Below are 55074 nucleotides of genomic sequence, written 5' to 3' on the forward strand. Positions count from 1 at the left end.
GGACGCCGGCCTGGCGACGGTCGCCGGCCGCCAGCAGCACGAGGTGCTGCAGGTGGCCACCGACTTCGCCTTCGCCGCCTACTGGCTGATGCCGCGCCTGCAGCGTTTTCACCAGCGGTACCCGGACGTCGATGTCAGCCTGATCACCAGTGAGCGTGACCTGGCCAGCCTGCCCGCGGAGATCGACGTGGCCATCTCCTTCGGTGACGGGCGTTTCAAGCATGGCGAGCAGCACCTGCTGTTCAGCGAGGAGGTGTTCCCCGTGTGCAGCCCGCTTCTGCTCAAGGGGCTCGACGCCTCGCCCGGCGAGTTGCTGGCGCAGCTGCCCTTGCTGCACCTGCGCCCGGAAAGCCGCTCGCGCTGGTTCGACTGGGGCGGCCTGTTCCGCACCTTGGGTATCGCCGAGATGCCCAGCCCCGGCAGCCTGCGTTTCGACAACTACACATTGCTGATCCAGGCGGCCATTGCCGGGCGTGGCGTGGCCATCGGTTGGCGGCATCTGGTCGACGAACTGATCGGCCAGGGCCTGCTGGTGCGCGTCGATTCCCGTTCGGCCACCTCGCGCTTCGGCTATTACGTGGTGCTGCCGGCGCGTAAACGGCGTATCCGCCTGGTGGAGCATTTCGTCGCCTGGCTGCAGGATGAGCTGCAGCGCGAACCACTGCCAGAGCGGCCGGGCGGTATTGATCCAACAGGACTTGCCCTATGAGTGAAACCCGAATCCGCGGTTACCACGCCCATGTATATTTCGACGCCGGCAGCCTGGCCCAGGCCCGCGCGCTGTGCGCGGCTGCCGCTGAACGCTTCGCGCTGAAGATGGGGCGCATGCACGAGCAGACGGTTGGCCCGCACCCGCAGTGGAGCTGCCAGCTGGCCATGCGCGCCGAGTTGTTCGGCGAAGTGATTCCCTGGCTGATGCTCAACCGCGGCGAGCTGGTGGTGCTGGTTCACCCGATCACCGGCAACGACCTGATCGACCACCGTGACCACGCCTTCTGGCTGGGCGCGCCTCAGCCGCTGGATCTGTCGGTGCTGGCAGGCGGGCCACTCACCTTCGAGCTCTGACGCGCGAAGCAAGGCAAGGTATGATCCGCGGCTGATTTTTCGAGAGCCCGCGCCATGCCTTACCTGCTCGCCGTCACCGTCCTTTGGGCGTTTTCCTTCAGCCTGATCGGCGAATACCTGGCGGGCAAGGTGGACAGCGACTTCGCGGTGCTGGCGCGGGTGGCCGTCGCGGCCCTGGTGTTCCTGCCGTTCACCCTGTGGCGCGGCCTGCCGCGGCGGTTGCTGGCCGGCTTCTGGCTGGCCGGGGCGCTGCAGTTCGGCGTCACCTACCTGTGCCTGTACCGCAGCTTCCAGGTGCTGACGGTGCCCGAGGTGCTGCTGTTCACCGTACTCACGCCGATCTACGTGACCCTGCTCGACGACGCCCTGGCGCGGCGCTTCAGCCCCTGGGCGCTGGTCGCCGCGCTGGTGGCGGTTGGCGGCGGCGTGGTGATCCGCTTCGAGCGCCTGGAGGGTGAGTACCTGATCGGCTTCCTGTTGCTGCAACTGGCCAACCTGACCTTCGCCGCGGGCCAGGTGCTGTGCCGCCAACTGCTCCTGCGCTACCCGACCGAGCAACCGCTGCACCGCTTCTTCGGGCACTTCTTCCTGGGGGCGATGGTGCTGGTGCTGCCGTCGTTCCTGCTGTTCGGCAACCCGGACAAACTGCCGGGCACTGCGCTGCAATGGGGCATCCTGCTATGGATGGGCCTGTTCGCCACGGCGCTGGGGCTGTTCTGGTGGGTCAAGGGCAGTGTGAAGGTGGATGCCGGCACCCTGGCGGTGATGAACGAGTTGCATGTACCGGCCGGCCTGGTGGTGAACCTGCTGATCTGGAATCGCGATGCCGACCTGCCGCGCCTGGCACTGGGCGGGGCGATCATCCTCGCCTCGCTATGGCTCAACCGCCTTGGAAGGCGGCGCCTCGCCACCGCCTGATCCATTTATCGGACAATAGGAACCTGCCTTGACGGGTGCTAACATCGCACCTTCAATTGCGAATGCAATTACCTGTTTTTCAACCCCTATTTCAGGGCCTTCATAAGAGGCTCAGGGGGTCACGGATGAAATTCTTTCACCGGCATGGAGCGCCTTTTCAGCCATCTCTTGCCTAGTGAATGCCATCGTGAATATTCGTCGTCCCTTCGCCAGCCTCGCCCTGGCCTGCCTGTTTCTCGTCGCGCCCCTGGCCTCCGAAGCCGCCGCCCCCGCCAAGCAGGAGCTCGCCTCCGGCAGCGCCCTGCTGGTCGACCTGAACACCGACAAGGTGCTGTATTCCAGCAACCCCAACATGGTGGTGCCCATTGCCTCGGTCACCAAGCTGATGACCGCCATGGTCACCCTGGATGCCAAGCTGCCGCTCAACGAACAACTGCCGGTGATCATCCGTGATGTCGCCGATATGCGCGGCGTGTATTCGCGGGTGCGCATCGGCAGCGAAATCAGCCGCCGCGAAATGCTCCTGCTGACCCTGATGTCGTCGGAGAACCGCGCCGCCTCCAGCCTGGCGCACCATTACCCGGGTGGCGTCACCGCTTTCGTCGCCGCCATGAATGCCAAGGCCCGGGCTCTGGGCATGACCCAGACCCGTTACGTGGAGCCGACCGGCTTGTCCGAGCACAACGTCTCCACTGCCAACGACCTGGTGAAACTGCTCAAGGCGACGCGCAACTACCCGCTGATCGGCGAACTCAGCTCCACCCCGGAAAAGACCGTGGCCTTCCACAAGCCCAACTACACCCTGGGGTTCCGCAATACCAACGCGCTGACCCGCAAGGCCGGCTGGGACGTGCAGCTGACCAAGACCGGTTTCACCAATCGCGCCGGCCACTGCCTGGTGATGCGCACCACCATGGCTGGCAAGCCGGTGGCTTTCGTGGTGCTCGACGCCTTTGGCAAATACACCCACATGGCCGACGCCAGCCGTCTGCGCAAGTGGGTGGAAACCGGCAAGGTCACCCCGGTTGCTCCGGCGGCTCTGGCCTACAAGCAGCAGCGCGCTTCGCAGCGCCAGTTGCAGGCAGCGCAGTAAGCGCTAACGCGTTTGCCAGAGCGGATCGGCAGCCAGCCGTTCGGCGATGAAATCCAGCAACGCCCGTAGCGCCGGCAGCATCTGCCGGCGTGATGCATAGATGGCGTGAATGCCCAACGACTGCGGCTGCCAACCAGGCAGCAGGCGCACCAGGCGGCCATCTTCGAGCAGAGGTGCAGCCGCATAGAGTGGTTGCAGGCAGATGCCGCCAGCGTTGATCGCCGCCTCCAGCAGTACTGCCGTATCGTTGCTGCTCAGGTTGCCATCCACCGGCACCTGTACGGCCCCTGGTTGCCCGCTGAACTGCCAGACACTGCGCCCGAAATAGCTGTAGGTCAGGCAATTGTGCCCGGCCAGCTCGTGCGGCTCCTTCGGTGTGCCGGCCTTGGCCAGGTAGGCCGGTGCGGCGCAGACCACCGAATGGCAGTCGCCCAGGTGGCGGGCAACCTGGTTGGGTTCCAGTTGGTTGGTGATGCGTAGCGCCAGGTCGATACGTTCTTCGACCAGGTTCACGGCCTGGCTGCCTACCAGCACATCCACCGAGGTATTCGGGTAGCGCGCCAGGTATTCCACCAGCACCGGGCTCAGCCAGGTTTGCGCGAACGACTGGCTGGTGGCGACACGCAGGTTGCCGCTCGGCCCGTCGTTGGCCTTGATGCCCGTAGCGCGCATCATCTCGGCGGTGTGCAGCATTTCCCGGCAGTGCGGCAGCAGCTCGTTACCGACCTGGGTCAGGCTCAGCTTGCGCGTGGTGCGGTGCAGCAGGCGCGCGCCGACCCAGCCTTCCAGCTCGGCCAGGTAGCGCGAGACCATGGCCCGCGACAGATCCAGGTGCTCGGCGGCCGCCGTCTGGCTGCCGCGATCCACCACCTCGACGAAGACGCGGGTTGCCGTGAGTCTGTCCATGATTCGCTCGATTCATGCAACTGTGTTGCGGTGATTATGCGGCTTTTTGCGGCGCTGTACGTGGGTAAGCTGATTCCTCATCATCGGTGCGCTGCAGTGCCTGCCGATGCCTCATTGCCCGTCACAGTGGAGCCTCACATGAAAGTCGTCATTCTTGGAATCAGCGGTCGCGTCGGCTCGCGCCTGCGCGATGAACTGTTGCAGCGCGGCCACCAGGTCACCGGGATCGCCCGTGACGTAAGCAGCGTGCCGACCCAGGCAGGTTTGACTCTAGCCAGCGCGGACGTAGCCAACAGCGAACGGCTGGTGCCGCTGCTCAAAGGTCACGATGCGGTAATCAGCACCACACGCTTCGTTGGCAGCGATGCCCCGAGCCTGATTGGCGCGGTGAAGGCCGCCGGCGTGCCGCGTCTGCTGGTGGTCGGTGGGGCCGGTAGCCTGGAAGTGGCGCCTGGCGTCGCGCTGGTCGACACACCGCAATTTCCGGCGGCTTACAAGGGCGAGGCGAGCGCGGGACGAGATTTTCTCAACGTGCTGCGTGGCGAGCAGGCGCTGGACTGGACCTTCCTGTCGCCCTCGGCACTGTTCGAGCCGGGCCAGCGTACCGGGCGTTTCCGCCTCGGCACCGACAACCTGCTGGTCGATGCTGACGGCAACAGCACAATCTCCATGGAAGACTACGCCATTGCCCTGGTCGACGAACTGGAGCAGCCCCAGCATTCGCGCCAGCGCTTTACCGTGGGCTACTGACGGCAGCCTGGGCAGGAAACAGCGGCCGCGGACACAGGCCTGCCGAGCGGGCGGCTACAAAAAAAGACGCGGCTCAAGCGCTCCCCCCGCTCGGCAAGGCGGGGGAGCGGCTTGGCCGCGTTGCAGGGCCCTGATTCACTCAAGGCAAGTTGCTAGGGCATCTGGTCAGGCCAGCAACTGCAGGCCGAGCTGAATGGCGACCCACACCGCGAGGATGGTGGCGGCGCCGAGAGCCAGGTTCTCGAACCAGTTGTTGCAGTACTGGCCGAGCAGTTTCTTCTGGTTGGACATGATCAGCAGACCCAGAGAAATGACCGGCAGGCCGACGATGTTCAGCGCGTTGACCGCGAGGGTCAGGGTCACGAAGTCCGGCATGCCCGGTAGCGACCAGATCAGCGGGGTGACCAGCACGAACAGCAGGAACCATTTGTGCAGCGGATCCTTCTGCGGGAGGTCGCCATACTGCTGGCGGCGCTTGGGCCGGATGTGGTGCAGGGCGTCGGTGATCAGCATCGGAAAGGCGGTGGTCTTGCCCACCACGCTGGCGAACAGGGTGGCGAACACGCCGATAAAGAAGATGTACCAGCCGCCCGGGCCGAAGAACATCTGCAGGGCAGCGCCCAGATCATTCAGGGTTTCGACCTTCAGGCCATTGGGGCGCAGGATTTCCGCACCCACCACCCAGATCGCCAGGTTGATGACGATACCGACGAACACCGCGAACAGCAGGTCGTTACGCTGGATGCGCTTGTGCTCGGGGCCCGTCCAGCCCTTCTGCTTCATCACGTAGGGGTGCACGAAGTTGGCGATCGAGCCAGCGACGGCACCGATGACCGACACGGCGACCAGCAGTGCGCCATGCACGCCCTCGTCTTTCGGGATGCTGAAGCCGAAGGTGCCGGAAACGATGCCGCCCACGTCCGGTCCGGACATGATCGCCAGGGACAGGAACGCCAGGGTCATGATCGCCAGCAGTACCTTCATCACGCCTTCGATGAGGCTGTAGATGCTGCGCCCCACCAGCAGCCACACGCCGAGCACCACCGCGAAGGAGCACAGCAACGGCTGATTCAGGTGCAGCAGGGTGGACAGGGCCTCGCCGGCGCCCTTGATCATGTAGGCGTTCATCAGATGGCCCATGAGCAGCGCATAGCCGAACAGGAACCAGGCGAAGCTCGGGTGCAACTGGGCATAGCCACCGAGAATCGACATGCCCTGGTTATTGCACAGCTGGAAGCGGGCGATGATGTTGACGATCAGAAAGCGCAGCAGCAGCGAGACCGCCAATACCCACATCATCGCATAGCCATAGTTGGCGCCGGCCACGGAGGAGGTGATCAGGTCACCTGCACCCAGCCAGGACAACACCGCGATGATGCCGGGGCCAAGCAGCTTGGCCATTCTGCTGAGGGGATTGCTTGATGCGCCTGCGGACACGCCTTTGTCGGCAACGTCTGTACGAGCCATGGGGGAGGAGCCTCTGTGTTGTTTTTGTTGGGAGTAGCACGCTATGAGATACGACATCATACAAATCAATTCATTGCAAAGTGGCAATGAGAATTTTAGGCGTTTGGCCGATAGGCGGCTATGTCCGCATATTCAAAGGGTTTTGCGTGGGTTTTAGAATCGGCGTGTGCGTTTCACGATGTTTCTGAATGTTGCAGATGTATGATGTCTATGTGGTAGCTTGCATGGTGGACGCTACTTAACCGGCCTGATGTCTGCCGTTCGCCAGGTCGCTGTCGCCATTAGGAGAGCCCTATGAGATCGCCTGACCCAATGCCACAACTGTTGATGATTGGTGCACTGCAGCCGGCGCTTGTTGCGCGTATCGAGCAGCGCTATCGCGTGCACCGTTTCTGGGAAATCGACGACCAGTCGGCATGGCTGCGCAGCCATGCCCAGAGCATCGACGCCATCGCCACCAGCGGCGTATTCGGTGCCAGTGCCGAACTCATCGAGTCCCTGCCGAATCTCAAGGCAATCATCAGTTTTGGCGTAGGTTATGACTCGATCGCCGTCGATACCGCGAAGAAGCGCGGCATAATCGTCACCAACACGCCAGGCGTGCTCGATAACTGCGTTGCCGATACCGCAGTGGCCATCCTGCTGGCTTTGGGCCGGCGGATCAGCGAAGCGGATCGCTTTGTGCGAGCGGGTGAGTGGCAGCATGCGCGCTTTCCACTGGCCGGCAGCATCGGCGGCAAGGTGTGCGGCATCGTCGGCATGGGCAACATCGGCCGTGCCATCGCCAAGCGCGTCGAGTCCTTCGGCATGACAGTGGCCTACCACAACCGGCGTCGCCGTGATGACGTCGACTACGCCTACCACGAAACCCTGGAGGGCCTGCTCGAAGCGGCCGACTACGCCGTGCTGGTGGTGCCCGGCGGCAGCGCGACGGACAAGCTGATTGGCGCCGAGCAGCTGCGTGCCCTAGGCCCGCAAGGCTATCTGGTGAATATCGCTCGCGGCTCGGTGGTGGATGAGCAGGCCCTTATCACGGCGCTGCAGAACGGCACTATCGCCGGCGCTGCGCTCGACGTGTTCGCTGATGAACCCAGGGTGCCGGCCGAGCTGCTGGCGTTGGATAACGTGGTCCTCACTCCGCATATCGGCAGCGGCACCCATGAAACCCGCCAGGCGATGGCCGACCTGTTCTTTGCCAACCTCGAAAGCGTATTCAAAGAGGGTAAGGCGCTAACGGCGGTCTGAAGCAGCTACAAAAAAACCGCTGCCCCGGACCGGGGTAGCGGTTTTTTCATGGTGCGTCGCTTAGCGGCGCGCGCTGCGCACGCCTTCGGCCAATTGGCTACACAGTTCGAGTACGCCGTCGACCGCCTGCCCGTCGTTGTCGGCCTTGGCGATCTGATCGATCAGCGCCGAGCCAACCACCACGCCGTCGGCCAGGCGGGCGATGGTCGCCGCATGTTCCGGGGTGCGGATGCCGAAGCCGATACTGATCGGCAGGTCGGTGTGGCGGCGCAGGCGGGTGACCGCTTCCTGCACGTGTTCCACGGTCGCCGAGCCAGCGCCGGTAACACCCGCCACCGACACGTAGTAGACGAAGCCCGAGCTGCCGGCGAGCACGGTCGGCAGGCGCTTGTCGTCGGTGGTCGGGGTGGTCAGGCGGATGAAATCGATACCCGCAGCCTGGGCCGGGTCGCACAGGTCGCGGTTATGTTCCGGCGGCAGGTCGACCACGATCAGGCCGTCGACGCCGGCCTCCTGGGCATCGGCGATGAAGCGCTCGACGCCGTACTTGTGGATCGGGTTGAAGTAGCCCATCAGCACCAGCGGCGTGGCGCTGTCGTCCTGGCGGAATTCACGGACCATCTGCAGCGTCTTGGCCAGGTTCTGCTTGGCGGCCAGGGCGCGGATGTTGGCCAGCTGGATCGCCGGGCCATCGGCCATCGGGTCGGTGAACGGCATGCCCAGCTCGATCACGTCGGCACCGGCCTTCGGCAGGCCCTTGAGGATCTTCAGCGAGGCGTCGTAGTTCGGGTCGCCAGCGGTGACGAAGGTCACCAGGGCGGCGCGGTTCTGTTCTTTCAGCTCGGCGAAGCGCGTCTGCAGGCGGCTCATATGTGTTCTTCCTGTTCGTCGAAGTGGTGCATGACGGTCTGCATGTCCTTGTCGCCGCGGCCCGAAAGGTTGACCACCATCAGGTGATCCTTGGGCAGGGTTGGCGCGCGCTTGAAGACTTCAGCCAGGGCATGGGACGACTCCAGCGCCGGGATGATGCCCTCCAGGCGGCAGCACTGATGGAAGGCGGCGAGCGCTTCCTGGTCGGTGATCGAGGTGTACTCGACGCGACCGATATCGAACAACCAGGCGTGCTCCGGGCCGATGCCGGGGTAGTCGAGGCCGGCGGAAATCGAATGGGCGTCGATGATCTGGCCATCGTCGTCCTGCAGCAGGAAGGTGCGGTTGCCGTGCAGCACGCCCGGCACGCCGCCGTTCAGGCTGGCGGCATGCTTGCCGGTGGCGACGCCGTGGCCGGCGGCTTCGACACCGATGATCTGCACCGACTGGTCGTCGAGGAACGGATGAAACAGGCCCATGGCGTTGGAGCCGCCACCGATGCAGGCGACCAGGCTGTCGGGCAGGCGGCCTTCCTGGGCTTGCAGCTGGTCACGGGTTTCCTTGCCGATCACCGCCTGGAAGTCGCGCACCATCGCCGGATAAGGGTGTGGGCCGGCCACGGTGCCGATGATGTAGAAGGTGCTGTCGACGTTGGTCACCCAGTCACGCAGGGCTTCGTTCATCGCATCCTTGAGGGTGCCGGTGCCGGCGGTGACCGGAATCACTTCGGCGCCGAGCAGCTTCATGCGAAAGACGTTGGCCTGCTGGCGCTCGATGTCGGTGGTGCCCATGTAGATCACGCACTGCATGCCAAAGCGGGCGGCCACGGTGGCGGTGGCCACGCCATGCATGCCGGCGCCGGTCTCGGCGATGATGCGCTGCTTGCCCATGCGCCGGGCCAGCAGGATCTGGCCGATGCAGTTGTTGATCTTGTGCGCGCCGGTGTGATTGAGCTCCTCGCGCTTGAGGTAGATCTTCGCGCCGCCGCAGAACTCGGTCAGGCGCTCGGCAAAATACAGCGGGCTCGGGCGGCCGACGTAGTCACGCTGGAAGTAGGCCAGTTCCTTGGCGAATTCGGGATCGGCCTTGGCCTTCTCGTACTCGGCGGCCAACTCGTGGATCAGCGGCATCAGCGTCTCGGCGACGTACTGGCCGCCGAAGCTGCCGAACAAGCCGGTGGCATCTGGACCGTTGCGTAATGAAGTCATGGAGATCTCCTGTGAATTCGCAGCCGCGAGCGGCCTGCTTGCCAAGGGACGTTGGCGTCAATGGTGGCCAGACTAACGCTGTAGCCTCAGACGGAAAAGCGATTAGTTTTAACGAATAAGTGAGAAAAAATCACATATGATCGGCTTTCCATAGCGCGGTCAAGTGTGCGAAACATCGCAACTATGAAAGCTTTAAAGACCACCCATTGGCGTCCTCGGCGTGGTGGTCGATAATCGTCTGGCTATGAATTTTATGCACAGGTAAGGGCGCCATGAAGACAGGCTGGTTGTGGATTTTTCCGGGGATCGGCGCGCTGTTGCTGGCGTTTGCCATCGGCATTCAGGTGTCGCGTCTTGGTGGCGAGGCGCAGATGACGCGTACCGAGGGCTCCATCGTGGACCTCGAGGATGGCTGCCCGACGGTGTCGTTCACTACCCTCGACGGTACTCTGGGCGAGCACCACAGCACCACCTGCAGCACACCACCATCGTTCGACATTGGTGAGCGTGTGGCGGTGTACTACGACCCGCAGGACCCTGAGAGGGCGCGGATCGACAGCTTCGAACAGAACTGGATAGGCAGCCTGATCGTCGGCGGTATCGGCAGCGTATTCCTGGCCATCGGCCTGCTTTTCGTGCTGCCACCGCTGTTCGCCAGGCGCCGTGCCAGCGAGCTGCTGGCCACCGGCACCGCGGTGCAGGCCGAAGTGGTCGACGTCGAGCTCAATGGTTCGCTGAGCATCAATGGGCGCAACCCGTACCGCATCGTCGCCCAGTGGCTCAACCCGCAAACCAACAAGTTGCACGTGTTTCGCAGTGACAACCTGTGGTTCGATCCGGGCCCCTACTTCACCGAGTCGTTGGTCACGGTGGTGATCGATCCGGTCAATCCCAAGCGCTACAGCATGGACACGCGCTTTTTGCCCGAGTTGGCCGACTGACGTGGCCCAGGATCTGCCCTCGCTCAATGCCCTGCATGCCTTCGAGGCCGCCGCGCGGCTGGGCAGCGTCAGCCGTGCCGCGCTTGAGCTGCACGTGACCCACGGTGCGGTCAGCCGGCAGATTCGCACCCTGGAAGAGCAGCTTGGTGTGGCGCTGTTCATCAAGGACGGGCGCGGCCTGAAGCTGACCGAAGCGGGCATACGCCTGCGTGATGTCAGCGGCGAGACTTTCACCCGGTTGCGCCAGGTGTGTGGCGAGCTGCGCCAGCGCGAGGTCGATACACCTTTCGTGCTCGGCTGCCCGGGCAGCCTGCTGGCGCGCTGGTTCATCCCTCGGCTGGACCGCCTCAACAGCGCGCTACCGGACTTGCGTTTGCAGCTGTCCACCAGCCAGGGCGAGCTGGACCCGCGCAGCCCCCAGGTGGATGCCACCCTGCTGTATGCCGAGCCGCCGTGGCCGGCGGACATGCACGTATTCGAGCTGGCGCGCGAATCCATCGGGCCGGTGATCAGCCCGCGCCACCCTCGATTCTCTACGCTGAGCGAGGCCGCTCCCGAGGCGTTGCTGCAGGAGGCGCTGCTGCACACCACCTCGCGCCCCCAGGCCTGGCCCCAATGGCTGGCGGCGATGAATCTGCAGCCTACGGACATGCGTCTGGGGCAGGGCTTCGAGCATCTGTATTACCTGCTCGAGGCCGCGTCGGCGGGCCTTGGCGTGGCCATCGCACCGTTGCAGCTGGTGGCCGACGATCTTGCAGCAGGGCGGCTGGTCGCGCCCTGGGGCTTCGTGCAGACCGAGGCGCAGTTGTCGCTCTGGGTGCCGGAACGGCGCAGCGGTCAGCGTGCCGAGAGGCTTGCCGATTGGTTGAGAACAGCGTTGCAAACCGCGAGTTGAGTCGCCTGCAGCGCAGAACCTTGTTTCTCGGGCATCGGTCATAGCAGCGGCCCCCACATATCTTCCGGGCCATCACTGACAGAGAGGGATGTGCCCATGAACAAGACGCTGATTGCAGGTTTTCTGCTGGCCGGCACCGCTACGCTGGCTCGAGCCGAGCCGCTGAATATCGAGGGGATTGGCCTGTCGCGCGACGTTTCCTGCAAAGGCCAGGACGTGAACATCAGCGGCAACGCCAACATGATTCACCTCAAGGGCGACTGTGGTGCGGTGGAGGTTGCCGGCTCGGAACACAAGGTGACGCTGGACACGGCCAAGTCGCTTAGCGTGTCAGGTGCCGAGCATGAAGTGGTGGCCAAGCGCGTCAATGCCCTGAGCGTCGACACCACGGATAATCAGGTGCGGGCCACGGTTGCGGGCGGCGAGCAGCCAGCGCTGGTCGAAGTGACGGGCGCTGATCAGGTGTTGGACCTGCAGTTCGAGGGGCCGGTGAAGCTGGATGTCAGCGGCACCGAGCAGCAGGTGCGCTGGCGCGGCGAGGAGCCGGAGGTACAGATGAGCGGCATCGACAACGAGGTCGAGCGCCAATAGCAACGGGCGCCCCAAGTGGGGCGCCACGTTGATCAGTTCACGTCGGTGAACTGGATGATTTCCACCCAGTAGCCGTCCGGATCCTTGATAAAGGCGATGTTGCGCATGCGCCCGTCGGTCAGGCGCTTCTGGAAGTCCACGCCGAGCTCTTCGAAACGCTGGCAGGCGGCCTGGATGTCCGGCACCGCCACGCACAGGTGGCCGAAGCCGCGTGGGTCGCTGTTGCCGCTGTGGTAGGAAAACTCGGGATCCTTCTCGGTGCCGTAGTTATAGGTCAGCTCCAGCACGCCAGGAATGGATTTGCGCCACTGATGGCGGGCTTTCGGGTCGCTCGGGATCTGCGACTTGTCGGCAATCAGCGCGAGGAAATACAGGCTGAATTCGGCGTCGGGGAAGTCACTCTTCTCGAGCAGGGTGAAGCCCAGTACGCGGGTGTAGAAGTCCAGCGACTTCTCGAGATCCTTCACGCGGATCATGGTGTGGTTGTAGACGAAGTCCGCCGTGGCGACGTCAGGCTTGCCGGTCACGCCGGGCAGGGTATTGAGTTCATCGAGGGTCATGGGCGTCTCCAGCAGGTGAGTGGACGATTCGAAAAGGTCATGAGGTCAGTAGATGGCCTCGTGAGATGGGTTTTTCAAGGTCGGTGGCTGAAGCAACTGTTCGACATAACCCTGTGGGAGCGGGCAGGGACGCCTGGTCCATGCCCGCGATTTTTCGCGCGCATGGCGCGCTCCCACAAGAGCGATGCTTGCTTGCGCCTTGCATCAGACCTCCAGCGTAATCAGTTCAGCCCGCACGCTGCCGCCATCGATATGCAGCAGGGCCACGCCGATCGGCAGCTTGAAGCGCCGCGGGCCGGCGCTGCTTGGGTTGAGATAGAGCACGCCATCGCGCTCTTCATGCAGCGGTTTGTGCGAATGCCCGGCGATCACCACGTCGATGCCTGCAGCCTTGGGGTCGATATCCAATTGCTTGAGATCGTGCAGCACGTACAGGCTGACCGCGCCGAAGCGCAGGGTCAGGCGCTCGGGGATGGCATCGGCCCAGGCGTCGCCATCATTGTTGCCGCGCACCACCGACAGTGGTGCGATGCGTTCGAGCTCGGCGAGGATCTGCGGCCCGCCGATATCGCCGGCGTGGATCAGCTGGTCGACGCCCTGCAGCGCCGCCAGTGCCTGGGGTCGCAACAGGCCGTGGGTGTCGGCGATGATGCCAATCTTCATGATGCGCTCCTATGCAGGGATATGAGCGCTGCGTATGTAAAACGTTCTGCTTGGGAAAACGCTCTACGGTAATGTCGCCCGGATAACAAGGCTGGTTTTGCCGGTGTCGATTGCGCGCTGGCATTGGTCCAGCGCATCCGTCATCTGCTGGAGAGTTGGGCCAAGATCGATACCTAGCTCACTCAGTGCGCTGAGCTCGTCAAAGCCCTCCAAGACATCTCTCAGTTCCGCGCTGATCGGGCATGTTGTCAGCGCGCACTTAAATACCGGACGACCAAGAGACCAGACTCCTGTTTCCGATGTTAGGGCACCACTTTTGATACCTTCGAGAATGCCTCTAGCTAGGGATGCTATGTAGAACTCGCTGGCGTTCTCTTCGAATTCCAACCTCAAGGTTTGCATTAGTTGGGCAGGCCTTTTAAGTAGGGATGTATATGAAAAAGCCCGGCATAGAGCCGGGCTTCTTTGTGTTGCTGGGCTGAAAATCAACCGTCCAGCATCGCCTTGTTGCGCACCGCGCCCTTGTCGGCGCTGGTGGCGAGCAGGGCGTAGGCTTTCAGGGCGGTGGTCACCTTGCGCGGACGTTGCTCGACCGGCTTCCAACCCTTCTTGTCCTGCTCGTGGCGGCGGTGGGCGATTTCCTCGTCGCTGACCAACAGATTGATCGAGCGGTTGGGAATGTCGATCAGCACCTTGTCGCCGTCCTTCACCAGGCCGATGGCGCCACCGGCAGCCGCTTCCGGCGAGGCGTGACCGATGGACAGGCCGCTGGTGCCGCCGGAGAAGCGGCCGTCGGTGAGCAGGGCGCAGGCTTTGCCCAGGCCCTTGGATTTCAGGTACGAGGTCGGGTAGAGCATTTCCTGCATGCCCGGGCCGCCTTTCGGGCCTTCGTAGCGGATGATGACGATGTCACCTTCCTTCACCTCGTCATTGAGGATGCCGCGCACCGCGCTGTCCTGGCTTTCGAAGATCTTGGCGTTGCCTTCGAAGACGTGGATCGACTCGTCGACGCCGGCGGTTTTCACCACGCAGCCGTCGAGGGCGATGTTGCCGTACAGCACGGCCAGGCCGCCTTCCTTCGAGTAGGCATGCTCGACGCTACGTATGCAGCCGTTCTCACGATCGTCGTCCAGGGTTTCCCAGCGGGTCGACTGGCTGAATGCGGTCTGGGTGGGGATGCCTGCCGGGCCGGCCTTGAAGAAGTGATGCACGGCTTCATCAGAGGTCTGGGTGATGTCCCACTTGGCGATGGCTTCTTCCATGCTCTTGCTGTGCACGGTCGGCAGGTCGGTGTGCAGCAGGCCGCCACGGGCCAGCGAGCCGAGGATCGAGAAGATGCCACCGGCACGGTGCACGTCTTCCATGTGGTACTTCTGAATGTTCGGCGCCACCTTGCACAGCTGCGGCACATTACGGGAAAGGCGGTCGATGTCGCGCAGGTCGAAATCGATCTCGGCCTCCTGAGCAGCCGCCAGCAGGTGCAGGATGGTGTTGGTGGAACCGCCCATGGCGATGTCCAGGGTCATGGCGTTCTCGAACGCCTTGAAGTTGGCGATGTTGCACGGCAGCACCGAGTCATCGCCTTCGCCGTAGTAGCGTTTGCACAGCTCGACGATGGTGCGCCCGGCCTTGAGGAACAGCTGCTCGCGGTCGCTGTGGGTAGCCAGGGTCGAGCCGTTGCCCGGCAGGGCCAGGCCCAGGGCTTCGACCAGGCAGTTCATCGAGTTGGCGGTGAACATGCCGGAGCACGAGCCGCAGGTCGGGCAGGCGCTGCGCTCGTATTCGGCGACTTTTTCGTCCGAGGCGGTCGAGTCGGCGGCGATCACCATGGCATCGACCAGGTCCAGGCCGTGGCTGGCCAGCTTGGTCTTGCCGGCCTCCATCGGCCCGCCGGAAACGAAGATCACCGGGATGTTCAGGCGCAGGGCGGCCATCAGCATGCCGGGGGTGATCTTGTCGCAGTTGGAGATGCACACGATGGCGTCGGCGCAGTGGGCGTTGACCATGTACTCCACGGAGTCGGCGATGATCTCGCGGCTCGGCAGCGAATAGAGCATGCCGTCGTGGCCCATGGCGATGCCGTCGTCGACGGCGATGGTGTTGAATTCCTTGGCCACGCCGCCGGCTTTCTCGATCTCGCGGGCGACCAGCTGGCCCAGGTCCTTGAGGTGCACGTGGCCCGGTACGAACTGGGTAAAGGAGTTGGCGATGGCGATGATCGGTTTCTTGAAGTCTTCGTCCTTCATCCCGGTGGCGCGCCACAGGGCACGGGCGCCGGCCATGTTGCGGCCGTGGGTGGAGGTCTTCGAGCGGTAATCAGGCATGACGGATTCCTGCGGCTAATCAGGTAGGCATTGATAGGTGGGTGAGCGGATCAGCGGCAGATGACCGCGAAGCAAGGTGGCATGGCGCACGACGGGATCTCCGTCTGCCTGCCCGGGCTCACAGGCCCGCCGAAGGGTGGCTGGCGGGAAATGCCTTGATTCTACGCCGCACCGGGCGAGGGAGGAAAGGCTGGCGGCAGCCGGCCGTCCCGCAGTTGCGAGCGCGCTAGCCGCGCAGGATGGCGGCCGGAATCTGCTCCAGGGGGATTTCCCGGCTGACCGCACCGAGCTTCATGGCTTCCTTGGGCATGCCGTAGACCACGCAGCTGGCCTCGTCCTGGCCGAGGGTCAGGGCGCCGGCCTCGGACATTTCACGCAGGCCGCGGGCGCCGTCGTCGCCCATGCCGGTCATGATGATGCCGGTGGCATTGGCACCGGCAGCACGGGCGGTGGAGCGGAACAGCACATCCACCGAAGGCCTGTGGCGGCTGACGGGCGGGCCGTCGACCACGTCGACCACATACTGGGCACCGCTGCGCTTGAGCAGCAGGTGGCGCCCGCCCGGGGCGATCAGGGCGCGACCGGGCACCACGCGGTCGCCGTGGCGTGCCTCCAGTACCTCCAGCTCGCACAGCCCGTTGAGGCGCTCGGCGAAGGCGGCGGTGAAGCGCTCGGGCATGTGCTGGACGATCACCAGCGCCGGGCAGACCCGCGGCAGGCGGGTGAGGATGTACTCCAGCGCCTGGGTGCCGCCGGTGGAGGTGCCGATGGCGACGATACGCTCGGTGGTACGCGCCATGGCGCCGCTGGCCGGCGGCAGGATGACATCGGCACTGAGCTTGGCCTGGGGCGCGGCTGGCGCCGCTTTGTCGGCCAGGCGGCGGACGTTGGCGCGGGCCGCGGCCTTGACCGCGTTGACCAGGTCGTCGCTGGCGTTGACCAGGAACTTGCTGAGGCTGGCCTGGGGTTTGGTGACGATGCTTACCGCGCCGGCCGACAGCGCCTGCATGGTGGTGGTGGCACCTTTCTCGGTCAGCGTCGAGCAGATCACCACCGGGGTCGGCCGCTCGGCCATCAGCTTGCGCAGAAAGGTGATGCCATCCATGCGCGGCATTTCGACGTCGAGCACTATCACGTCGGGCCATTGGCGTTGCATTTTGTCGAGCGCGAACAACGGGTCGGCGGCGGTGCCGATCACCTCGATCGCCGGGTCGGCGGCCAGCACCTGGGAGAGCACCTGGCGCACCACGGCCGAGTCGTCGACGATCATGACTTTTATGCTTTTCATTGCGATTGCTGTCCAGCGCGGAGCCCGGGGGCAGTTGATGGCAGGCTTTGCTTCAGGGCGATCTGGCCGCTCCAGATATCAAAGATCAGATTGCGATGGCGGGTGCCGCCGACATGTTCGCCGTAGCAGCCGATGTTGCGCTCGGCTAGCAGGCGGCGGGCGGTGTCGACGTTGTGCTGGCCCACATGCTGACGCCGGGTATGGGCCAGCTCGGCAAACATGTGGCTGCCGCCGAATATCCGCGCCTGGTAGTCGCCCAGCGCAGTGCCACTCTGGCTGATAGCGTCGCACAGCAGGCTCATGACCTCATCGCCATAACGCCCGTCTCGCTGGGCACTGGGGCGGCCGCGTGTCGGCAGGATGAAATGGCACATGCCGCCCAGGCGTGCGCGAGGGTGCCAGAGCACGATCGACACGCAGGAGCCGAGCAGGGTGCGCACGCGCGTGTAGGGGCCGCCGAAGTGATAGCCCCCGGGCTGCAGGTAAATCTCGGTGATAGCAGAACGTTTAGGCATCGGGATTTTGATAGATCGAGGGCTTTACCACCCTGAGGGTATCGTTGACGCCGTTCAGGCTTTCCGAGTGGCTGATGATGAAATGGCCACCCGGGCGCAGGTGTTTGAGCAGGCGTGAGACGACCTGGCGCTTGGTATCGGCGTCGAAATAGATCATCACGTTGCGCAGGAAGATCACGTCGAACAGGCCGACATCCGGCAGCGCGTTGTTGAGGTTGATCTGCGCGAAGCGCACCCGCTGGCGCAGGGCCGGGGCAATCATCATCCGGCCCTGGTTGTCGTCGATGCCGCGCAGGCAATGCTTGACCAGCAGATGGCGGGGGATGTTCTGGCCGTCCTCGAGGTCGTACACGCCATTGCGCGCCTGGGTGAGGATGCGCTGACTGATATCCGAAGCGAGGATTTCCCAGGGGCGTTCACCCAGGCGCTCGGCCAGCAGCAGGGCCAGGGTGTAGGGCTCCTCGCCACTGGAGCAGGCGCCACTCCAGATACGCAGCGGACGACCGCTGGGAATCGCGCCGGGCTTTTGCAGCAGCTCGCGCAGGAAGTCGAAATGCTTGGGCTCGCGGAAGAAGTAGGTTTCGTTGGTGGTGAGCAGGTCCACGCAGGTCTGCAGCTCCGCCTTGTCCTTGCCGATCAGCCGGAAGTATTCGCCATAGGTGGTCATGGCCAGTGAGCGCAGGCGCTTGTTGAGGCGGCCAGCCACCAGGGTCTTCTTGGTATCGGACAGGTGAATGCCGGCGATATTGTGGATCAGCTGGCGAAACTGGCTGAACTCGGTATCCGAGAGCGTGGCTTGGTTCGACGTGGGCATGTCAGTGATTAGCCCCCTGTTGCTGGGCCTGGTTCAGTGCCACGTATTCTTCGGCCGAGATCACCCGGCCGATATCGAGCATCACCACCAGGCGATCATCCAGCTTGCCCATGCCGCGAATGAAGTCGGCGCGAATGCTGCCGCCGAAGGCGGGGGTTGGTTCGATGTGCTCGGCGCCCAGCTCACGCACTTCGTTGACCGCATCGACCACGATGCCGATCACCTGGGTGTGTTCCGGCCCGGTGATCTCGAGAATCACGATGCAGGTGCGCGGGCCGATGGCGGTGGGGTGGCCGCCAAAGCGCTGGCCGAGATCCACCACCGGTACCACGGCGCCGCGCAGGTTGATCACGCCGAGAATGCTCGGTGGCATCATCGGCACCGTGGTCAGCCGGCCGTACTCGATGATCTCGCGCACGGCACGAATCTCCACGGCGAACAGCTCATGGGCCAGGGTGAAGGTCAGGTACTGGCCCGAGTCCGCCGTGGCGTTGTCGAGCAGCCGTGGTTCACTCATGGGTTACTCCTGGAAGCGTACGTAACCGGCCGGCAGGCCGCCGGTATGACCGTCGTCGTCGCGCGGCTGGCGTGTCGGGCCATTGCCGCGTGGTGGCTGTGGGCGGTTGCGTGGCGGGTTGGCGACGGTGATGCGCTCGCCCGCGCCGGTGAGGCGGAAGAAGTCCATCAGCTGTTGCAGCTGCTCAGCCTGGCCGCTCATTTCTTCGGCGGTGGCGGCCAGTTCCTCGGAAGCCGAGGCGTTCTGCTGGGTCAGCTCGCTGAGCTGGTTCATAGCCGTGCTGATCTGGCCGACGCCGCTGCTCTGCTCGTCGGAGGCGGCAGCGATTTCCTGCACCAGGTCGGAGGTCTTGGCAATCGACGGCACGATCTCGTCGAGCAGGGTGCCGGCGCGTTCGGCCAGGGCCACGCTGCTCTTGGCCACTTCACCGATTTCCTGGGCGGCCACCTGGCTGCGTTCGGCCAGCTTGCGCACTTCTGCAGCGACCACGGCAAAGCCCTTGCCGTGCTCGCCGGCACGGGCCGCTTCGATAGCGGCGTTGAGGGCCAGCAGGTTGGTCTGATAGGCGATGTCGTCGACGATGCCGATCTTGTCGGCGATGGTCTTCATGGCGCGCACGGTGTCTTTCACCGCCTGGCCGCCTTCACCGGCTTCGTTGGCGGCCTTGCTGGCCATGCCATCGGTGACCCGGGCGTTCTCGGTATTCTGGGCGATGGAAGCGGACATCTGCTCCATCGAGGCGCTGGTTTCCTCTACCGAGGCGGCCTGCTCGGAGGCGGCCTGGCTCATGCTCTGGGCGGTGGAGGAAATTTCCTCGGAGGCGCTGGACAGCGAGTCGGCGGAGCTGCGCACTTCGGCGATGATTTGCGCCAGCTTGCCGCTCATGTTGCTCATGGCGTTGAGCAACTGGCCGGTTTCATCGCGCGCCTTGCTGTCCAGGTTGACGCGCAGGTCACCTTCGGCCAGCAGGTTCGCGGCATCGACGGCACGGCCCAGGGGGCGGGTGATGCTGCGGCTGATCAGGAAGCCGAGGAGGATGCCAAACAGCACGCCGCCGATGATCACGGCGATCATCACGGTGCGGCTGGTACTGTACAGGGCGGTGGTCTCGTCGTTGGCCTGGCTTGCGTTGGCCTCCTTGATCTTCGAAAGCTCGGCGAAGATCTCGCCGATCTTGTCGCCATGGGCGCGGGTCTCGGTCATATGCCGCTGCAGTTCCGGATCCCCGGCATACAGGTCCTGGGCTGCCGCTGCTCGCAGGGTTTGCGCCATGCTCTCCTGATAGTCTTTCCAGACCGCATCGGACTCGCGGAAAAGCTCCATGGCCCGGTCGCTGGAAAACATCTTGCGGGCTTCGTCCATGAGCACGCGGGCGGTTTCGCTGTAATGGTTGATCTCGCTGCGAATGCGATCACGATCCTGCTGGGTGGGGGCGATCACGTAGTTGGCGCGCGCCCGGCCGATGTAGATCAGGTTGATGTTGGCGTCCTTGATCTTGGAAAGCCCCATCAGCTCCCGGGCATACATCTTTTCCGCGAGGTCGTTCATGGTCGAGGTGTTGGACAGGCCGACCAGGCCGACGATGGCGCTGATTCCGGCGACCAGGATAAAGGCGACGATGAGCCGGGTACCGATCTTGAAGTTGTTGAGCATGGTGCAAATCCTTTCGTGTGGAGGTCGCTAGTGAGGTCAGGCCCGTCGGCTCAGTCGCTTTCTGTGTTCGGCGGGCTGCCGAGTGCTTCTAGATCGAGTACCTGGGCGAGTGCCAGCAAGGTGACGAAGCGTTCCTCCAGACGCACGACACCGGTGATGAATTCGCTACGCAAATGGCTGCCGAACGACGGCGCCGGCTGGATATCGGCGGGGTGGATTTCGCGCACCGCGTTGACGGTGTCCACCAGCACGCCGATGGCCTGGGGGCGCTCCTCATTCGGCATGTCGAGGATCACGATGCAGGTACGCTTGCCCAACGGCGTCAGCTGGCCGTTGAAGCGCGCCTGCAGGTCGATCACCGGCACCACCGAGCCGCGCAGATTGGTCGCACCGCGTACCGCTGCCGGCATGCGCGGTACCGGGGTGAAACGCGTGCATTCGAGAATTTCCCGGACATGCAGGGTGTCGACGGCGTAATGCTCGTCGCCCAGTACGAACGTCAGGTACTGCTGTGCCGGTTGCGAAGGGGCATTGACGATACTGGTCATGCTTCAAGCCTCTCGGCGCGTGGTGTTTCCGGGACGCTGGTCAGCTGGGTGAGCAGGCTGGGAATGTCGAGAATCAGGGCCACGTTGCCGTCCCCCAGAATGGTGAAGCCGCCGAGTCCCTGGCAGCGCTCGAATACCTTGCCCAAGGGCTTGATTACCGTCTGGAATTCACCTGCCAGGTGGTCGACCACCAGTCCGGCGCGCAGCCCGGCCTGGCGTACCACCACCACGCTTTCGCGGCGCGGCGGCTGGCTCTGTTCCTTGAACAGGTCGCGCAGCCGCACGATGGGCAGCATCCGGCCACGCAGTTCCAGGTGACCGCGGTTGAACGAGGTGTTGGCGGGCAGCTCGATGCATTCTTCGACCATCTGCAGGGGGATCACGTAACCGGCCTGGCCCACGCTGACCAGGAAGCCGTCGATGATCGCCAGGGTCAGGGGCAGGCGGATGCGGATGCGCGTGCCCTGGCCCAGGGTGCTGTCCAGTTCGATGCTGCCGCGCAGGGCGGCGATGTTGCGCTTGACCACGTCCATGCCAACGCCGCGCCCGGACAGGTTGCTGACCTGTTCGGCAGTGGAGAAGCCGGGCTCGAAGATCAGCGCGAAGGTTTCCTTTTCCGACAGCGTCTGCCCTTCGCCCACCAGGCCGCGTTCGCGGGCCTTGGCAAGGATCCGCTGGGCATCCAGGCCGCCGCCGTCGTCGCTGACTTCCAGGACGATGCTGCCGGCGTCGTGGTAGGCATTGAGGGATACCTTGCCCTGGGCCGGCTTGCCGCGCGCCAGGCGGGTTTCTACCGACTCGATGCCGTGGTCCATGGCATTGCGCACCAGGTGGGTGAGCGGATCTGTGATGCGCTCGACCACGGTTTTGTCCAGCTCGGTCTCGCCGCCGCTGATGGACAGGGCGATATCCTTGCCGAGTTCACTGGACACGTCGCGCACCACCCGCTGGAAGCGGTTGAAGGTACTGCCGACCTGCACCATGCGCAGCGGCAGCGCCGAATCGCGGACTTCCTCGACCAGCCGTGAGAGCAACTCGGTGGCTTCGGACATTTCCGGATGGCCGCACTTCTGCGCCGTCATCCGCGCGCCGGCGCCAGCGATGATCAGCTCACCGACGAGGTCGATCAGCTTGTCCAGCTTGCCGGCGTCTACGCGGATCAGGCTGTTCTCGTTGCTGCGGTTTTCCTTGATCTGCTGTTGCTTCTGCAGGGCGGCGGCGATCACTGGCGCCTGCACCAGGCTTTCCTCGACCAGCACCCGGCCGATCGGCCGCGGCTCGTCGCGTTGCTGGCCCTGCACCTGGGCGTGCAGCACGTCCTGCAGTTCGTTGGCGGTCAGTGTGCCGCAGCGCATGAGGATCTCGCCCAGGCGCATGTCCTCCTCGGGCAGGGCGCGAATCAGCTCCAGGTATTCGTCCGATTTGCTGTGGGGCGGCAGGATGCGGATCAGGCTGTCTTCACGCACGAACTCGAAGGCCCCCTCGATGGTGGCCTTGTCGGCATCGCTGGCGAAGGCAACCTCGAACCCCAGGTAGCAGGTTTCCGGGTCCATTTCGGCGGCGCCTGGAATGCGATCGAGCAGTGGCACGATGCTGATGATCTGCCCAAAGGTGTTCAGGTAGCGGAACAGACCGAGCGGATCCATGCCGTTGCGCAGGGTGTCCGGGGCGAACCGCAGCGACAGGTGCCAGTGGTCGGCACCGATGCCGCCGGAATGCCCGCGTTCGATGCGCGGGGCAGCGGCGGGCACCGGTTCGCTGCGTGGCGCAGGCTCCAGGTAGCGAGACAGCTGTTCGCCAAGCTGCTGGTGGGCGATCTGCGTGTCGGTTTCGAGGTTCTTCAGATCGGCGCCACTGTCGACCAGCGCCACCAGCCGGCCCAGGTGGTCGCCGACCTGCAGGAACAGCGCGGTCATGTCCTTGTCGAAGCGCAGCTCGCCGTTGCGCACTCGATCCAGAACGCTTTCGGCGATATGGGTGAAGGCGACGATCACATCGAGGCCGAACAGCCCCGCCGAGCCCTTGATGGTATGGGCGGCACGGAATATGGCATTGATGGTATCGGCGTCATCCGGATCGTGTTCCAGCTGCAGCAACGCCTCCTCCATCTGTTGCAGCAGTTCCTGGCTTTCGGCGATGAAGACCTGCAGCACTTCGTCCATGTTCATGGTGTTTACTCGCTGTCCGGCTTGATCAGGATGGGGTCGCCAAAAAAGGTTCCCAGCCCGCTCAGTTCGAAGGCTTCGATGACGGCGGGGCTGTGGTTGGTCAAACGCAGGGCGCAGTTCATGCGCGCCGCCTCCTGCTTGGTCAGGATCAGCAGTTGCAGGCCGGCACAGTCCAGTTCGTCGACGCCGCCGAGGTCGAGCTCCACTTCCACGTCGCAGGCCAGCGCCTGCATCAGCAGTTGCAAGTGCTCGGTGGCGCTGTAGATGGTCAGGCCACCTTCCAGCGGCAGGATGCGGTAGAGGCTCTCGGCCGGCGCGTCGTTCATGGCAGGATCAGCTTGGATACGGCAGTGAGCATCTGCGCCGGCTGGAAGGGCTTGACCACCCAGGCCTTGGCACCCGCCGCGCGGCCTTCTTCCTTGCGCGCTTCGCCTGCCTCGGTGGTGAGCATGATCACCGGGGTGAACTTGTAGGCGGGCAGCTGCTTGACGTTTTTGACGAAGGTGATGCCGTCCATGTTCGGCATGTTCACGTCACTGATGATCAGGTGAACCTTGCGGCCGTCCAGCTTGGTTAGCGCGTCTTTGCCGTCGCAGCCCTCGATGACCTGATAGCCAGCGCCTTTGAGCGTGATGCTGACGACCTGACGGATGGAGGCGGAGTCGTCGACGATGAGAACGGTCTTGCTCATGAGCTACCTCAGAAAAACGTGATATCGGAATCGTTACGCTTGGCGCTGCTTTCACCACGGTGAATGCCGTGCTGTTCGGGCGTGGTGTAGGTCTGCGCCAGCTCGCTGAGCCAGCGGTCGGTATCAATGCCTGTCGCGGGCAGGTTCTGCCGGCGTTGTGCATCGCGCTCCTGGATATGGGCGTGCAGCTTGTCCTGATCGGCGGCGATATGGCCGAGGGTCTGGCTGATGCGATCCTGGAATTGCAGGGAGACCAGCACTTCGGCGATGTCCTGGGCCACGGACTCGCTCTGTGCGCGCATGGTCTCGTTATGCTGGACGATATCGCTGGCGTTCTGGTTGAAACGGCTGATCACCCCGGCGATCACCTCGCTGGCCTTGTTCAGGGTGGCGGTGTCGGTCTTGGTGTACTCCTGGGAAATGCTCAGGGTCTTGTGGATGGCGTCGTTGACGATCACCACCGTTTCGCCAATGCGCTGCCCGGTGTTGCCGGACATCGACGACAGCTTGCGTACCTCGTCGGCGACCACCGCGAAACCGCGGCCACTTTCGCCGGCGCGTGCGGCTTCGATGGCGGCGTTGAGGGCCAGCAGGTTGGTCTGCTTGGCGATATTGGCGACGTCCTGCGCCATGTCCTGCAACTGGTCGGTGAAATTGGACAGCTGGGTGATCTCCTGCAGTAGCGACTCCTTGCTGGCCAGGGCATCGCGCAGAGCAACGATGATCATGTCCAGTTCGTATTCGCAGCTCGACAACAGCGCCACCAGGTGCTTGCCGGCTTCGCGCTCGGTGCTGCCGCCCAGGCTGCTCTGGATGCGGGTGGCGAGCTGCGCAAAGCGCTCGCTCAGGGAACTGATGGATTCTTCGGTATGGCTGCGGGCGTTCTCGATGTGCTGCGACCACAGCGGCAGCACCTGGCCGCACAGCCGTTCGACGCTGTCGTCGCTTCCCGCCGGGGCGGTATCGCGGCTGACGGTTTGCGCCAGGGCGGCGTGTTCGCCAGGCTGCTGGCGCAAGCCGACCACGGCTGCGGCGCCGATCAGGATCAGCCCAGCCAGGGCGGGCAACAGGCCAAGCAGCTGATAGCCAACGAGCATCAGGGCGGCGATACCGGCGGCCAGAACAAGCAGGGGGGCAAGCAGGGAAACTGAGGTTTTACGCATGTACGGCTCCGTGGCGACTGGCTCAGACTCCACGGAACAGGCTTCAGCGGGCAGAGCTAGCGCGACAACCATGCATTCCTTTGGATTGTCGGCAGCATGCATGAAGCAAGATCGTTCGGAGCATCGGATTTGGCTGATAGTTAGCAGGGTTTAATTGCTGCAGAGATCTAGGGATTTCCTTATGCGATGTCAGAACTCATCAGGCCGGAGGCGAAGCGAATGAGGTCGGCATTGGTGGAGAACTTCATTTTCTCCATGAGATTGATCTTGTGCGTGCTGACGGTCTTGTTGCTGATCGCCAGCTGATTGGCGATCTGGTTGACGCTCAGCCCGGCGGCAAACAGGCGCATGATCTGGAATTCGCGGCTGGTCAGGCTGTCCAGCCCGCTTCGGCTGGCGGCTTTGAGGCTGCTGAGCGCAATCGGCTCCATCAGCTCCGGATCCAGGTAACGGTTGCCGCCGCCGACCGCTCTTATCGCTTCGACGAGGATCTCCGGCGACTGCGATTTGGTCACGTAGCCCCTGGCGCCGCTGCGCATCAGCCGCATGACCAGGTGGGGGTCGTTGTGCATGCTGAGCAGCAGAATGGGCAGCCTTGGGTACTGGTGAGCGATACGCGTGATCAGGGCTTCGCCGCTCAGGCCGGGCATGCTGATATCGAGCAGCAGCAGATCGACGCGGACCAGACGCAGTTGCTCCAGCGCCTGGCTGCCATCGGCGGCTTCGGCGACCACCCGCACATCGTCGTACAGCTCGAACAGGCGTTTGAGCCCTTCGCGCATGAGCATATGGTCGTCGGCGATCATTAGTTTGATCATCGGTGAATCCTTGGGCAGTTGGGCCACGGGGCAAATCGCCTGGGCGATGCTGCCCTGGCCGCGAGTAGCTAGATAATCATCAGCGGCCTGCCGAGGCGCCTGCGGCGCGCCCTCGTGCTGGCGAACGGCTTTCCAATAACGCTAGCTGGTCTGCGCAGGATGTGGCGGAACCTGCTGCCGATGTGCTGCGCTTGCGACAATCGGCGTCGGTTTGGGGCAATGGCATCGAGCCGAGAATGGGGCTTTACCTGCATCCCGGGCCGAGCCGAGCGTTGCCGGCCGGCGACCGCCATGCCTGCAGAGCGGTAGTAGGGGGAAGGGCAGGACGGGGCGCCAGGCACCGGCGCAGCGCCAAGGGCGCTGCGCCGGAACTCTGGCATGCAGGCGGGCGGCGGTGAGATGGCCCGGGCGAGGGCGCCTAGAGCCGTTGCGCCGCAGCCGGCGTTACGGCGCCGAGTGCGGCAAAGCCCTGCGGGCGCACCTCTTGTCGCCCGCGGCGCCCTGTTGCAAGGCACCGCGGGCCGGGCTGCGGGTCAGCTGTTGGGCAGCAGGCGGCAGGTCAGGCTCTTGATGTAGCGAGTCTCGGCGATGGCCGGGTGCACCGGATGATCCGGGCCCTGGGCACCGCGTTCGAGCAGCTGGATATTGCGATCCAGGTGGCGGGCGCTGGTCAGCAGGATGTTCTGCAGGTTGTCCTCTTCCAGGTGCATGGAGCAGCTGGCGCTGACCAGAATGCCATCCTTGTTGAGCAGGCGCATGGCGGTCTCGTTGAGGCGGCGGTAAGCGGCCTCGCCGTTCTTGATGTCCTTCTTGCGCTTGATGAAGGCGGGTGGGTCGGCGATTACCACGTCGAAGCGCTCTTCGGCAGCCTTCAGTTCACGCAGGGCGGCGAACACGTCGCCTTCCACGCAGGTGACTTTCTCGGCGAAGCCGTTGAGCGTGGCGTTGCGCTCCACGCCGTCGAGAGCGAAGGCCGAGGCGTCCACGCAGAACACTTCGCTGGCACCGAAGGCTGCAGCCTGCACGCCCCAGCCGCCGATGTAGCTGAACAGGTCGAGCACCCGCTTGCCCTTGACGTAGGGCGCCAGGCGCGCGCGGTTCATGCGGTGGTCATAGAACCAGCCGGTCTTCTGGCCTTCGATGACCGGTGCTTCGAATTTCACGCCGTTCTCTTCCAGGGCGACCCACTCGGGCACCACGCCAAAGGCGGTGTCGACGTAACGTTCGAGGCCTTCGGCATCGCGGGCGGCGGAGTCGTTCTTGAGCAGAATGCCGCTGGGCTTGATCACCTGAATCAGCGCTGCCAGCACATCCTCCTTGTGGCGCTCCATGGTCGCCGAGGCCAGCTGCACCACGAGGATGTCGAAGAAACGGTCGACCACCAGGCCCGGCAGCAGATCGGAGTCGCCGTACACCAGGCGGTAGCAAGGCTGGTCGAACAGCCGCTCGCGCAGGCTCAGGGCGACATTCAGGCGGTGCACCAGCAGGGACTTGTCGAGCACGTGCTTGACGTCGCGCGACAGCAGGCGGGCGCAGATCAGGTTGTTGGGGCTCAGCGCAACGATGCCCAAGGGCTTGCCGCCGGCGGCCTCGAGGATCGCCTGGTCGCCGGCCTCGAAGGCATTGAGCGGGGTGACGGCAACATCGATCTCGTTGCTGTAGACCCACAGGTGGCCGGCGCGCAGGCGTCGGTCGGCATTGGCTTTCAGGCGCAGGCTGGGCAGGGACATGGGTGGGCTCCGTTGAAAAAACGCGCATTCTAAACGAGGAGCCCGGCGGCTGCTTGCCGCCGTTACAAGGCGGTGGACGCCCGCTCAGGGTTCATGGCGCCGTCCATGCCATGGCTCAGGCGGCGAGCGCGGCGATCAGTTTCTGGTTGAACGCCGGCAGGTCGTCCGGGGTGCGGCTGCTGGTCAGCTTGCCGTCGACCACCACTTCCTTGTCCATCCCAAATAAACCTCTCCGAAATATGCACGGTAAGCCATATTCGGGGCGTGGCGAGCGATGAAGTTCAGACCAGGCGACGACCTGCAGATCTGTTCTGTAACCGGGGCGCCAAAAGTCACCTGCCAGCGGGTAGACTGTGTGCCCGATCACCTTTCACGCCGCGCCCATCCATGGAAAAAGAACTCTCCGCCGAGCAGATCCAGACGTTCCTCCAGGGCATCAGCGTGCCGCCGCAGCCGCAGATCATGGTTGATCTGCAGTTCGAGCAGTACATGCCCAACCCGGATCTGAAGGCCATCGCACGGCTGATCAGCCAGGATCCCGGGTTGTCCGGTGCGTTGCTGAAAATCGTCAACTCGCCGTATTTCGGCCTGGCCAACCGCATCGGCTCGATCCAGCGCGCGGTCAACCTGCTGGGCAGCCGTTCGGTGATCAACATGGTCAACGCCCTTTCGATTCGCGGCGAGATGACCGACGAGACCATCGTCACCCTGAATCGCTTCTGGGATACCGCCCAGGACGTGGCCATGACCAGCCTGACGCTGGCCAAGCGCATTGGTTACGAGTCCGTCGATGAGGCCTATACGCTGGGGCTGTTCCACAACTGCGGCATTCCGCTGATGCTCAAGCGCTTTCCCGACTACATGACGGTGCTTGAAGAGTCCTATGCCAGCGCCAGTGCCGAGCGGCGCATCGTCGATACCGAAAACCGCCTGCTCAACACCAACCACGCGGTGGTCGGTTACTACACCGCCAAGTCGTGGAACCTGCCGCTGCACCTGTGCGATGCCATTGCCAACCACCACAATGCCCTGGCCATCTTTGCCGAGGAAAACGGCCGCGACGCGCAGCTGAAAAACCTGCTGGCGATTCTCAAGATGGCCGAGCACATCTGCCGCAGCTACCAGGTGCTGGGCAACCAGAGCGAAGACCACGAGTGGCGCGCCATCGAGCCGCTGATTCTGGATTACGTGGGGCTCTCCGAGTACGACTTCGAGAGCCTGCGCGAGAGCATTCGCGACCTCGGCGCCGCCTGAACCAGGCGGCCACGGTTGACGCCACAACGAGGCAGCCCCTAGGGTGGCGGCCTCGCCAGCCTGCTGAAGTAGCCGCCATGCCTGAATTGCCAGAAGTCGAAACCACCCGTCGTGGTATCGCGCCCCATCTTATTGGCCAGCGCGTCAGCCGGGTGATCGTCCGTGAGCGGCGCCTGCGTTGGCCGATCCCCGAGGATCTGGACGTGCGCCTGTCCGGGCAGCGTATCGAGGCCGTGGAGCGGCGCGCCAAGTACCTGCTGATCAAGGCCGAGGCCGGCACGCTGATCAGCCACCTGGGCATGTCGGGCAACCTGCGCCTGGTCGAGGCCGGGCTGCCGGCAGCCAAGCACGAGCATGTCGACATCGAACTGGAGTCCGGGCTGGCGCTGCGCTACACCGACCCGCGGCGCTTCGGCGCGCTGCTGTGGAGCGAATTGCCCCTGGAACATGAACTGCTGGCGCGTCTGGGCCCCGAGCCGCTGACCGAACTGTTCGATGGCGAGCGTCTGTATCGGCTGTCGCGTGGCAAGGCCGTGGCGGTCAAGCCGTTCATCATGGACAACGCCGTGGTGGTGGGCGTCGGCAACATCTACGCGACCGAAGCGCTGTTCGCTGCTGGCATCGATCCGCGCCGCGCGGCCGGCACCGTATCACGGGCGCGGTACGTGCGCCTGGCCGGGGAGATCAAGCGGGTGCTGGCCCATGCCATCGAGCGCGGCGGCACCACTCTGCGTGATTTCATCGGCGGCGACGGCCAGCCCGGCTATTTCCAGCAGGAGCTGTTCGCCTATGGCCGTGGCGGCCAGTTCTGCAAGGTCTGTGGCAGCACCCTGCGCGAGGTGAAGCTGGGCCAGCGGGCCAGTGTTTATTGTCCGAAATGTCAGCGATAAGCCGTTTCATTCGATAGCCTGAGTACTTGTTCAGCGATTGACGGCCATCACGCGACAATTGCCGGCGCGCTGTTATAGTTAGCGCATCGCCCGTATACCTCTGAAGGATCGCCCCATGAAACTGTTTCGCTCTTGCGCTGCTGTTCTGGCGCTGACTGCTGCCTCGCTGGCGCTGACCGCCAATGCGCAAGAGGTGCAGCAGAACGCCAGCGGTGACCCGCTCTATACCGTTCAGGCCCCGGATGGCTTTGCCATGATCGGTGACCTGCTGATCGCCCGCCCGCTACTGATCGGCGCTACCGCCATCGGCGCGGCGGCGTTCGTCGTGGCCCTGCCGTTTTCGGCCATGGGTGGCGGCATCGGCGCTACCGGCCGTGCGCTGGTGGTCGAGCCGGGCAAGGCAGCCTTCGTGCGCTGCCTGGGCTGCACTGGCGACGGCTACAACCAGCGCCAGTAATCGCGGCCATCGCGCAATAAAAAAGCCCCTGTTCAGGGGTTTTTTTATTGCCTGGCGATTTTTCAGCGTGTGGTTTGCACCGTACTGCTGCCGATACCGCGCGGATCGCTGGCCGCTTCGACCTGGCCGCTGGCCTTGCTCCAGCGCAGCACCTGCTGATTGCCATACTCACGTTGGACATCCTTGAGCCGGTGGCCACGTGCCTGCAGCTCGGCGACCTGCGCAGCGCTGAAGGTATTCGGCTCGTGCTCGATGACATCCGGCAGGTACTGGTGGTGGTAGCGCGGTACCGCCGGCCAGCTGGCAATCGGTTGGCCGTCGAGGTACTCGAGGATCGACAGCAGCACCATGCTAGGGATACGGCTGCCGCCCGGCGTGCCGAAGCTGGTGAATTCGCTGGGGCTGTCGATAAAGGTCGGGCTCATGCTCGACAGAGGGCGTTTGCCGGCGGCGATGGCGTTGGCCTGGCTGCCGGAGAGGCCATATGCGTTGGCACCTGCCAGGTCGGCGGCGAAATCGTCCATCTCGTCGTTGAGCACCACACCGGTACCCGGCACCGTGAAGGCGGCGCCGAATGGCAGGTTGATCGACAGGGTGGCGCTAACCGCGTTGCCGTCGGCGTCCATTACGCTGAAGTGAGTGGTGTGGTCGCCTTCCTTCCAGGGCTCGGCCGGTGGCAGTTGGCTACTCGGCGTGGCTTTGTACGGATCGATACCGCGGCTCAGGCTTTTCAGATAATCCGGGTTGAGCAGGCGAGCAGCCGGATTCTCGACGAAGTCCGGATCACCCAGCTGGCCACGGTCACGATAGGCTCGGCGCAGGGTTTCCACCACCAGGTGGGTGCGCTGCACCGGCTCGGCCTCGCGCCAGGGCAACTGCTGCAGTATCAGCAGGCTCTGGGCCAGGGCCACGCCACCGGCCGAAGGCGGCGGCGCGCTGATCAGCTCGCGGTTTTCGGCCAGTGGTACGCGAATCGGTTGGCGATTTACCGTGTGGTAGTCGGCCAGGTCCTGCAGCGTCCAGATGCCACCGGCAGCACGCACGCCGGCGACCAGGCGTTCGGCCATGGGGCCTGCATAGAAACCGTCGCGACCATGCTTGGCCAGCCTCAGCAGGGTATCGGCCAGTTCCGGCTGGCGTAGCAGCGCGCCTTCATCAGGAATTTCACCGCCGCTCAGGAACAGCCGTGCGGTTTCCGCGTCGTCGCGCATGGCCGCCAGCCTCATCTTCGCGCGGTCGCGGTAGACGCGATCGACCGGGAAGCCCTCGCGAGCCAGGCGGATGGCCGGCGCCAGGCTGTCGCGCAGGGGCAGTTTGCCGTGCTGCTCTGCCAGTTCGACCAGGGCGGCGGGCAGGCCGGGAATGGCCGCGGCCAGTGCACCATCGCGCGATAGCGCCGGCTGCACCTGGCCATCGCGGCGGTAGAGATCGGCGTGGGCAGCACCCGGGGCGCGTTCGCGGGCATCGAGGAAATCGTAGCGGGCATCGGCGCTGCGCAGCAGGAAGAAGCCGCCGCCGCCCAGGCCGGAGCCATAGGGTTCGACCACCGCCAGTGCGGCGCTGATGGCTACCGCGGCATCGAAGGCGTTGCCGCCCAGGGCCAGGGTTTCCTTGCCTGCGACCGTTGCGGCCGGATGGGCGGTTGCAATGGCGCTGCTGCCAGGGCGTTCGACGGCCTGCAGGCCGAGGCTGAGCAGCACAAGCAGCGCGCCGGACAAGGCGCGCAGGGAATGGAGGCCGCGAAGAGGGCGGCGCACCTTCAGGCCTTGCCGGTGAGGGCTTGGTACTTGGCCAGCAACTGTTCCTTGCTTTCGACGTTGTTCTCGTCGAGCGGGATGCAGTCTACCGGGCAGACCTGCTGGCATTGCGGCTCGTCGTAGTGCCCCACGCACTCGGTGCACAGGTTGGGGTCGATCACGTAGATCTCCTCACCCTGGGAAATCGCCGCGTTCGGGCACTCCGGCTCGCAGACGTCGCAGTTGATGCAATCGTCGGTAATGATAAGGGACATGAAAGGCAAGCTCCTGCCGGGCCACCGGCCGCGACACAGTCAAACGGATAGCAGACCGTTGAAAAGCTGTCTAGGTTGCCGTCGTGGCGTTAAAAACAGACTCAAATGCTCATGTACCGTTCGTACACTCCTTTTTTTCGCCTGTTCTTGCCTTGCGCTGGCTGCCTCGATCACGTTTTTCAACGGCCTGCTGGCCGCGATTGTGCCGCATTGTCGCCGTCAGCGCACGTCCGCGCGCCATATGGCGTGCTGCGCCGGTGCTCAGCGCGCCTTGAAGCGTTCGGCGAGGGCCTCGGCCACGGCCGGGTGCACGAACTTGCTGATATCGCCGCCCAGGTTGGCGATCTCGCGCACCAGGGTGGAAGAGATGAACGAATACTTTTCCGATGGCGTGAGGAACAGGCTTTCCAGCTCCGGCGCCAGTTGCCGGTTCATGTTGGCCAGCTGGAATTCGTACTCGAAGTCCGACACGGCGCGCAGGCCGCGCAGCAGCACATTGGCGCCCTGTTCCTTGGCGAACGAGGCGAGCAGCGTGGAAAAGCCGATGACCTCAACGTTGGGCAGGTGCTTGGTGACCTCCCGCGCCAGCTCGACCCGTTGTTCGAGGGAGAACAGCGGGTTCTTCTTCGGGCTGGCGGCGACCGCGATGATCACGCTGTCGAACAGGCGCGCGGCGCGCTCGACCAGATCGCCATGCCCCTTGGTAATAGGGTCGAAGGTGCCTGGGTATAACACTCGATTCATCGTGACGTCCTGGCAGGCGCGTTGGGGAGTCGGATGGTAGCGCAGCACGCCGGGGCGGGCCAAGTCGGCGACCCGTTCATGGCCCCGAATAGGGGCGTTTATCGCGCCGAATCCATGGAGAATGCTCTATTTAGAAGCGATTTCGTTACCCGATCGCCAGGCGCTGCAGCCAATCTGGAATGCGCCGTTCCAGATAATAGTCGGGTCGGCGTGGCGAGCCGTCGACGAAGCCGACATGGCCGCCCCTGGCATGCAGTTCGAAGTGGATGCAGCCAGCCAGCTCGCTGGCCTCTGGTAGGCTGTGGGGGTAGACGAACGGGTCGTCGCTGGACTGGATCAGCAGCGTCGGCGTCTGAATACGGCCCAGATAAAAGCGGCTCGAGGCGCGTCGATAATAGTCCTCGGCATCTTCGAAACCGTGCAGCGGCGCGGTGATGCGGCCATCGAAATCCCAGAAGGTGCGCATGCCGTCCAGGGGGCCGAGCTTTTCCAGGATCGACAGCCGATCGGCTTGGCCCTGATGGGCGAACAGGCGCTGCTTGTCCTTCACGTAGGCGACCATGGCGCGCATGAAGTGCGCCTGGTAGACGCGCGAGAAGCCGACACCGATGCGGTCGGCACACTGATCGAGGCGAAAGGGTACCGACACTGCGGCAGCCCCCTGCAGGCCGCTGCCGGCGCCACTTTCACCCAGGTACTTGAGCAACACGTTGCCACCCAGCGAGTAACCCACTGCATACAACGGCGCCATTGGCCGCTTGGCCCGCAGGTGGCGAATGGTTTCGCCGAGGTCCTCACTGGCGCCGGAGTGATAGCCGCGCGGTAGCAGGTTGGGCTCGCCCGAGCAGCCGCGCCAGTTCAGCGCCACGCTGGCCCAGCCCTGGGTGGCCAGTTGGCGTTGCAGGCCGAGCACATAGTGGGAGCTGGAGGAGCCGGTCAGGCCGTGCAGCACCAGCACCAGGGGGGCGTGGGCCTCGTGGGGGCCATGCCAGTCGAGGTCGAGAAAGTCGCCGTCCTCGAGCCACAGGCGCTCGCGCTGGCGTTCGAGCACGGGCGCGCGGCGGCACAGCGAGCCCCACAGGGTCTGCAGGTGAGGCCCCGGCAGCCACCAGGCCGGCTGGAAACTGGCCATCTGCGCTCGCTCGCTCATGTGCAGGCCGCCGTCGGCGCTTACGCCGGGCGACGCTCCCACAGCGCGTAATGCACCTGGCCGGCCTTCTGCTCGCGGTGCAGGCGCCAGTTGCCGGGCATGCCGAGGCTCGATGGCACTTGCTCGCTCTCGGTGTACACCCAGGCATCGGCGGCCAGCCAGCCGCGTTCTTCCAGCAGCGTGCAGGCGGGCAGCAACAGATCCTGGCTGAACGGCGGATCGAGAAACACCAGATCGAACGGCGTGGCCGGCTGGCTCTGCAGGTAGGCGAGGGCATCACTTTGCAGCACCTGACCGTTGTCACAGCGCAGAGTCGCCAGATGGCCGCGCAGGCTGGTCACGGCCGCCGGGTTGAGGTCCAGGGCCAGGGCGCTGCCGGCGCCGCGCGATAGCGCTTCGAGAAAAAGCGCGCCACTGCCGGCAAAGGGGTCGAGCACCTTGGCGGCTTCGACGTAAGGTGCCAGCCAGTTGAACAGGGTTTCCCGTACCCGGTTGGGCGTGGGCCGCAAGCCATGGGCCATCGGGAAGCTGAACTGGCGGCTGCGCCATTGCCCGGCAATGATGCGCAGCTGCCCGTCGCCACCATGGGCGGCGGGCGCTTTGCCGGAGGTCGGTCGTCTGGCCATCAGTGCTCCGGTACTGCAGCGGGCTGTTCAGCCGGTTTGTCGGTGGGCGGTGGCAGTTCTTTCTGCTCGACCGTCGGCCCGGCACTGACGATCACCAGGGCCTCGGGATCGAGGTGCTCCGCCATGGCGGCTTTCACCTGCTCGACGCTGAGCGCCTGCACCTTGGCCATGAAGTCTTCCAGGTAGGTCAGTGGCAGGTCGTAGAAGCCGATGGCGCCGAGTTGGCCGACGATGGCCGCGTTGCTGGCGGTGGACAGCGGGAAGCTGCCGGCCATTTCGCGTTTGGCGGCGTCCAGTTCCTGCTGGGTCGGACCGTTGGCGATGAAGTCACGCAGCAGATCCTTGACCAGTTGCAGGGTGCCTTCGCTGAGCTCGGCACGGGTCTGCAGGTTGATCATGAACGGGCCGCGCGCCTGCATGGCGGTGAAGCCGGAATATACGCCATAGGTCAGGCCGCGTTTCTCACGCACTTCGCTCATCAGCCGGGTGCCGAAGCCGCCGCCGCCGAATACCTGGTTGCCCAGGTACAGCGCCGCGTAGTCCGGGTCTTCACGGGTGATGCCGAGCTGGGCGATCAGCAGGTGGGTCTGGTTGGACGGAAACTCGATATGGGTCAAGCCAGGCTTGGGCGCCTCGGGCTCGACGGTCTTCGCCAGTGCCGGGCCCTTGGGCAGCGCGGCGGAGACCTCGGCGGCCATGGCTTCGGCCTCCTCGCGGGACAGGTCGCCGACCAGGGCGATCACCGCGTTGCCGGCAGCGTAGGCCTTGGCATGGAAGGCCTGCAGCTGTTCGCGGCTGATGCCGGGAACCGACTGCGCGGTACCTTCGCTGGGGTGGCCGTAGGGGTGGTTGCCATACAGGCGCTCGAACAGCTCGAGGCTGGCCAGCTTGCCCGGGTTCTGCTTCTGGAACTCGAAGCCGGCAAGGATCTGGTTCTTGATGCGCGCCAGGGAATCGGCCGGAAAGGTCGGCTGGCCGATCACCTGCTCGAACAGCTTCAGGGCCGGCTCGCGCTGTTCGGCGGCGCTGAGGCTGCGCAGGCTGGTGATCGCCATGTCGCGGTAGGCGCCATTGCCGAACTCGGCCCCCAGGCTCTCGAAGCCGGCGGCGATGGCACCGACGTCCTTGCCGGGTACGCCTTCGTTGAGCATGGCGTTGGTCAGCAGCGCCAGACCGGGTACGTCGCCGTCCTGGCTGCTGCCGGCGGCGAAGGTCAGGCGCAGGTCGAACATCGGCAACTCGCGGGCTTCGACGAACAGCACCTTGGCGCCTTCGGCGGTCTGCCAGCTCTGGATGTCCAGTTTGCGGCGGGCCGGTTCCTTGCCGTCCAGCTCGGCCAGCGACTGCAGCTGGCTGTCGTCGGCCGAGGCGGGCTGGGCGACGGGCTGGGCGGCATCCGGCGCGCGTTTGACGGTAAAGGCCAGGGCCGCCAGCAGGGCGATCAAAAACAAGCCCAGCAGGGCATAGCGCGGGCCGTTGCGCTTACTCATCGCGCTTCTCCTCGGGCAGAACGTGGGCGACGCTGAGGCGATCGCGGGTGAAATAGGTCTTGGCGGCTTTCTGGATGTCGGCCGGGGTCACGGCCTCCAGTTCGGCCAGTTCCTGGTCGATCAGCTTCCAGGACAGGCCGACGGTTTCCAGCTGGCCGATGGCGGTGGCCTGGCTGCTGATCGAGTCGCGGTCATAGACCAGCTCGGCGATCAGTTGGGCACGTACGCGGGCCAGTTCTTCGGCCGAGGGCGCAGTGTTCTGCAGGTCCTGCAGTTCGCGCCAGATGCCCGCTTCGGTCTGTTTCAGGGTCTTGCCGGTCTGCACGTTGGGCGTGGCAGAGATCGTGAACAGGCTGTCGCCGCGGGTGTAGCCGTTGTACCAGGCGCCCGCGCCGGAGACCAATTCCTCGCCGCGCTCCAGGCGAGTGGCCAGGCGTGCGCTGTAGCCACCGTCGAGCAGGGCGGCGATCAGGCGCAGGGCATGCACGTCACGCGGGTTCTCGGCGGTGGCCAGGCCCGGCACGTTGAAGCCCATCATCAGGCTCGGCAGCTGGGTCTTCAGGTGCAGGGTGATCTGCCGCTCGCCGGGTTCTGCCAGCTCCAGGGGGATCTTCGCAGCAGGTACGTCACGCTTGGGGATTGCACCGAAGTAGCGCTGAGCCAGGGCTTTCACGCCGTCGGCGGTGACGTCGCCGACCACCACCAGGGTGGCGTTGTTGGGCACGTACCAGGTCTGGTACCAGTGGCGCAGCTCGTCCACGCTCATGCGGTCCAGGTCGGCCATCCAGCCGATGGTCGGAATGCTGTAGCCGCTGGCCGGATAGGCCATGGCCTTGAAGCGCTCGTAGGCCAGGCCCGACGGCTTGTCGTCGGTGCGCAGGCGGCGCTCTTCCTTGATCACCTCGATCTCGCGCGCGAACTCTTCCGACGGCAGGCGCAGGCTGGCCAGGCGGTCGGCCTCCAGCTCGAAGGCCACGCCCAGGCGGTCAGCGGCCAGCACCTGGTAATAGGCGGTGTAGTCGTCGCTGGTGAAGGCGTTCTCTTCGGCGCCGAGGTCGCGCAGTACCCGCGAGGCTTCGCCGGGGCCGAGCTTGCGGCTGCCCTTGAACATCATGTGCTCCAGGGCGTGGGACAGGCCGGTCTGGCCGGCGGTCTCGTAGCTGGAGCCGACCTTGTACCAGATCTGCGAGACCACCACGGGGGCGCGGTGGTCTTCGCGGACGATGACCTTGAGGTCGTTATCCAGGGTGAATTCGTGGGTGGGTTGCGGTGCCGCGGCCTGCGCCCCGATGGGCAGGGCACAGACGGCCAGTAGCAGGCCGGCGAGATGGCGGGCAAGTGAACTGGACAAACCTCTCTCCTCGTTGAACCACGCCGGGCGTGGGATTGCGGTCGGGTGTGAGCGCGGTGCAGCGTCGCCGGAGCAGGCCGTCAGAGCGGTCTCGTGGCTTAGCCGTGGCGGCTGCGGAGGTGCTAGGATACGCATCCGTTTTAACGGCGACCACGTCCTGTGCAGTGGCAGTCTGCATTTAACAGGCCGTTGAAAAACTATCTACGTTGCCATTGCTGCGTTAAAAACAGCCTCAAAATGCTCATGTACAACTCGTACACTCCGCTTTTTCGGCTGTTTTTGCCTTGCACTGGCTGCCTCGCCTACGTTTTTCAACGGCCTGTTGATCAGCCGGCCGAGCTGCAAGCCCTCGGCCACATGTGCCCAGGCCCCATGGCGTTCGCCCCAGTGAGATAGCCGTCCTCCATGTTTGGTTCAAAAGACGACAACAAGACCCCGGCCCCCGAGCAGGGTGCCGAGAAAGCCGAAAAACGTGGCCTGTTTGGCTGGTTGCGCAAGAAGCCGACCGAGCCTGCACCAGCCGCTCAGGAGCCACAGGCCGAGGTGCCAGAGGCACTGCCGCAAGCATCGTCCGAGCCGGCGCCCCAAGAGCCCTTAGCCGAGGCCCCGGCGGCTGTGGAAAGCGCCCCGGTCGAACGCGACCCGATCGAAGCACCGGTTTTCAGCGAGCCGGCCGTCGCCGCTGAGCGTGTGCTCGATGACGCCACCCGTCATGGCCCCGAGGCGCTGTCCGCGCCGATTGCCGAGCAGCCGGCGGCGCAGCCCGAGCATTCGCCTGAGCTTGCCGCCGGCAGCGACGTGCAGCATGCCGTACCCGCCACCCCAGCTGCGGTGCTCTCTGCACCGGCCGAAGCGGTCAGCGAGCCGGTCGTCGAGCAGAACAAACCCTCGGACAACAAGGGCGGCTGGTTCGCCCGCCTGCGCCAGGGGCTGTCGAAGACCAGTGCCAGCATCGGCGAAGGCATGGCCAGCCTGTTCCTCGGCAGGAAGGCCATCGACGATGACCTGCTCGACGAGATCGAAACCCGTCTGCTCACCGCCGACGTCGGTGTGGAGGCCACCACGGCGATCATCGGCAGCCTGACCCAGAAGGTAGCCCGCAAGCAGCTGACCGACAGCGACGCGCTGTTCAAGGCGCTGCAGGAAGAGTTGGCCGCCATGCTGCGCCCGGTCGAACAGCCACTGCAGATCGACAGCGCCAAGCGTCCCTACGTGATCCTGGTGGTCGGCGTGAATGGCGCCGGCAAGACCACCACCATCGGCAAATTGGCCAAGAAGCTGCAGGGCGAGGGCAAGAAGGTCATGCTCGCCGCGGGCGATACCTTCCGCGCCGCTGCCGTCGAGCAGCTGCAGGTGTGGGGCGAGCGCAACAAGATTCCGGTGATCGCCCAGCACACCGGCGCCGATTCGGCCTCGGTGATCTTCGATGCCGTGCAGGCCGCCAAGGCCCGTGGCATCGACGTGCTGATCGCCGATACCGCTGGCCGTCTGCACACCAAGGACAACCTGATGGAGGAGCTGAAGAAGGTCCGTCGGGTGATCGGCAAGCTTGATGACAGCGCGCCCCATGAAGTGCTGCTGGTGCTCGATGCCGGCACCGGTCAGAACGCCATCAACCAGGCCAAACAATTCAACCAGACGGTGAACTTGACCGGCCTGGCCCTGACCAAGCTGGATGGCACGGCCAAGGGCGGGGTGATCTTCGCCCTGGCCAAGCAGTTCGGCCTGCCGATTCGCTATATCGGCGTGGGTGAGGGGATCGACGATCTGCGCACCTTCGAGGCCGAACCCTTCGTTCAGGCGCTTTTCCAGCAGCGGGAGCAGTGATGATCCGATTCGAGCAGGTCGGCAAGCGTTACCCCAACGGCCATGTCGGGTTGCATGAGTTGAGTTTCCGCGTGCGCCGCGGCGAGTTTCTGTTCGTCACCGGCCACTCCGGCGCCGGCAAGAGCACCCTGCTGCGCCTGCTGCTGGCCATGGAGCGCCCGACCTCGGGCAAGCTGCTGCTGGCCGGCCAGGACCTGGGGCAGATCAGCAACGCGCAGATTCCCTTTCTGCGCCGGCAGATCGGCGTGGTGTTCCAGAACCACCAGCTGCTGTTCGACCGCAGCGTGTTCGATAACGTGGCCTTGCCGCTGCAGATCCTCGGCTTGTCCAAGAGCGATATCGGCCGTCGTGTCGGCGCGGCCCTGGAGCGGGTTTCCCTGAGCGACAAGGCCGAGCTGTACCCTGGCGATCTGTCGACCGGGCAGCAACAGCGCGTCGGCATCGCCCGCGCCATCGTCCATCGTCCGGCCCTGCTGCTGGCCGACGAACCCACCGGTAATCTCGACCCGCGTCTGGCGGCAGAAATCATGGGCGTATTCGAAGACATCAACCGTCTCGGCACCAGCGTGCTGATCGCCAGTCACGACCTGGCGCTGATCGCGCGCATGCGTCACCGCATGCTCACCCTGCAACGCGGCCGCCTGATCGGCGATGGGGAGGCAGGCGAATGAGTGCTTCGCGCATGCCGCCACCGCAGCCGTCGCAACGCGTAGGCGCGGCGCCCAAGAATGCCGAACCGCAAGGCCCGGACAACGAACCGGATTTCCGCACTCTGGCGCGCGCCTGGGTGGAAAGCCATCGGGCCAGCCTGGTCGACAGCTTGCGCCGCCTTGGAAAGCACCCGATCGGCAGCTTCTTTACCTGCCTGGTAATGGCTGTGGCGCTGAGCTTGCCCATGGGCCTTTCGCTTTTACTCGGCAATGTCGAGCGTCTTGGCGGCACCTGGGAGCGTGCTGCGCAGATATCGGTGTTCCTCAAGATCGACGCCAGCGATAGTCAGGGCCAGGCCCTGCGCGAAGAGATCGCCGGCATGGACGACGTGGCTGAAGCCGAATGGATCAGTCGCGAAAAGGCTCTTGAAGAGTTTCAGCAGCAGTCCGGGTTGGGCGAAGCCCTCAAGGAGTTGCCGAGCAATCCGTTGCCCGGCGCTGTGCTGGTCACGCCCAAGGAGGTCGACAAGGCCACTCTTGAGGCGTTGCGTTTGCGTTTGGCAGAGCTGCCCAACGTGGAGCAGGCACAGCTGGACTTGGTCTGGGTCGAGCGTTTGAGCGCCATCCTCAAGTTGGGCGACCGTTTCGTTTTTGGCCTCACGGTTTTGCTGATCATGGCGCTGCTGCTGGTGATCGGTAACACCATCCGCCTGCATATCGAGAACCGGCGTACCGAGATCGAGGTGATCAAGCTGGTGGGCGGCACCGATAGCTATGTACGCCGGCCGTTCCTTTACATGGGTGCGCTGTATGGCCTGGGCGCCGGTGTGCTGGCGTGGCTGGTGCTGGCCTTTGGGCTGAACTGGTTGAACGATGCCGTGGTGCGCCTGTCCGGATTGTATGGCAGTGATTTCGCGTTGGCCGGTGTGCCGCCGGGTGACGGCTTCTCCCTATTGCTGGGGGCGGTGCTGTTGGGGTATATCGGTGCGTGGCTGGCGGTGGCGCGACATCTGAGGGAGCTTGCCCCCCGCTGAGGCGCCGTCAAAGATTGCTGCGCGTCGGCCATGCGGCGTTGAAAGCAGGCTCGGAATGCTCATGTACAAAAGTACACTCTGCTTCCTCGCCTCCTTTCACCTTGCATGGCTCTAGCTCGCGAATCTTTGGGCCAAGTTATCAGGCTGTTTGAGGCTGGCTCAAGTTATTGATTTGGTTGATATTGACTATTGGCCGGGGAACCAGGATGGTGGCTTCCGGTCATATTGCGCAGTGCTACACTGCGTATGTTTCGTGAATCGGAGGATTCGAATGTCCACTTCCTTGCAACCTGTTCATGCTCTGGTTCCAGGCGCCAACCTGGAAGCTTACGTGCATGCCGTTAACAGCATTCCGCTGCTGACGCCCGAGCAGGAGCGCGAACTGGCCGGTAATCTCTTCTACAAGCAGGACCTCGACGCAGCTCGCCAGATGGTATTGGCGCACCTGCGTTTCGTCGTGCATATCGCGCGCAGTTACTCCGGCTACGGGCTGGCCCAGGCCGACCTGATCCAGGAAGGCAATGTAGGCCTGATGAAGGCGGTCAAGCGCTTCAATCCCGAGATGGGTGTACGCCTGGTGTCGTTCGCCGTGCACTGGATTCGTGCGGAAATCCACGAGTTCATTCTCAAGAACTGGCGGATCGTCAAGGTCGCCACCACCAAGGCACAACGCAAGCTGTTCTTCAATCTGCGCAGTCAGAAGAAGCGCCTGGCCTGGTTGAACAACGACGAAGTCAACGCCGTTGCCGAAAGCCTGGGTGTCGAAGCGCGCGAAGTGCGTGAGATGGAAAGTCGCCTGACAGGCCAGGACATGGCCTTCGACCCGGCAGCCGATGCCGATGACGACAGCGCTTTCCAGTCGCCAGCCCAGTATCTGGAAGATCATCGTTACGATCCGGCTCGGCAGATGGAAGACGAAGACTGGAGCGATACCTCCAGTGCCAACCTGCATGAGGCCCTCGAGGCGCTCGACGAGCGCAGCCGCGACATCCTGCAGCAACGCTGGTTGGCCGAGGAAAAGGCCACGCTGCACGAGTTGGCGGCCAAGTACAACGTCTCGGCCGAGCGTATCCGTCAGTTGGAGAAGAACGCGATGAACAAGCTCAAGGGCTCCATCGCCGCCTGATCCGGCCTGCAACACCAAAACGCCCAGACTCTGTTCGGGGCGTTTTTGTTTGGGGGTGAAAGATGGCGGAGCGGGTATTTGTGAGAGCGGGCGGGGACGCCTAGTCCAGGCCCGCGAAATGGATTTCCCTGGAAGTGAAGTTCGCGGGCATGGCCCGCTCCCACAGAGAGCAGAATGCTGGCTTCTTTAGCTTTTCAGTCTGGCTACTTAGCCCACCAGGCCGGCCGCGGTGCTGCCAACTGATCGAGATAGTGACTGCCACCCAGCTGGCGCATCTGTCGGCGAATCCAGTTGGCGCGCTGATTGACGTAACCACTGGGGCGACCGGCATCGTACTGCCGCGGGTTGGGCAGCACGGCCGCAAGCAGGCTGGCCTGACGCGTCGACAGGTAAGAGGCGCCGATATTGAAATGGTGCCGAGCCGCGGCCTCGGCACCGAATACGCCATCGGCCCATTCCGCGCTGTTGAGGTAGACCTCGAGGATGCGCTCCTTGGGCCACAACAGTTCGATCAGCGCCGTGAACCACACCTCGATACCCTTGCGCAGCCAGCTACGGCCGGACCACAGGAACAGGTTCTTGGCCACCTGTTGGCTGAGGGTGCTGGCACCGCGTACCGAGCCGCCCTGCTGGTTGTGCGACAACGCTACCTTGATCGCCTCGACGTCGAAGCCCCAGTGCTGGGCGAACTTCTGGTCTTCGCTGGCGATCACAGCGATCTTCAGGTCATCCGGCAGCTGATCCCAGGAGCGCCAGGTGCGTTGCAGGTCGATGGGCTTGCCGTCGACCCAGGATTCGATCTTGCGCTCGACCATCAGCGCCGTGCCCGGTGGCGGCACCCAGCGCAGGGCGAGCACCAGCAGGATGGAGCCGGCAATGAACCAGAGCAGCAACTTCAGCAGGAGGCGGCGAAGGGATCGGAGCATGCGCAGGGAGCCAGGCTTGATGGCCGTTTAGTATACGGCGCCTGGTGGTGTTGCGGACAACGCTGCGGCAATCCGGGGCGCGCGTCTTGGCGGGTGTCGGCGTAAACTGCATCCTCGTTAATGTCGCGATCGGTGAGGACGCTATGGTTCGCCTGTGGTTGTTGCTGTCGGCCTTCGCCGGCTTTTCCGGGGTTGCGCTGGGCGCCTTCGCCGCCCATGGCCTGAAGAGCAGGCTGAGCGCCGAGTACCTGGCCGTGTTCCAGACCGGCACTCACTACCAACTGATCCATGCCCTGGCCCTGCTGGGCGTGGCCATCCTGGCGCTGGTTGCGCCGGGGCGCCTGGTGAATCTGGCCGGGTTTTTTTTCGCCGCCGGGATCCTGCTGTTCTCGGGTAGCCTGTACCTGCTGACCCTCAGTGGCATCAGCAAGCTGGGCATCATCACCCCCTTTGGCGGCCTGGCCTTTCTGGCCGGCTGGGCGTGCCTGGGCCTGCTGGCCTGGCGCATGGCCTGAGACCAATGGCAGGCCTGCGCCTTGGTCATCGCCGGGGATCGGGCTAGAATGCCGGCCCTTTCTCCTGTTGTGACGGGTCGCCATGCATATCCAGTTGAACGGTGAAACCCTCGAGCTGCCCGAAGGTGCCAGTGTCGCCGACCTGATCGAGCGCCTGGAGCTGAGCGGGCGCCGCGTGGCGGTCGAGCGCAACCTCGATATCGTGCCGCGCAGCCAGTACGCCAGCACGGCGCTGGCCGACGGTGATCGCCTCGAAGTGGTCCATGCCATCGGCGGCGGTTGAGCCCGGCGCCGCGCCCTTCCAACTTACTGCAGAGGAATCTCCATGAGCCACGCTGTCAGCGACAAGCCCTTTACCCTGGCCGGCCGCACCTACCAGTCGCGTCTGCTGGTCGGCACTGGTAAATACAAGGATCTCGACGAAACCCGCGACGCCATCGAGGCCTCGGGTGCGGAGATCGTCACCGTGGCGGTGCGCCGTACCAATATCGGCCAGAATCCGGGCGAGCCGAATCTGCTCGACGTGATCTCGCCGGATCGCTACACCATCCTGCCCAATACCGCCGGCTGCTACGACGCCGTCGAGGCCGTGCGCACCTGCCGCCTGGCCCGCGAGCTGCTCGACGGCCACAAGCTGGTCAAGCTGGAAGTGCTGGCCGACCAGAAGACCCTGTTCCCAAACGTGATCGAAACCCTCAAGGCCGCCGAAGTGCTGGTCAAGGAAGGCTTCGATGTGATGGTTTACACCAGTGATGACCCGATCATCGCCCGCCAGCTCGCCGACATGGGCTGCATCGCCGTGATGCCCCTGGCCGGCCTGATCGGCACCGGCCTGGGCATCTGCAACCCCTACAACCTGCGCATCATCCTCGAAGAGGCCAAGGTGCCCGTGCTGGTCGATGCCGGCGTCGGCACGGCGTCCGACGCGACCATCGCCATGGAACTGGGCTGCGAGGCGGTGCTGATGAACAGCGCCATCGCCCATGCCCAGCATCCGGTGCTGATGGCCCAGGCCATGAAATACGCCATCGAGGCAGGCCGCCTGGCCTACCTGGCCGGGCGTATGCCGAAGAAGCTCTATGCCAGCGCGTCTTCCCCCTTGGAGGGGCTGATCCGCTGACTCTCCACGATCAGCTGCGCGTCGGCCCTGCTGCGTTGAAAACAGGCTCGGAATGCTCATGTACAAAAGTACACTCCGCTTCCTCGCCTGTTTTTGCGGGGCCGCCTAGGCCTTGCATGGCTCTAGCTCGCAAGATCGTTTAGCTGCCCCCCTTTATCAATTTAATACCTGCGTTGCCGAGTGTCCCAATGAGCGATATCGAACAAACCCCAGCCGAAGAAACCCCACGGCACATGCGCGCCATCAAGAGTTTCGTGATGCGTGCCGGACGCATGACCGAAGGCCAGCAGCGTGGCTTCGACCAGGGGCTGCCGAAATTCGGCCTGGAGTTGAGCGATGGCATGCAGGATTTCGACGCGGTGTTCGGGCGCCAGGCGCCGCGCACCTTCGAAATCGGCTTTGGCATGGGTCACTCCACGTTGGAAATGGCCGCCGCCGCGCCTGAGCAGGATTTTATCGGTGTGGAAGTGCACCGGCCTGGCGTGGGCGCCTTGCTCAATGGGGTGATGACGCAGAACCTGACCAACCTGCGCGTATACAGCTGCGATGCCCTGGAAGTACTGCGTCAGTGCGTGCCCGACGCCAGCCTCGACCGCGTGCTGCTGTTCTTCCCCGATCCCTGGCACAAGGCGCGGCATAACAAGCGCCGCATCGTGCAGCCGGCGTTCGCCGAGCTGGTCCGCCAGAAGCTCAAGGTCGGCGGCGTGCTGCACATGGCTACCGACTGGGAGCCCTATGCCGAATACATGCTGGAGGTGATGAACGTGGCACCCGGTTATCGCAACCTCGCCGCCGACGGGCGCTGCGTCGAACGCCCGGCCGAGCGCCCGGTGACCAAGTTCGAACGTCGCGGCGAGCGCCTCGGCCACGGCGTCTGGGACCTCAAGTTCGAGCGCATCGACTGAGCTTATGACTCGCCTGTCGAGGCGTCAGGCCCGCCGCGCCGGCCATGCACGCCATCGTCCGCAATGGCAGATGCCCCAGCCCAGCGCTCGCGCGGCCTGGGCAGCGCGCCTGCTGTTGCCGGTGACGGCGCTGGTCATGGCGGTCTGCGCTGCGGCGCTGCTGTTCACGGTGGGGCAGGCGCTGCATAGCGGCGTGGCCATCTCACCGTCTAGAATCGGCCCGGCGACCTTTTACCCGCTTGCCACCCACCCACTGGGCTATTGCCTGACGTTGCTGCTGCACAGCTTGATCGCCTTTGCCATGGCCGGGGCGAGCTGGTTCTGCTGGCGCATGTCGCGGCAGGGCTGATCAGGCCGTGGCGCCGCGCAGTTGTTGCAGCAGGCGCGGGCCAAACACGTTGATCAGCAAACCGAGCATGACGATGGCCGCGCCGAGCCACTGCACGGTGCTCAGTGCCTCGCCGAGAAACAGCCACGCCGAGCTGAGGCCGACCACCGGCACCAGCAGCGAGAACGGCGCCACCTGGCTGGCCGGGTAGCGCGACAGCAGGCGGCTCCACAGGCCATAGCCGAGCAGGGTGGCGATAAAGGCCAGGTAGGCGATGGCCAGCAGCGAGCTGAGAGAAATGCTGCGCAGTGCCGCTTCGATCTGCGCTGGTCCCTCCAGTATTAGCGACAGGGCCAGGAACGGCAGCGGCGGAATCAGGCTGCCCCAGACCACCAGGCTGACCAGGTTGACCTTGCCGATGCGCTTGGTGACCACGTTGCCCAGGCCCCACATCGCCGCTGCGCACAGGGTCAGCACGAAACCGGCCAGGGTAAAGGCGCGCCCGCTTTCGCTACCGATCAGCAGCAGGCCGGCCGCCGCTACCACCAGGCCGATCAGGCTGCTGCGACGTACCGTTTCGCCAATGAACAGTGCCGCGAAACCCAGGGTGAAGAACGCCTGCGCCTGCAGCACCAGCGACGCCAGGCCGGCCGGCATGCCGACGTACATGGCCGAGAACAGAAAGGCGAACTGCCCCAGGGAAATGGTCAGGCCGTAAGCCAGCAGCCAGCGCAGCGGCATGTCCGGACGGCGGATGAACAGAATGGCGGGAAAGGCGGCGAGCATGAAGCGCAGGGCGCCGAGCAGCATGGGCGGCACACCCTCGAGGCCGACCTTGATGATCACGAAATTGACGCCCCAGGCGACGATCACCACAGCGGCCAGCAGGATATCCTTGGGTGTCATGGGCGCGGCCTCGGGTGGTGGTATGCGGACCCCCAGGCTAGCGCGGATGGACTGGGCTGACACGCCACAGTTGGCGGCATTTTTCCCAATACAGCGTTACACAAATAAAAACGCCCCGAGCGGGTCGGGGCGTTCTGGCTTTCGACAGTCGCGATCAGACGGTCAGCGTCCAATCGTAGTCGACGATCAGCGGCGCGTGCTGCGAGAAGCGCGGCTGGCGCGGCAGGCGGGCACTGCGCACGCTACGGCGCATGCCCGGGGTGAGCAGCTGGTAGTCGAAGCGATAGCCCAGGTTGAGCATCTCCGCCTGTTCGTTGTCCGGCCACCAGCTGAACTGGTCGGCCTCGCGATTGACCTCGCGTACGGCGTCAACATAGCCCATGGTGCCGGTCACTTCGTCCATCCAGGCACGCTCGGGCGCCATGAAACCGGGCGATTGCTGGCAGTCGCGCCAGTTCTTCACGTCCAGTTTCTGATGGGCGACATACAGCGAGCCGCAGTAGATATAGTCGCGGCGCTTGCGGCGCTGCTTGTCCAGATACTTGGAGAAATCGTCCATGAACTTGAATTTCTGATTCAGGTTCTCGTCGCCGCCCATCCCCGATGGCAGCAGCAGCGAGGCGATACTCACTTTATCGAAATCAGCCTGCAGGTAGCGCCCGTAGCGATCGGCCGTTTCAAAACCGAGCCCGCTTATTACCGCCTTGGGTTGCAACCGCGAATACAGCGCCACGCCACCCTGGCTTGGTACTTCTGCATCGCAGGCATAGAGGAAATAGCCATCCAGTTGGAGGGCTTGGTCGTCCAGTTCAAAGGCGGAGGCACGGGTATCCTGCAGGCAGATCACGTCGGCATTCTGTGCTTGCAGCCAACTGAGCAAACCGCGCTCGACTGCAGCATGAATACCATTCACGTTCACACTGATGATCCGCATAAATGGCCCCCAAAAACACGTGCGTGTATGATACCTGAGCTAGACGTCGTTTAGTAATTCAAAGCCACATCCTGTGCTGCCTCAAGGTCTTTCATGCAAACGTATCAGCGCGATTTCATTCGATTTGCCATCGAGCGAGGCGTCCTGCGCTTCGGCCAGTTCACCCTCAAATCGGGTCGCGTCAGCCCGTATTTCTTCAATGCCGGGCTGTTCGACAGCGGCCTGGCGCTGGCCAAGCTGGGTCGTTTCTATGCCGCGGCTGTGGTGAACAGCGGCATTTCCTTCGATGTGCTGTTCGGCCCGGCCTACAAGGGCATTCCGCTGGCGGCCAGCACCGGTGTGGCCCTGGCCGAGCACCACGACGTCGACACGCCCTGGTGCTTCAACCGCAAGGAAGCCAAGGATCACGGCGAGGGCGGCACTCTGGTTGGCGCGCCGCTCAATGGTCGTGTGCTGATCATCGATGACGTGATCACCGCCGGCACGGCGATCCGCGAGGTGATGCAGATCATCCAGGCGCAAGGCGCCCAGGCCGCCGGCGTGCTGATCGCCCTGGATCGCCAGGAGCGAGGCCGCGGTGAGCTGTCGGCGATCCAGGAAGTCGAGCGCGACTTCAATATTCCGGTGGTCAGCATTGTGTCCCTGCAGCAGGTGCTGGAATATCTGGCCGATGATGCTGAACTGAAGCAACATCTGCCCGCCGTCGAAGCCTACCGGGCCGAATTCGGCATCTGACCCCGGCTCGCCAAGAGAACGCGCCCATGACCACCTCGCCGCTGATGCGTCGCACCCTCTGGCTTGGCCTGTTGCTGCCGTTATGGGCCAGTGGTGCTGAGATGTACCGCTATACCAACGCCCAGGGCATCACCGTGATCGACCGTCAGGGCGTACCCAGCGAGTTCATTGCCAAGGGTTACGACGTGCTCAATGAACAAGGGCGGGTCATCCGCGTGGTGCCGCCAGCGCCGACCGCGGAAGAAATGCAAAAGATCCTCGCCGATCGCGAGCGGGCCAAGTCCGATGCGCAGTTGTTGCGCCTGTACAGCAGCCTCGAGGATGTCGACCGTGCCCAGGCGCGCAAGCTCGCCGAGCTCGACGGGCTGATCGGTGTGGCCAAGGGCAACCTGCAATCGGTGCGCCAGCAGCAGGCCAACCTGCAGAAGCAGGCCGCTGACCAGGAGCGGGCGGGGCGCGAAGTGCCCAAACCTCTACTCGATCAGATCACCAGCCAGCGTGACGAGCAGGTTCGGGTAAAGAAGGATATCGAGCGCTATCAGGCTGCGCGTGCCCAGGCACAAAAAATCTTTGCAGCGGATCGTACGCGGGTCGCTGAGCTGCTCGGGCAGGGCCGCTAGGCCCGGCGCCCTCTAGCACCCTTGGCAGCCGTTTAACGCCGTGGTACGGCGCGGGTGCGGCCACTGCTGTCGATGGCCACGAATACGAACACGGCTTCCGTGACCTTGCGCCACTCGCTGGACAGCGGGTCGTCGCTCCACACCTCCACCAGCATCTGGATCGAGCTGCGGCCAACCTCAAGTGCCTGGGTATAGAAAGACAGCTGCGCACCAACCGGCACCGGAACCAGAAAGGCCATGCGGTCAATGGCCACCGTCGCCACGCGGCCTGCCGCGACCTTGGTGGCCATGGCGGTGCCTGCCAGGTCCATCTGCGAAACCAGCCAGCCGCCATAGATGTCGCCGAAGCCATTGGTTTCGCGCGGCAGTGCGGTGATCTGCAGGGCCAGGTCGCCTTGCGGTATCGGGTCTTCCTGTTCGAGGTCTTTCATCTGTTCACGGCTCGCGGCGCAGTGGTGGGCCCTGCAGCGCAGGGGCCGGGAAAGTATACCGGCTGGGTGGTTGCATCGCGACCTTAGCGCGTTGCAGACGCGTGCGCACGCCGATTCGCGATTCGTACATGCCTGCCCGCGTCGTCATCCAACTGTCATATTGGTTACATAGAGTGGTCACATGGGCTGACGATACTGAGCCCCGTTCCAACCAACACGACCCCAATCGTGACAAGGCGGCAGATCGGGCGCTACGACCACGGCAGCCAGCCTTTCAATGATTACCACTCAGCTAGGAGCAAGGCATGAAACTGAAGCGTTTGATGGCGGCCATGACTTTCGTCGCCGCTGGCGTCGCGACCGCCAACGCGGTTGCCGCTGTCGATCCGGCTCTGCCGACCTATGAGAAAACCTCGGGTGTATCGGGCAACCTGTCCAGCGTCGGCTCCGACTCTCTGGCCAACCTGATGACCCTGTGGGCTGAGAGCTACAAGCAGTCCTACCCGAACGTGAACATCCAGATCCAGGCTGCTGGCTCTTCCACGGCGCCACCCGCGCTGACCGAAGGCACCGCCAACCTCGGCCCGATGTCGCGCCCCATGAAGGACAGCGAAATCCAGGCTTTCGAGCAGAAATTCGGTTACAAGCCGACTGCCGTACCGGTCGCCATCGATGCCCTGGCGGTATTCGTGCACAAGGACAACCCGATCAAGCAACTGACCATGCAGCAGGTCGACGCCATCTTCTCCAGCACCCGTCTGTGCGGTGAAGCCAAGGACGTGAAAACCTGGGGCGAGCTGGGCCTGAGCGGCGAGTGGGCGGCCAAGCCTATCCAGCTGTTCGGCCGTAACTCGGTATCCGGCACCTATGGCTACTTCAAGGAAGAAGCCCTGTGCAAAGGCGACTTCAAGTCCAATGTCAACGAGCAGCCGGGTTCGGCTTCCGTGGTGCAGTCGATCTCCAGCACCGTCAACGCCATCGGTTACTCGGGCATCGGCTACCGCACCGCCAGCGTGCGCGCCGTTCCCCTGGTCAACAAGAAGGGTGAAGTCGAGGAAGCCAACGAGAACAACGCGCTGTCGGGCAAGTACCCGCTGGCTCGCTTCTTCTACATCTACGTGAACAAGGCGCCTAACAAGCCGCTGAGCCCGCTGGATGCCGAGTTCCTCAAGCTGATCCTGTCCAAGCAGGGCCAGGACGTGGTGGTCAAGGACGGCTACATCCCGCTGCCGCTCAAGGTCATCGAGAAGACCCGCAAGGAACTGGGTCTGTAAGCAGACCGCTCCAGGCAACCCCGCAGCCCGCCTCTCCTCGAGAGGTGGGCTTCGCTACGTCACCGTGCTGTAACTTTTCTGTCACACGAACCGGCTAGATTGTCCGGGCTCGCGAAACAGACGAAAAATACGGCGCGCTCATGGCCGCGCAGAGACGCTCTCCATTATGAATGACTTGGCAAGTGAACCCATGACCGCCTCTCCCAATTCCCTAGGGCTGGACTTCAACACGCCGGCCCTGCAACGCAAGCGGCGCATGCGCGCCTTCAAGGATCGCCTGGCCCGCTGGTGCGTATCCATCGGTGGCCTGGCCGTACTGGGCGCCATCACCCTGATCTTCTTCTATCTCGCCTATGTCGTGCTGCCGATGTTCCAGGGTGCCGACCTCGAGAAGCGTGATGCCATACAGCCAGCCTGGCTGGCCGATGCCGGCAAGCCGCTGCTGATGGCGCTGGAAGAGCAGAACCAGGTCGGCATGCGCCTGGCCAGCGATGGCAAGATCCAGTTCTTCGATGCCAAGAGCATGGAGGCCCTGACCACCATCGACCTGCCCCTGCCGGCCGGCAGCGAAGTGGTTTCGGTGGGGCAGGACCAGCCGGGCAGCCACCGGGTCGCCCTCGGTCTGTCCAATGGCCAGGCACTGGTGTTCGAACACACCTATCGCATCACCTATCCGGACGACGTGAAGACCATCACCCCGTCCATCGTCTACCCGTTCGGCGAAGCGCCGCTGACCATCGATCCGCAAGGCCGTCCGCTGGAGCACATGGGCATCAGTGTGAACAGCGGCACGCTGCTGATCGCCGGTTCCGTGGGCAGCGAGCTGCAGGTGCTGAGCCTGAGCCGCGAAGAAAACATGATGACCGGCGAGGTCGAGGTCAGCGAAGAGCGCCTGGCGCTGCCGCAGATCGCCGAGCCGATCAAGGAGTTGATCATCGAGCCACGCCAGCACTGGCTGTTCGTGATCAACGGGCGCGCCACCGCCGACGTATTCGACCTGCGCGCCAAGGCCCTCAACGGGCGCTACAAGCTGCTCAACGACGGCACTCGCGAAGTGACCCACGCCACCTCGCTGCTGGGCGGTATCTCGCTGCTCACGGGTGACAGTACCGGTGGCATCCGCCAGTGGTTCATGGTGCGTGACGAAGACGGCAAGTCCGAGCTCAAGCAGGTGCGTGAATTCCAGCTGGCCGACAGCCCGGTCAGCCAGATCATCTCCGAAGAACGCCGCAAGGGCTTCATCGCCCTGGACGAGAAGGGCAATCTGGGGATTTTCCACAGTACCGCGCACCGCACCCTGCTGGTCGAGCCGGTGGCCGAAGGCCACAACATCGCCGCCCTGTCGCCGCGTGCCAACCGCGCCCTGGTCGAAGCCAATGGCAAGATCGAGCGCATCCTGATCGACAATCCCCACCCGGAGATTTCCTGGAGTTCGCTGTGGGGCAAGGTCTGGTACGAGAACTATGACAAGCCGGAGTACGTCTGGCAGTCGACTTCCGCCAGTACCGATGCCGAGCCCAAGCTGAGTCTGGCGCCGCTGGCCTTCGGGACCCTCAAGGCGGCCTTCTACGCCATGCTGCTGGCCGCCCCGCTGGCCATCGCCGCGGCGATCTACACCGCCTACTTCATGGCGCCAGCCATGCGCGGCAAGGTCAAGCCGGTCATCGAGCTGATGGAAGCGCTGCCCACGGTGATCCTCGGCTTCTTCGCCGGTCTGTTCCTGGCGCCTTATGTCGAGGGCCACCTACCCGGTATCTTCAGCCTGCTGATCTTCACTCCGATCGGGATCCTGCTGGCCGGCTTCCTCTGGAGCCGTCTGCCCGAAGCGGTACGTCTGCGCGTGCCGGACGGCTGGGAAGCCGCCCTGCTGATTCCGGTGATCATGCTGGTCGGCTCCTTCTCCCTGAGCATGAGCGGGCATCTGGAGAACTGGCTGTTCGACGGCAACATGCGCGCCTGGCTGACCAATGACCTGGGTATTCCGTTCGATCAGCGCAACGCCCTGGTGGTCGGTCTGGCCATGGGTTTCGCGGTGATCCCGAACATCTACTCGATCGCCGAAGACGCGGTGTTCAGCGTGCCCAAGAGCCTGACCTTCGGCTCCCTAGCGCTCGGTGCCACGCCCTGGCAGACCCTCACCCGCGTGGTGATCCTGACCGCCAGCCCGGGCATCTTCTCGGCGCTGATGATCGGCATGGGCCGCGCCGTTGGCGAAACCATGATCGTGCTGATGGCCACCGGCAACACGCCGATCATGGACATGAACATCTTCCAGGGCCTGCGCACCCTGGCGGCCAACGTGGCGGTGGAAATGCCTGAATCGGAGGTTGGCGGTACGCACTATCGCGTGTTGTTCCTCTCCGCGCTGGTGCTGCTGACCTTCACGTTCTTCATGAACACCTTGGCCGAGCTGGTGCGTCAGCGCCTGCGCGTCAAATACGCATCGCTCTGAGGACTGCAAGACTATGTCCGTGAAACAGAACAACCTCAAATCCTGGTTCAAGAGCGGCTCGCCGTGGATCTGGATGAACGCCGGTGCGGTGTCCATTGCCATCGTCATGGTCATCGGCCTGCTGGCAGTGATCGCCGTGCGCGGCCTGGCCCATTTCTGGCCAGCCGATATCGTCGAGGGCAACTACCTGGTACCCGGGCAGACCGCTACGGTCATGGCCGGGGAAGTGGTGCAGAAGGAAGAGATTCCTCGCGCTCGCCTGGCCTCCGCCGGGCTGCCGGTAAACGTCGACGGCGGCGAGTTCATGACCCGTGAATTGCTCAAGGTGGGTAACCGCGACTTCTATGGCGCGGACTTCTCCTGGGTGGTCGGCGAATGGCTGACCGACCTGCGCAAGCCCAAGGACATGACCGCCTTCGAGCGACGTGAATGGGGCAACTTCTATGGCTACGTGGTCAACGTCAAGGAAGAGGGCCGGCTGGTCGCCGAAGGCGAGGCCGCCTGGCCGGAACTGCAGAAGCGTCTGCAACGTGTCGATGAGCTGCACAGCGAGATCTCGCGCATCGAGAAGCGTGACATCGGGCGTATCAACGCCGGACTCGAGCGGGTACGCCTGCAGACCCGCCGGTTGGAGCTCGACGGCAAGCTGACCGACGCCGCTCAGGCCGATCTGGCCGCCGAGCGCGCCCGCTGGGATGCCGAATACAAGGTGCTGGAGCAGGAGCTCAACGCCCGTTACGAGCAGTTCAACCGCGACAGCGTCACCGTGCGCTCTGCCGAAGGCCGCGAACAGGAAATCAGCCTTGGCAAGGTGGTACGGGCCTACCGTCCGAATGCCATGACCACGCTCGACAAGCTCAGCTTCTACGGCAGCAAGCTGTGGGAGTTCGTCAGCGACGACCCGCGCGAGGCCAATACCGAGGGCGGTATCTTCCCGGCGATCTTCGGCACCATCATGATGACCCTGATCATGGCCGTGATCGTCACGCCGTTCGGGGTGATTGCCGCCATCTATCTGCGCGAGTACGCCAAGCAGGGCCCGCTGACCCGGGTGATTCGTATCGCTGTGAACAACCTGGCCGGTGTACCGGCGATCGTCTACGGCGTGTTTGGCCTGGGCTTCTTCGTCTATGTCCTGGGTGGCTCGATCGACCGCCTGTTCTTCCCGGAAGCCGCACCGGCACCGACCTTCGGTACCCCCGGCCTGCTGTGGGCCTCGCTGACCCTGGCGCTACTCGCCGTGCCGGTGGTGATCGTCGCCACCGAGGAAGGCCTGTCGCGTATACCCCGGGCTCTGCGTGAGGGCTCCCTGGCCCTCGGTGCGACCAAGGTGGAAACCCTCTGGCGCGTGGTGCTTCCGATGGCCAGCCCGGCGATGATGACCGGCCTGATCCTCGCCGTGGCCCGTGCGGCCGGTGAAGTCGCGCCGCTGATGCTGGTGGGCGTGGTCAAGCTGGCGCCGAGCCTGCCGGTGGACGGCAACTACCCTTATCTGCACCTGGACCAGAAGATCATGCACCTGGGCTTCCATATCTTCGACGTCGGCTTCCAGAGCCCCAACGTCGAAGCGGCGCGCCCGCTGGTCTACGCTACGGCGTTGCTGCTGGTGCTGGTCATCGCGATTCTCAACCTGACGGCCATCTACCTGCGCAACCGCCTGCGCGAGAAGTACAAGGCCCTGGATCACTAATTCTGCTACGGGCTGCTGGCTGCAGGCTTCAGGCAAGCGCCGGCCTGCAGCTTGCAGCTACAGCCTATAGCCTCCGAAGGAGACTGGTATGCAACACGAAACCGCTACCCACGGCATCGACCTCGCGGCCTTGGGCCGTGACAAGCAGAGCCTCGATCTGGCCAACGAGACCACGGCCATCGAAGTGCCGGGCCTGAACCTGTTCTATGGCGACAAGCAGGCGCTGT

Annotated in this window: 58 protein-coding genes (2 of these 58 cut by a window edge); 27 read left to right on the plus strand and 31 right to left on the minus strand. The window is 64.2% G+C overall.

The features are described from left to right. The 4 genes from BM154_RS17350 to pbpG form a co-directional block, all read left to right on the plus strand. Positions 1–709, plus strand: partial view of a choline sulfate utilization transcriptional regulator gene (locus tag BM154_RS17350; RefSeq protein WP_074886877.1) — the 3' portion only. 245 nt of this gene lie to the left of the window's left edge; only the last 709 of its 954 coding nucleotides appear in the window; its start codon lies off the left edge, out of view; it ends in the stop codon at positions 707–709. Continuing rightward, complete coding sequence (locus BM154_RS17355; RefSeq protein WP_074886880.1) at positions 706–1065, plus strand: DOPA 4,5-dioxygenase family protein; 360 nt, start codon at positions 706–708, stop codon at positions 1063–1065. The genes BM154_RS17350 and BM154_RS17355 overlap by 4 nt, the downstream gene beginning before the upstream one ends. Positions 1066–1119: 54 nt before the next feature. Next, a complete protein-coding gene (locus tag BM154_RS17360) occupies positions 1120–1983 on the plus strand; it encodes a carboxylate/amino acid/amine transporter (protein ID WP_074886883.1) in 864 nt (287 codons plus the stop codon). A gap of 187 nt (positions 1984–2170) precedes the next feature. Beyond that, on the plus strand, positions 2171–3076 hold the full coding sequence (gene pbpG / locus BM154_RS17365) for a D-alanyl-D-alanine endopeptidase (RefSeq protein ID WP_074887173.1): 906 nt from the start codon (positions 2171–2173) through the stop codon (positions 3074–3076). A gap of 3 nt (positions 3077–3079) precedes the next feature. On the opposite strand, the gene BM154_RS17370 is transcribed toward pbpG, so the two are convergent. Further along, entirely contained in the window at positions 3080–3982 is a 903-nt protein-coding gene (locus tag BM154_RS17370; protein WP_074886884.1) for a LysR family transcriptional regulator, read from the minus strand. Positions 3983–4120: 138 nt separating this feature from the next. Here BM154_RS17370 and BM154_RS17375 point away from each other — a divergent pair, with 138 nt between their 5' ends. Then, positions 4121–4732 carry an NAD(P)-dependent oxidoreductase gene (locus BM154_RS17375; protein WP_074886887.1) on the plus strand — a complete coding sequence of 204 codons (612 nt, stop codon included), beginning with the start codon at positions 4121–4123 and terminating at the stop codon, positions 4730–4732. Between the two features lie 165 nt (positions 4733–4897). On the opposite strand, the gene BM154_RS17380 is transcribed toward BM154_RS17375, so the two are convergent. Then, positions 4898–6199: an Nramp family divalent metal transporter gene (locus tag BM154_RS17380; protein WP_074886890.1), complete on the minus strand. Its 1302-nt coding sequence runs from the start codon at positions 6197–6199 to the stop codon at positions 4898–4900. 294 nt (positions 6200–6493) lie between these two features. Here BM154_RS17380 and BM154_RS17385 point away from each other — a divergent pair, with 294 nt between their 5' ends. Further along, on the plus strand, positions 6494–7444 hold the full coding sequence (locus tag BM154_RS17385; RefSeq protein WP_074886893.1) for a 2-hydroxyacid dehydrogenase: 951 nt from the start codon (positions 6494–6496) through the stop codon (positions 7442–7444). A gap of 60 nt (positions 7445–7504) precedes the next feature. Here BM154_RS17385 and trpA read toward each other — a convergent pair whose 3' ends face one another. Further along, positions 7505–8314, minus strand: coding sequence for a tryptophan synthase subunit alpha (trpA, locus tag BM154_RS17390; RefSeq protein ID WP_074886896.1), 810 nt, complete (start codon positions 8312–8314; stop codon positions 7505–7507). Continuing rightward, positions 8311–9528 carry a tryptophan synthase subunit beta gene (trpB, locus tag BM154_RS17395; protein WP_074887175.1) on the minus strand — a complete coding sequence of 406 codons (1218 nt, stop codon included), beginning with the start codon at positions 9526–9528 and terminating at the stop codon, positions 8311–8313. The genes trpA and trpB overlap by 4 nt, the downstream gene beginning before the upstream one ends. 266 nt (positions 9529–9794) lie before the next feature. Between trpB and BM154_RS17400 the strand changes: the two genes are divergently transcribed. The 3 genes from BM154_RS17400 to BM154_RS17410 all read left to right on the plus strand — a co-directional run bounded on the left by BM154_RS17400 (position 9795) and on the right by BM154_RS17410 (position 11949). Then, a complete protein-coding gene (locus BM154_RS17400) occupies positions 9795–10463 on the plus strand; it encodes a DUF3592 domain-containing protein (RefSeq protein WP_074886898.1) in 669 nt (222 codons plus the stop codon). A gap of 1 nt (position 10464) precedes the next feature. Then, complete coding sequence (locus tag BM154_RS17405; protein ID WP_074886901.1) at positions 10465–11358, plus strand: LysR family transcriptional regulator; 894 nt, start codon at positions 10465–10467, stop codon at positions 11356–11358. A 96-nt stretch (positions 11359–11454) separates the two neighbouring features. Beyond that, a complete protein-coding gene (locus BM154_RS17410) occupies positions 11455–11949 on the plus strand; it encodes a DUF3060 domain-containing protein (RefSeq protein ID WP_074886905.1) in 495 nt (164 codons plus the stop codon). Between the two features lie 32 nt (positions 11950–11981). Here the strand turns inward: BM154_RS17410 and gloA are convergent, their stop codons facing one another. The 16 genes from gloA to BM154_RS17495 form a co-directional block, all read right to left on the minus strand. Beyond that, on the minus strand, positions 11982–12509 hold the full coding sequence (gene gloA / locus BM154_RS17415) for a lactoylglutathione lyase (protein ID WP_074886908.1): 528 nt from the start codon (positions 12507–12509) through the stop codon (positions 11982–11984). A 204-nt stretch (positions 12510–12713) separates the two neighbouring features. Beyond that, positions 12714–13172: a metallophosphoesterase family protein gene (locus tag BM154_RS17420; RefSeq protein ID WP_074886911.1), complete on the minus strand. Its 459-nt coding sequence runs from the start codon at positions 13170–13172 to the stop codon at positions 12714–12716. A gap of 485 nt (positions 13173–13657) precedes the next feature. Then, complete coding sequence (gene ilvD / locus BM154_RS17430; RefSeq protein ID WP_074886917.1) at positions 13658–15496, minus strand: dihydroxy-acid dehydratase; 1839 nt, start codon at positions 15494–15496, stop codon at positions 13658–13660. Positions 15497–15722: 226 nt separating this feature from the next. Next, on the minus strand, positions 15723–16784 hold the full coding sequence (locus tag BM154_RS17435) for a protein-glutamate methylesterase/protein-glutamine glutaminase (protein ID WP_074886920.1): 1062 nt from the start codon (positions 16782–16784) through the stop codon (positions 15723–15725). Then, entirely contained in the window at positions 16781–17299 is a 519-nt protein-coding gene (locus BM154_RS17440; protein WP_074886923.1) for a chemotaxis protein CheD, read from the minus strand. Before BM154_RS17440 ends, BM154_RS17435 begins: the two co-directional genes overlap by 4 nt. Then, entirely contained in the window at positions 17292–18113 is an 822-nt protein-coding gene (locus BM154_RS17445) for a CheR family methyltransferase (protein WP_074886926.1), read from the minus strand. Before BM154_RS17445 ends, BM154_RS17440 begins: the two co-directional genes overlap by 8 nt. Before the next feature lies 1 nt (position 18114). Then, positions 18115–18630, minus strand: a complete 516-nt coding sequence (locus BM154_RS17450; RefSeq protein ID WP_074886929.1) for a chemotaxis protein CheW — start codon at positions 18628–18630, stop codon at positions 18115–18117. 3 nt (positions 18631–18633) lie between these two features. After that, complete coding sequence (locus BM154_RS17455) at positions 18634–20283, minus strand: methyl-accepting chemotaxis protein (RefSeq protein ID WP_074886932.1); 1650 nt, start codon at positions 20281–20283, stop codon at positions 18634–18636. Positions 20284–20333: 50 nt separating this feature from the next. After that, positions 20334–20831, minus strand: a complete 498-nt coding sequence (locus BM154_RS17460; protein WP_074886935.1) for a chemotaxis protein CheW — start codon at positions 20829–20831, stop codon at positions 20334–20336. Then, positions 20828–22999, minus strand: a complete 2172-nt coding sequence (locus BM154_RS17465) for a chemotaxis protein CheA (protein WP_074886938.1) — start codon at positions 22997–22999, stop codon at positions 20828–20830. The genes BM154_RS17460 and BM154_RS17465 overlap by 4 nt, the downstream gene beginning before the upstream one ends. Before the next feature lie 5 nt (positions 23000–23004). Next, the gene (locus tag BM154_RS17470; RefSeq protein WP_074886941.1) at positions 23005–23325 is read right to left on the minus strand and encodes an STAS domain-containing protein; all 321 of its coding nucleotides are present in this window, start codon (positions 23323–23325) and stop codon (positions 23005–23007) included. Continuing rightward, a complete protein-coding gene (locus BM154_RS17475) occupies positions 23322–23690 on the minus strand; it encodes a response regulator (RefSeq protein WP_074886945.1) in 369 nt (122 codons plus the stop codon). Before BM154_RS17475 ends, BM154_RS17470 begins: the two co-directional genes overlap by 4 nt. An 8-nt stretch (positions 23691–23698) precedes the next feature. Beyond that, positions 23699–24853 (minus strand): methyl-accepting chemotaxis protein, encoded by a 1155-nt coding sequence (locus BM154_RS17480; RefSeq protein ID WP_074886948.1) that lies wholly within the window; start codon positions 24851–24853, stop codon positions 23699–23701. 179 nt (positions 24854–25032) lie between these two features. Then, positions 25033–25671, minus strand: a complete 639-nt coding sequence (locus BM154_RS17485) for a response regulator transcription factor (RefSeq protein ID WP_074886951.1) — start codon at positions 25669–25671, stop codon at positions 25033–25035. Between the two features lie 533 nt (positions 25672–26204). After that, positions 26205–27401: a class I SAM-dependent rRNA methyltransferase gene (locus BM154_RS17490; RefSeq protein WP_074886955.1), complete on the minus strand. Its 1197-nt coding sequence runs from the start codon at positions 27399–27401 to the stop codon at positions 26205–26207. A 115-nt stretch (positions 27402–27516) separates the two neighbouring features. Continuing rightward, the gene (locus BM154_RS17495) at positions 27517–27618 is read right to left on the minus strand and encodes a DJ-1/PfpI family protein (RefSeq protein ID WP_425272838.1); all 102 of its coding nucleotides are present in this window, start codon (positions 27616–27618) and stop codon (positions 27517–27519) included. 170 nt (positions 27619–27788) lie between these two features. On the opposite strand from BM154_RS17495, the gene BM154_RS17500 reads away from it, so the two are divergent. The 3 genes from BM154_RS17500 (at position 27789) to BM154_RS17510 (ending at position 30002) form a co-directional block, all read left to right on the plus strand. Beyond that, positions 27789–28655, plus strand: coding sequence for an HDOD domain-containing protein (locus BM154_RS17500; protein ID WP_074886958.1), 867 nt, complete (start codon positions 27789–27791; stop codon positions 28653–28655). Positions 28656–28732: 77 nt separating this feature from the next. Then, positions 28733–29545 carry a bifunctional DNA-formamidopyrimidine glycosylase/DNA-(apurinic or apyrimidinic site) lyase gene (mutM, locus tag BM154_RS17505; RefSeq protein ID WP_074886961.1) on the plus strand — a complete coding sequence of 271 codons (813 nt, stop codon included), beginning with the start codon at positions 28733–28735 and terminating at the stop codon, positions 29543–29545. Between the two features lie 115 nt (positions 29546–29660). Next, entirely contained in the window at positions 29661–30002 is a 342-nt protein-coding gene (locus BM154_RS17510; protein ID WP_074886965.1) for a multidrug transporter, read from the plus strand. A gap of 62 nt (positions 30003–30064) precedes the next feature. Here BM154_RS17510 and ggt read toward each other — a convergent pair whose 3' ends face one another. From ggt to BM154_RS17545, 7 genes are all read right to left on the minus strand, one after another. After that, positions 30065–31759 (minus strand): gamma-glutamyltransferase, encoded by a 1695-nt coding sequence (ggt, locus tag BM154_RS17515; protein WP_139225474.1) that lies wholly within the window; start codon positions 31757–31759, stop codon positions 30065–30067. 2 nt (positions 31760–31761) lie between these two features. Further along, complete coding sequence (locus BM154_RS17520; protein ID WP_074886970.1) at positions 31762–32013, minus strand: YfhL family 4Fe-4S dicluster ferredoxin; 252 nt, start codon at positions 32011–32013, stop codon at positions 31762–31764. 261 nt (positions 32014–32274) lie between these two features. Then, positions 32275–32757 carry a pantetheine-phosphate adenylyltransferase gene (gene coaD / locus BM154_RS17525; RefSeq protein WP_074886973.1) on the minus strand — a complete coding sequence of 161 codons (483 nt, stop codon included), beginning with the start codon at positions 32755–32757 and terminating at the stop codon, positions 32275–32277. A gap of 145 nt (positions 32758–32902) precedes the next feature. After that, complete coding sequence (locus tag BM154_RS17530; protein WP_074887182.1) at positions 32903–33889, minus strand: hydrolase; 987 nt, start codon at positions 33887–33889, stop codon at positions 32903–32905. A 38-nt stretch (positions 33890–33927) separates the two neighbouring features. Then, on the minus strand, positions 33928–34533 hold the full coding sequence (gene rsmD, locus BM154_RS17535) for a 16S rRNA (guanine(966)-N(2))-methyltransferase RsmD (protein WP_074886977.1): 606 nt from the start codon (positions 34531–34533) through the stop codon (positions 33928–33930). Beyond that, on the minus strand, positions 34533–36023 hold the full coding sequence (locus BM154_RS17540; RefSeq protein ID WP_074886980.1) for a M16 family metallopeptidase: 1491 nt from the start codon (positions 36021–36023) through the stop codon (positions 34533–34535). The genes rsmD and BM154_RS17540 overlap by 1 nt, the downstream gene beginning before the upstream one ends. Continuing rightward, positions 36016–37374: a M16 family metallopeptidase gene (locus tag BM154_RS17545; protein ID WP_074886983.1), complete on the minus strand. Its 1359-nt coding sequence runs from the start codon at positions 37372–37374 to the stop codon at positions 36016–36018. Before BM154_RS17545 ends, BM154_RS17540 begins: the two co-directional genes overlap by 8 nt. A gap of 405 nt (positions 37375–37779) precedes the next feature. On the opposite strand from BM154_RS17545, the gene ftsY reads away from it, so the two are divergent. The 4 genes from ftsY (at position 37780) to rpoH (ending at position 42011) form a co-directional block, all read left to right on the plus strand. Beyond that, on the plus strand, positions 37780–39201 hold the full coding sequence (gene ftsY / locus BM154_RS17550) for a signal recognition particle-docking protein FtsY (protein WP_074886986.1): 1422 nt from the start codon (positions 37780–37782) through the stop codon (positions 39199–39201). After that, the gene (ftsE, locus tag BM154_RS17555; RefSeq protein ID WP_074886989.1) at positions 39201–39872 is read left to right on the plus strand and encodes a cell division ATP-binding protein FtsE; all 672 of its coding nucleotides are present in this window, start codon (positions 39201–39203) and stop codon (positions 39870–39872) included. Before ftsY ends, ftsE begins: the two co-directional genes overlap by 1 nt. Beyond that, positions 39869–40885 (plus strand): permease-like cell division protein FtsX, encoded by a 1017-nt coding sequence (gene ftsX / locus BM154_RS17560; RefSeq protein WP_074886991.1) that lies wholly within the window; start codon positions 39869–39871, stop codon positions 40883–40885. Before ftsE ends, ftsX begins: the two co-directional genes overlap by 4 nt. A 271-nt stretch (positions 40886–41156) precedes the next feature. Next, complete coding sequence (gene rpoH, locus BM154_RS17565; RefSeq protein ID WP_070884720.1) at positions 41157–42011, plus strand: RNA polymerase sigma factor RpoH; 855 nt, start codon at positions 41157–41159, stop codon at positions 42009–42011. A gap of 203 nt (positions 42012–42214) precedes the next feature. Here rpoH and mtgA read toward each other — a convergent pair whose 3' ends face one another. After that, positions 42215–42937: a monofunctional biosynthetic peptidoglycan transglycosylase gene (gene mtgA, locus BM154_RS17570; RefSeq protein ID WP_074886993.1), complete on the minus strand. Its 723-nt coding sequence runs from the start codon at positions 42935–42937 to the stop codon at positions 42215–42217. 143 nt (positions 42938–43080) lie between these two features. Here mtgA and BM154_RS17575 point away from each other — a divergent pair, with 143 nt between their 5' ends. From BM154_RS17575 to BM154_RS17595, 5 genes are all read left to right on the plus strand, one after another. Continuing rightward, positions 43081–43452: a DUF423 domain-containing protein gene (locus BM154_RS17575; protein WP_074886995.1), complete on the plus strand. Its 372-nt coding sequence runs from the start codon at positions 43081–43083 to the stop codon at positions 43450–43452. Between the two features lie 82 nt (positions 43453–43534). Next, positions 43535–43735 (plus strand): sulfur carrier protein ThiS, encoded by a 201-nt coding sequence (gene thiS / locus BM154_RS17580; RefSeq protein WP_074886998.1) that lies wholly within the window; start codon positions 43535–43537, stop codon positions 43733–43735. A 42-nt stretch (positions 43736–43777) separates the two neighbouring features. Next, positions 43778–44572, plus strand: coding sequence for a thiazole synthase (locus BM154_RS17585; protein ID WP_074887001.1), 795 nt, complete (start codon positions 43778–43780; stop codon positions 44570–44572). A gap of 188 nt (positions 44573–44760) precedes the next feature. After that, entirely contained in the window at positions 44761–45477 is a 717-nt protein-coding gene (gene trmB, locus BM154_RS17590) for a tRNA (guanosine(46)-N7)-methyltransferase TrmB (protein ID WP_074887004.1), read from the plus strand. 4 nt (positions 45478–45481) lie between these two features. After that, positions 45482–45826, plus strand: coding sequence for a hypothetical protein (locus tag BM154_RS17595; RefSeq protein WP_074887010.1), 345 nt, complete (start codon positions 45482–45484; stop codon positions 45824–45826). Here BM154_RS17595 and BM154_RS17600 read toward each other — a convergent pair whose 3' ends face one another. Together BM154_RS17600 and BM154_RS17605 are read right to left on the minus strand one after the other, a co-directional pair. Beyond that, complete coding sequence (locus tag BM154_RS17600) at positions 45827–46711, minus strand: EamA family transporter (protein WP_074887012.1); 885 nt, start codon at positions 46709–46711, stop codon at positions 45827–45829. It lies immediately after the preceding gene. 154 nt (positions 46712–46865) lie between these two features. Further along, positions 46866–47645, minus strand: coding sequence for an exodeoxyribonuclease III (locus BM154_RS17605; RefSeq protein ID WP_070884712.1), 780 nt, complete (start codon positions 47643–47645; stop codon positions 46866–46868). Positions 47646–47738: 93 nt separating this feature from the next. On the opposite strand from BM154_RS17605, the gene pyrE reads away from it, so the two are divergent. Together pyrE and BM154_RS17615 are read left to right on the plus strand one after the other, a co-directional pair. Further along, on the plus strand, positions 47739–48380 hold the full coding sequence (gene pyrE, locus BM154_RS17610) for an orotate phosphoribosyltransferase (protein ID WP_074887015.1): 642 nt from the start codon (positions 47739–47741) through the stop codon (positions 48378–48380). A gap of 26 nt (positions 48381–48406) precedes the next feature. After that, positions 48407–49000, plus strand: coding sequence for a DUF4124 domain-containing protein (locus tag BM154_RS17615; protein WP_074887018.1), 594 nt, complete (start codon positions 48407–48409; stop codon positions 48998–49000). A 32-nt stretch (positions 49001–49032) separates the two neighbouring features. Here the strand turns inward: BM154_RS17615 and BM154_RS17620 are convergent, their stop codons facing one another. Next, positions 49033–49431, minus strand: coding sequence for an acyl-CoA thioesterase (locus BM154_RS17620; protein ID WP_074887020.1), 399 nt, complete (start codon positions 49429–49431; stop codon positions 49033–49035). 305 nt (positions 49432–49736) lie between these two features. Here BM154_RS17620 and BM154_RS17625 point away from each other — a divergent pair, with 305 nt between their 5' ends. The 4 genes from BM154_RS17625 to pstB form a co-directional block, all read left to right on the plus strand. Further along, entirely contained in the window at positions 49737–50705 is a 969-nt protein-coding gene (locus BM154_RS17625) for a PstS family phosphate ABC transporter substrate-binding protein (protein WP_074887023.1), read from the plus strand. A 166-nt stretch (positions 50706–50871) separates the two neighbouring features. Beyond that, positions 50872–53157, plus strand: a complete 2286-nt coding sequence (locus BM154_RS17630; protein ID WP_074887028.1) for an ABC transporter permease subunit — start codon at positions 50872–50874, stop codon at positions 53155–53157. Positions 53158–53176: 19 nt separating this feature from the next. Next, a complete protein-coding gene (gene pstA, locus BM154_RS17635) occupies positions 53177–54847 on the plus strand; it encodes a phosphate ABC transporter permease PstA (RefSeq protein WP_074887185.1) in 1671 nt (556 codons plus the stop codon). An 88-nt stretch (positions 54848–54935) separates the two neighbouring features. Continuing rightward, positions 54936–55074, plus strand: the start of a protein-coding gene (gene pstB, locus BM154_RS17640) for a phosphate ABC transporter ATP-binding protein PstB (protein ID WP_074887029.1). The gene runs 695 nt beyond the window's last position; the window shows 139 of its 834 coding nt (coding positions 1–139); the start codon lies at positions 54936–54938; the stop codon falls past the right edge of the window.

It is taken from the genome of Phytopseudomonas argentinensis, assembly GCF_900113905.1.
GTDB classification, from domain to species: Bacteria; Pseudomonadota; Gammaproteobacteria; order Pseudomonadales; family Pseudomonadaceae; genus Aquipseudomonas; species Aquipseudomonas argentinensis.

Excerpts from the sequence above, each read along its gene's own strand:
- BM154_RS17355 (WP_074886880.1), top strand. The coding sequence starts at position 706 with ATGAGTGAAACCCGAATCCGCGGTTACCACGCCCATGTATATTTCGAC.
- BM154_RS17360 (WP_074886883.1), top strand. The coding sequence starts at position 1,120 with ATGCCTTACCTGCTCGCCGTCACCGTCCTTTGGGCGTTTTCCTTCAGC.
- BM154_RS17370 (WP_074886884.1), bottom strand. The coding sequence starts at position 3,982 with ATGGACAGACTCACGGCAACCCGCGTCTTCGTCGAGGTGGTGGATCGC.
- BM154_RS17375 (WP_074886887.1), top strand. The coding sequence starts at position 4,121 with ATGAAAGTCGTCATTCTTGGAATCAGCGGTCGCGTCGGCTCGCGCCTG.
- BM154_RS17380 (WP_074886890.1), bottom strand. The coding sequence starts at position 6,199 with ATGGCTCGTACAGACGTTGCCGACAAAGGCGTGTCCGCAGGCGCATCA.
- BM154_RS17385 (WP_074886893.1), top strand. The coding sequence starts at position 6,494 with ATGAGATCGCCTGACCCAATGCCACAACTGTTGATGATTGGTGCACTG.
- trpA (WP_074886896.1), bottom strand. The coding sequence starts at position 8,314 with ATGAGCCGCCTGCAGACGCGCTTCGCCGAGCTGAAAGAACAGAACCGC.
- BM154_RS17400 (WP_074886898.1), top strand. The coding sequence starts at position 9,795 with ATGAAGACAGGCTGGTTGTGGATTTTTCCGGGGATCGGCGCGCTGTTG.
- BM154_RS17410 (WP_074886905.1), top strand. The coding sequence starts at position 11,455 with ATGAACAAGACGCTGATTGCAGGTTTTCTGCTGGCCGGCACCGCTACG.
- gloA (WP_074886908.1), bottom strand. The coding sequence starts at position 12,509 with ATGACCCTCGATGAACTCAATACCCTGCCCGGCGTGACCGGCAAGCCT.
- BM154_RS17420 (WP_074886911.1), bottom strand. The coding sequence starts at position 13,172 with ATGAAGATTGGCATCATCGCCGACACCCACGGCCTGTTGCGACCCCAG.
- ilvD (WP_074886917.1), bottom strand. The coding sequence starts at position 15,496 with ATGCCTGATTACCGCTCGAAGACCTCCACCCACGGCCGCAACATGGCC.
- BM154_RS17435 (WP_074886920.1), bottom strand. The coding sequence starts at position 16,784 with ATGAAAAGCATAAAAGTCATGATCGTCGACGACTCGGCCGTGGTGCGC.
- BM154_RS17440 (WP_074886923.1), bottom strand. The coding sequence starts at position 17,299 with ATGCCTAAACGTTCTGCTATCACCGAGATTTACCTGCAGCCCGGGGGC.
- BM154_RS17445 (WP_074886926.1), bottom strand. The coding sequence starts at position 18,113 with ATGCCCACGTCGAACCAAGCCACGCTCTCGGATACCGAGTTCAGCCAG.
- BM154_RS17450 (WP_074886929.1), bottom strand. The coding sequence starts at position 18,630 with ATGAGTGAACCACGGCTGCTCGACAACGCCACGGCGGACTCGGGCCAG.
- BM154_RS17455 (WP_074886932.1), bottom strand. The coding sequence starts at position 20,283 with ATGCTCAACAACTTCAAGATCGGTACCCGGCTCATCGTCGCCTTTATC.
- BM154_RS17460 (WP_074886935.1), bottom strand. The coding sequence starts at position 20,831 with ATGACCAGTATCGTCAATGCCCCTTCGCAACCGGCACAGCAGTACCTG.
- BM154_RS17465 (WP_074886938.1), bottom strand. The coding sequence starts at position 22,999 with ATGAACATGGACGAAGTGCTGCAGGTCTTCATCGCCGAAAGCCAGGAA.
- BM154_RS17470 (WP_074886941.1), bottom strand. The coding sequence starts at position 23,325 with ATGAACGACGCGCCGGCCGAGAGCCTCTACCGCATCCTGCCGCTGGAA.
- BM154_RS17475 (WP_074886945.1), bottom strand. The coding sequence starts at position 23,690 with ATGAGCAAGACCGTTCTCATCGTCGACGACTCCGCCTCCATCCGTCAG.
- BM154_RS17480 (WP_074886948.1), bottom strand. The coding sequence starts at position 24,853 with ATGCGTAAAACCTCAGTTTCCCTGCTTGCCCCCCTGCTTGTTCTGGCC.
- BM154_RS17485 (WP_074886951.1), bottom strand. The coding sequence starts at position 25,671 with ATGATCAAACTAATGATCGCCGACGACCATATGCTCATGCGCGAAGGG.
- BM154_RS17490 (WP_074886955.1), bottom strand. The coding sequence starts at position 27,401 with ATGTCCCTGCCCAGCCTGCGCCTGAAAGCCAATGCCGACCGACGCCTG.
- BM154_RS17495 (WP_425272838.1), bottom strand. The coding sequence starts at position 27,618 with ATGGACAAGGAAGTGGTGGTCGACGGCAAGCTGACCAGCAGCCGCACC.
- BM154_RS17500 (WP_074886958.1), top strand. The coding sequence starts at position 27,789 with ATGGAAAAAGAACTCTCCGCCGAGCAGATCCAGACGTTCCTCCAGGGC.
- mutM (WP_074886961.1), top strand. The coding sequence starts at position 28,733 with ATGCCTGAATTGCCAGAAGTCGAAACCACCCGTCGTGGTATCGCGCCC.
- BM154_RS17510 (WP_074886965.1), top strand. The coding sequence starts at position 29,661 with ATGAAACTGTTTCGCTCTTGCGCTGCTGTTCTGGCGCTGACTGCTGCC.
- BM154_RS17520 (WP_074886970.1), bottom strand. The coding sequence starts at position 32,013 with ATGTCCCTTATCATTACCGACGATTGCATCAACTGCGACGTCTGCGAG.
- coaD (WP_074886973.1), bottom strand. The coding sequence starts at position 32,757 with ATGAATCGAGTGTTATACCCAGGCACCTTCGACCCTATTACCAAGGGG.
- BM154_RS17530 (WP_074887182.1), bottom strand. The coding sequence starts at position 33,889 with ATGGCCAGTTTCCAGCCGGCCTGGTGGCTGCCGGGGCCTCACCTGCAG.
- rsmD (WP_074886977.1), bottom strand. The coding sequence starts at position 34,533 with ATGGCCAGACGACCGACCTCCGGCAAAGCGCCCGCCGCCCATGGTGGC.
- BM154_RS17540 (WP_074886980.1), bottom strand. The coding sequence starts at position 36,023 with ATGAGTAAGCGCAACGGCCCGCGCTATGCCCTGCTGGGCTTGTTTTTG.
- ftsY (WP_074886986.1), top strand. The coding sequence starts at position 37,780 with ATGTTTGGTTCAAAAGACGACAACAAGACCCCGGCCCCCGAGCAGGGT.
- ftsE (WP_074886989.1), top strand. The coding sequence starts at position 39,201 with ATGATCCGATTCGAGCAGGTCGGCAAGCGTTACCCCAACGGCCATGTC.
- ftsX (WP_074886991.1), top strand. The coding sequence starts at position 39,869 with ATGAGTGCTTCGCGCATGCCGCCACCGCAGCCGTCGCAACGCGTAGGC.
- rpoH (WP_070884720.1), top strand. The coding sequence starts at position 41,157 with ATGTCCACTTCCTTGCAACCTGTTCATGCTCTGGTTCCAGGCGCCAAC.
- mtgA (WP_074886993.1), bottom strand. The coding sequence starts at position 42,937 with ATGCTCCGATCCCTTCGCCGCCTCCTGCTGAAGTTGCTGCTCTGGTTC.
- BM154_RS17575 (WP_074886995.1), top strand. The coding sequence starts at position 43,081 with ATGGTTCGCCTGTGGTTGTTGCTGTCGGCCTTCGCCGGCTTTTCCGGG.
- thiS (WP_074886998.1), top strand. The coding sequence starts at position 43,535 with ATGCATATCCAGTTGAACGGTGAAACCCTCGAGCTGCCCGAAGGTGCC.
- BM154_RS17585 (WP_074887001.1), top strand. The coding sequence starts at position 43,778 with ATGAGCCACGCTGTCAGCGACAAGCCCTTTACCCTGGCCGGCCGCACC.
- trmB (WP_074887004.1), top strand. The coding sequence starts at position 44,761 with ATGAGCGATATCGAACAAACCCCAGCCGAAGAAACCCCACGGCACATG.
- BM154_RS17595 (WP_074887010.1), top strand. The coding sequence starts at position 45,482 with ATGACTCGCCTGTCGAGGCGTCAGGCCCGCCGCGCCGGCCATGCACGC.
- BM154_RS17600 (WP_074887012.1), bottom strand. The coding sequence starts at position 46,711 with ATGACACCCAAGGATATCCTGCTGGCCGCTGTGGTGATCGTCGCCTGG.
- BM154_RS17605 (WP_070884712.1), bottom strand. The coding sequence starts at position 47,645 with ATGCGGATCATCAGTGTGAACGTGAATGGTATTCATGCTGCAGTCGAG.
- pyrE (WP_074887015.1), top strand. The coding sequence starts at position 47,739 with ATGCAAACGTATCAGCGCGATTTCATTCGATTTGCCATCGAGCGAGGC.
- BM154_RS17615 (WP_074887018.1), top strand. The coding sequence starts at position 48,407 with ATGACCACCTCGCCGCTGATGCGTCGCACCCTCTGGCTTGGCCTGTTG.
- BM154_RS17620 (WP_074887020.1), bottom strand. The coding sequence starts at position 49,431 with ATGAAAGACCTCGAACAGGAAGACCCGATACCGCAAGGCGACCTGGCC.
- BM154_RS17625 (WP_074887023.1), top strand. The coding sequence starts at position 49,737 with ATGAAACTGAAGCGTTTGATGGCGGCCATGACTTTCGTCGCCGCTGGC.
- BM154_RS17630 (WP_074887028.1), top strand. The coding sequence starts at position 50,872 with ATGAATGACTTGGCAAGTGAACCCATGACCGCCTCTCCCAATTCCCTA.